Raw genomic sequence first — 57671 nt, forward strand, 5'->3', positions numbered from 1 at the left:
ACCATTCAAGCCGGTACCGTAATTGCCACTTTCATTGGAGAAAATGCGTACAGAGGAAAGATAGCGGGCATCTTCTTCGGAACTGCCTTCTTCCTTTAGTTGCTTTAATAAGGCCTGGCTGTGGCGATAAACAAAGTTGTTCTCCTCCTTCATCTGCGCCACTTTATCGATGGCTTCCGCCAGCCACAGCATCACATTAGGGAAAGCATCGCGGTAAAGGCCCGTAGCAGAGATCACCACATCGATACGAGGGCGCTTTAGCTCTGAATAGGGAATCACCTCAGTTCCAGTAACATTGCCCTGCTGATTCCATTTGGGCTTGAGACCCAGCGCATGCAGTATTTGCGCTTCCAACGCACCCTGGTGACGCATCGTCTCCAGGGACCAAAGGGAAAATGCCAGCTTATCCGGGAAACGGCCGTGTTTTTCCCGATAGTCGGCAATAGTTTGTTCCATCAGTTGAACGCCGGCCTCATAAGCCTCCTTGGACGGCACCTTAGCCGGGTTGAATCCAATCAGGTTGCGACCGGTAGGCACTGCCTGCGGGTTGCGAATAGGGTCACCCCCATAGCTCACCGGAATGTACTCACCGTCGAGCGCCAGCATCAGGTTTTGTAGCTCAGCGATACCGGCAAAGTTATCGGCATACTCCCGGCCCTGCTGCAGGTGATTTTGCAGCTCTTCAGAAAGTTCTGGCAACTTGCGGCCAGCCAGGGAGGCATTTAACAGCTGATAACCCGGCTGTGCTTCCAAGGCGACTACATTGCGTTCATCCAGCACCTGATCCTGCGGCAAACTCAGGCCCTGGTCGCTCTCATATTGGCCGGCGGCGGAGATAAAGTTTTCACCCAGCATTTGCAGCATGGTGCTGGTGAGATGCTCTGACTTGGGCAGCTGACCAAAACGATGGATACCCAGTGGCTGGCTCATTTCAGCCAGTTGGGCCAAGTGGTCCTGAAGACGACTGAGCTGGCCATCGAAATCAGCCTGCAAGGTTTCAGCGTTGATTTCTAAATCCTTGAGCATATTCAGCTTGTCCGCCAGGGCGATAATACGCTCCTGGGTATTCAGCCGGGTTTGCCCTTCTTCCAGTATCAGGTAATTACCAATCAACTCAGAGAGTTCGGCCACTTCGGCATAAAGACCCGCTTTAGCGAAGCCCGGTGTTAAATGGCTGATCATCGTCGCACGTCCGCGACGCTTGGCCTGCATAGCTTCGCCTACATTATCAATAATGTAGGGATAAAATACCGGGATATTACCCAGAGCCAAATTTGGGGCGTCGTACACAGAGAGCCCGCGCTCCTTACCGGTTAGCCACTCCTGGGAACCATGTGTTCCCAAGTGAATATAGGCATCAGCCCCGAAAGTTTTGCGCGCGTAGAGATAAACCGCCAGGTAGGCATGGTTTACCGGCGTTTTCATATCGTGATAGAGGGAGGCGTGATCTTTAGCATTATCCGCGCGCACCCCCTGTGGCAGGACAATCAGGTTACCCAATGTCATGCGTGGGATAACGAAAGCCAGCTCACCATCATAATCTGCCAACATAGCGTTATCTTCCGGCTTACCCCACCGCTCCACAATGGGATCACGCACAGAGGCCGGCAAACGATTAAACCAATCGACATAGGTGGAAAGTGGCATCCAGTCCGCCAAACCTTTATCAATCAGTGCCACGCTGTCTTCACGGCGATAATAAGGGCGCAGCAATTGGCCTGCCCAGGCGATCAGGGTCTTGGAGTTCTGCTGTTCTATTTGATAGCCACGCTCCGCCATGGCTTTGGCGATAGACTCAATAGAAGAAGGGACATCGAGGAAGGCCGCACCAATATTCTTCTCACCGGGAGGGTAGTTCCAGATAAAGGTAGCCACTTTTTTCTGGTTGTTTTTTTTGTAGCCAAGAGAGGCATGACTCCAGGCGCGTTCCACCAACGCATCGAGCTGGTCTGTCATTACAACCTTATTGCCACCTTCACTTGCGGCAACAATTACCGGATCGATACTACCGGTGTCTTCAGGCATCACCAGGAAGAATGGAGTTAACGAAGGAGAGACCCCACTATTATCGGCAAGATAATCCGCTTCACTGCCCTCGGTATAGTTCAGGGCATGAATCACCGGGACACCCAACTTTTCGAACTCCGCGCGACGTTTACTCACATAATGGAGAGAGCGGTAATTGATCATCAGATCAACACGTGTTTGCCCCGCTTCGTCTTGCAGTAAATCCGGATAGGAAAGCGGCAGATCCTCACCTTCAAAGAAAAAGGCAAAAGCCTTAGCACCTTTTTCTTCCAGGCCAGCCAAGATGGCATCTACAACCTGCTGCTGCTCGTAATCCACGACTGAGCGATGGATAGCCAAACCTATAACCGGCTGCTCTGCGGATACCTGCAGCCAATTAAAGAAATCCCCTTCGCTTTCAGTCACCAGGTTTGGCAGACGCGGATGATAAAAACCCACTTTAGGCACAATAATTGGGTCGACTACAGGCTGCTCAGAGAGGCCAAAGACTTTGGAGGAGAGGAACTGCATTAAGTGCCGGTAGTTCTGACGCCCAGCATTATTGAAATACGCAGCGATGGATTGGTGCTGTTCAACAGTCAGCCCCTGGTTCATGGAGGCGTTATCGGCATCTCCCAGGGAAAGCACAGGCACGTTGGAGAACTGGGTTAACAGCGGCTGGTATTTTCCAAACATAAATTGGGAGAGTGCCGGATTGATACCGTCAAGCATCACCAGGCTGGAGGAACCCCAGGCCTGCGCTATTTGCTCTTCACTCTTCCCTTTGCTGTTAAATATCTCCAGGGTAAACGGCTGGTCCGCAGCCAAATCAGATAACAGCTCCCCCTTGGCTTTCGCGGTATGGCTGGACATCATCAGCAAAACTTTGGGTTTATCGTTAGCCTGCACCATCATCGTAGTGAAGGCTATTACGACGAAGCATGCCAATTGCATACAAACCTTCTTCAACATGACTATTTACCCCCTACAGCCTTGTCTTTTGCAGACTCTTCTTTTCCTTCCGGTACATAGACCAGGCTGCCGTCTGCCATCTGGTAAGCAACACCAGCGCGAGTGCCCTCTCCGGAACCAATTTCACCAGTGGATTTGTACTGCTTAATTTCTTCCCCATCTTTTACGATGACTTCCATATTGGGCTCACCGGCATTTTTGATGACTGTGACCTTTTCATTGGAAAACACGTTTAGCGGGTTTTGTGCGATAGCGATAAGCAGTGCGGCAATAATCACCAGAAAAACATCAATCAAGTTAACCGCACTCAAAATCGGGTTGAGCTCTTCATCTTCATCCAGGAAGCGCATTAAACAGCCTCCTTCAATTTGCGAATGTTAATTAGCTCAGCAGCAAACCAACGCTTCTTTACCGAGGCCGGCCAGAAGGTCAGGGTAGAAATTGCGAGGCCCCAGATCACAGCAGCAAAAGCGATAATCAGGTTTTCACTGATCCCCTGGATATTGCCATCGGCCAAGGCTCGCAACGCCGGCCCCATCGGGATCATGGTGGCGATCAAGCCCAACATGGGGGCAATGCGTGTAGCCATACGCAGCATCTCCAACTTTTTCAGTGCAAAAACTTCCAACTCGTCATCACATGCCAAAGGGTGTCGCACGTAATAGTTGTGCACCTGAAAGCCTGGCAGCTCCTCTTTCCGACCTTGCTTTAAGGCCAAGCTGTAGGTGCCAGCATTGCGGCGTCGCAGCAGCCATAGGGAGATAAAGCGTCCCGTTGCGTAAAGTGCGTAGATAAAAAGAACCAGAATCGCCAGTAATACTGGGGCCATAAACAAATCAGCCACATCGGCCATCAGGTTCTCAATTATCGAAATATTCATTGCAAGTCTCCTCAGCCCAGCACTTTCGTTCTGTATTAATGGCCGCGGAAACTAACGGAACTCCCTATCAACGTCAAATTTAATCTAATTGATAGTGATTCGCATTTAGCTTTACATTAAGAAAATTATCCCTATAATCCCCCCTCAATCGGCGCCAGTGGTGAGCAACCAACCACTGCCGACCAACAAGAGCAGAAGTACAGAAATTACCTCAAGGACAACACCATGAAACTTCGCCCAATTGCAGCGGCCATACTGGGCCTGGCTTCCGTCGCTAACCTGCATGCCGAAACTTCAGGTTCAGAAGCCAACAGCGACCTGGAACTGATTGTGGTCAGCGGCCGCGCGGAAAAGCCGCTGAAAGATGTCGCAGGAAGTGTTTCTGTTGTCACCAATGAGGACATCGAACAGCTTCAGCTGAACGATATGAATCAGCTGTTCCAATACGAGCCCGGAGTTGAAGTAACCGGCGCCGCCGGCAGTGCACAAAATATCCTGGTACGCGGCATGGGTGGCGACCGGGTACTGATTATCAAAGACGGTATGCGGGTTAACGAGGGCTATGGAGCCAATGGTAAAAATGACATCGTGGGCCGCGGCTTTATTGAAATAGATACCCTGAAACAGGTAGAGGTGGCCAAGGGCGCTGCGTCTTCTTTATACGGTTCTGACGCGCTTGCCGGCATCGTGGTATTCACCACCAAAGATGCCAGCGACTACTTAGAGGACGGAGAGCAATTCGGCGGTGCGATCAAAACCGGATACACCGGTATTACCAATCAATCACACATCTCCCCTACCCTGGCTCTGCGCACCGGCAACTTTGAACAACTACTGCATACCACCTTCCGCGATGGAGAAGAGCAACAAAATTTCGACGAGAGCCAAGCCCCCTTCGAAATCGAGTCAAAAAGCCTGCTTTACAAGGCCAAGTACGACCTTGGCGGTGAGGACTTTGTCAGTTTCAGCATAGATCATTGGAATCAGGAAAGTACCGGCGACAGCGCCGACGGCCTGCTTCACTACTTCCGCGGGCTGGCCGATTACGGCTACAACGTCGTCAAGGAAAAATCAATCTCCGATAAAGAGGTCCGCGCTTACCAACTGCGTTACCACAGCGAAACTCCCAGTGCAGTCTATGACCAGCTGAGTATCAGCCTGTATAAAAATGAATCCGAACAGCAAGACGAACAGTATGGCCAGCTGGACATCAATGCCCCTATGTTTGGAGTTCTTGAAATCCGTGATATGTGGGAAACTGGCCTTTATAGCCAAGATACTATTGGCTTCCTCTCCAATGCCAGCAAGACTCTGAGCGAAACCCACACGCTGGGATACGGCCTAGACCTGGAAAAAACCGAAAGCCGCCGTACCCTACTCCAGTACCGCGAAGTGGCTGGTACATCCACAATGAATATCCCAACAGAAAAGTTCCCAGAAAATGCAGTCTCCCGTGCGGGATTATTCCTGAACGATGAAATGACTTTTGCCAATGGACAGCTGATTGTAACCCCAGGGGTACGCTACGATTGGTACGAAATGGACCCCGATGGTGCAGAAAAAGCTGACGGTACTCCTTTTGCCACGATTGAGGAGAGCAACCTCTCCTTCAATCTAGGAGCCCTCTACAAAATCAACTCTCGCTTGTCTGCCTTCATCCAATACGGCCAGGGTTTCAAAGTACCAGCCTACGATCTGGCATATATCGAGCACTATAAACAGCCAACTTCTACTTATGCTTACGAGGTATTACCAGCTGATGATCTGTCTCCAGAAACCAGCGATTCCTTCGAACTCGGCCTGCGTGGACACCTGGGCCCCATCGCCTTCAGCGCTGCCGCCTTCACTACCGAGTATGATGACTTCCTCCAAACTGAACTCATAGACAGCGAAACTTTCTTCAACAACGATGGCAGTTTCTCGCACGTGTTTGAGCAATACCAATACCAAAACATAGACTCAGTGACGATCAAAGGAGTGGAGCTGAGCGCAAATTGGTACCTATCTCCAGCGTTCGAGCTATTTGCTAATGCCAGCTATCAACGCGGTGAAAACGATACCACCGGCGAATACCTCACCAGTATCAGCCCACTTTCCGGTGTCGTTGGTGCCAGCTACACAGGCGCACAACTTTCCAGCCAAGTACTAGTGCGCTGGGCAGACCGCATGGAACATGTCAATGAAGGCGAAACAGGAACTCCAGGCTATGGCTCTGTAGATTGGACTCTGGGCTACCAGCTGATGGAGCAGATGTCTCTCAATCTGGCAGTCAACAACTTGCTCGACAAGGAGTTTGTGCCCTACCTAAATGTTGCTGGCTGGGATGAAGACAGTGATATCTACGTAAACTCTGCTCCGGGCCGTACTTTCTCTGCATCCATTAAGTACGATTTCTAAGTTATTAATCCGGCTAATTTGTGGATAGCCGGATTGATACGACGCAAGGAAGCGTCGTCGCTGGTCACGGCCAGCAAAGCCCCTGAAATACAAATCACTCTGCGCTTTTGCGCAATTTCAGAGGCTGAATCAGGTAGGTCACGGACGACCTTTTTTGACTAGCGGAGAACGCACCCTCCTTTTCTCATACTCTCCTATAAGTCCCTTGCGGCCGCCCCCATGCGGCCTTTTTTTATTCTGCTGCATCAATAGAATATTTATCTGCGGAAAAAATTAACTAAGAGGCTTAATATCAGGCTGACAATAATCATCGAGACAATTGGAAAATAAAAACGAGTGCGGCTAGATTCAATACGAATATCCCCCGGCAACCGGCCAAACCAGTTAAATAGCCAGGGGGCAAAATGCAGCGCTATACCAACGACTATCAGGACCAATCCAGTAATAATCAACCAGCGTGACATATCTCTCCTCTCATTTTGCTCTATTCAATTGACAAGAAGAATTTGTTTACCCCTCTAACCCCCTTGAGCACGCAAGATTAGGCAGCTACCATAAGTGACCAACTGACACTTAGTGAGGCAATGAACGAGAAAGAATTCCTTGCCGCCTACGACAAGGGCAACTTTGAAGCCCCTCTAGTTACCGTAGATGCCGTCTTGTTTACTTATCAAGATAGTCAATTCAAAGTTTTGCTGGTAGAGCGCTCCAATCATCCCGAACAGGGAAAATGGGCGCTGCCGGGAGGTTTCATTTCCGAGAGCGAAGATAAGACCCTAGAGGATACGGTCACCCGAAAGCTCAAAGAGAAAACCGGAGTTGTTCCCCCTTATGTTGAGCAACTAGCTACCTTTGGTGGCGCCTCCAGAGATCAACGGGGCTGGTCTGTAACCATTTGTTACACGGCTCTGATCGCTAATCAGGCCTGTGAAAGCGAATTAGAAACCATCTCCGATGTCGCCTGGCTGCCTATCGAAAAAGTTAAGAAAATGAACTTGGCCTTTGATCATCTCAAAATTATTAATAAGGCACATGAGCGTCTTATTCAAAAGGCTCTTTACAGTATTATCCCAGCCTACGCACTGCCAAAGAAATTCACTCTACCCGAGCTTCAACAGGTGCACGAAGTCATTATCGGCAAGCCACTGCAGAAAAAGTCCTTTCGCAGAAGGATTGAGCAGGCAGATCTTCTGATAGATACCGGTGAAAAACGTACTGAGCGAGGTCGCCCGGCCGCGTTGTACAGTTTGCGTCCAGGTTCAGGGAAACATACTTTCGTGCGGAATCTGGAGCAATAGCCCTGCCCCATTGTCCCTAATTTTATTTAGCAATCACTCTCAAGCAGGTATAAGAAGGTTTTTATAGGTGAATATTGAAACGCTAGACAAGGTAAAAGGCTGTTTAGTCGGACTCGCATGCGGTGATGCTGTGGGCACCACGTTGGAGTTTAAGTACAAAGGGGAATTCACTCCTTTATCAGACATGGAAGGTGGAGGCCCATTTGGATTAAAAAAGGGGCAATGGACCGATGATACCTCCATGGCGCTCTGCCTGGCCCACAGTTTACTCCAGAAAAAAGGCTTCAGTGCGACTAATCAGATGAATCGTTACTGTAACTGGTACCAATATGGGTATATGAGCTCTACGGGTGAGTGCTTCGATATTGGTTCAACAGTTTTATCCGCATTAAATCGATATCTGCAAACAGGTGATCCTTTTAGTGGTTCAACATCTACTCGCTCGTCAGGTAATGGTTCACTCATGCGCTTAGCGCCAATTCCCATATTTTTTTCTTCAACAGCTTCGGATGCCATTTATTTCGCAGGGGAAAGCTCCAGAACCACTCATGGCTCGGACGAATGCATCGAAAGCTGCCGACTCCTCTGTAATCTAATACTTTCCATATTTATTGGCATCAATAAAAATGAGCTTCTCGCTTCTATCGAACAAACTCCAACTACTGAAAAAGTAAAAACCATTGCCAGTGGGCAATTTCTAGACCAGCACTATGAAGAGTTAACCGGAAGTGGTTACGTTATCGAGTCCCTAATATCGGCGCTTTGGTGTTTTTTCAATACCAATAGTTTTCGGGAAGCCATTCTTTTGGCAGCCAATATTGGCAACGATGCTGATACAACAGCAGCCATTTGCGGACAAATAGCCGGAGCTTACTACGGAGTTTCTGGAATACCTGAGGAATGGGCCCAGCAAATCTCTTTGTCGGAAGAAATTCACACCTTGGCAGAAGATCTCTATAAGGTTGGGCTATCAGTCGCCAATGAATGGTAAAGCCGGTATAAGCCGGCTCTTGAACGCGATGTAATAAGAAGAGCTCAGATAGCTGTTGCCAGCATCCCCTCCTGTGTCGGCATTTCTGCCAGTAAGCGGACGGCCTCAAAATCCTGATCGACCAACAGCTTGTCATCGCGAAATACCCAGCGAAGCTGATTGATACACTCTCCTAACTGCTGCTCGCGAATCGTTTGGTACTGGCCATCGTGAGCGCTTCCATAAAACTATATTACAAGAGTTCTACCAACCATCGTTGCGACGAAAGATCTATGGATCAATAGAAGACCTACAAAAGGATCTAGACGAATGGCTCGTATATTACAATAATGATCGAACTCATCAAGGTAAAAAGTGTTGTGGTCGCACACCGATAGCAACCCTTGAAGAGGGTAAAAGTATCTGGAAGGAGGAGCTCGTAAACTGAATTTGACCTGACAGAGCACCTTCTGAAAAACCGGTGACTGTCAGATCAAGTCTGAACTACAACAGATTAATAATTTGATATGTTTATTTATCTGTTAATTTTGAGCGTTACCGTTACCGTTACCGTTACCGTTACCGCCACGAGGAGGTTCTGAAATTTCAAGTACCGTCCAATTTTTTGCTAGGAGTTGACCTTGTAAAGTTTCATTCTCATTTCTGACGTAGGCATCGGGCCCAAACCTTAGATGGTCGGGTCCAACTGGATAAGCTATGAGTGCCCCCGTGTTAGCATAGGTGCTTAAAGAAGTGGCCATTTGGTTGTTTATCAATGGCGCATTTCCATTTTGTCCATATCTAGGATCATAACGCCTTCCTTGTTCTGCAGAAAAACGATAGGGCTGAGCATCAGTATTTAGACGATAGCCTTGATCAGCAAGCTCGGCGCTAATTGCACCTCTCAAAGAGGGGTCGTATGTAAGTAGGTTTTGATCACCAATTAATGATAATTGTTTTTGGGCCCCACCATTGGAATAGAGTCTATCATTAACTTCAATAGGTTCTTCAACTGCTATCATCGTGTCGGGAATATTTAAAATTGCAGTTGCAGTATTTTTTGCAGCTGCTCTTATATCCTGAGATTGTGCGCCATGCCTTTCTCCCATTATGAGAAGTGCACACATGTCTCCCTCATGATACATAAGTATCGGAGGTGGCATTTGAAAGTCGGCTCCAGTGTCCGGTATTTGTGCGAAAGCATCGCTCATTGTGGCGACCACATAAATATTGTACTGATCTATTGCACTCCAAATTGCTCGAGCATTAGGTAATTGGCTAAGTTGTGTTACTGGCATCATTAATTCCTATCTTAAAAAATTACAGAGTGTTCAATAAGCTACATTGACATAGCTAGCAGAAGTCTAGGGCTAACTAGAAAGGTTTTTTGTCTTTATGTTTCTCCTTTTTGTATACTCTTGGCATTTACTTTGTATCTTAATCCTTAGCTTGATTACATATACATTTATTTCATGGTGAATAGATCAAGCATTGGAGAAGCCGCTAACGAGCGGTGTAGAAAAACAGATTAACCAAGCCCTCTATCCAATCAATCGTCGCTCATCTAAATTTCTGAAGATTTTTTCTAGAGAACTAAAATTATCTCAATACATAAAAATTTGGTTTCTTGTAAGCGACCTTAAATCACAGCCAAATGGCCGAAATGAAATGGCTGGAAGCGGCCGATAAAAACCGCAAAATCATAATCTGGCTGCATTGCAGCAAGCTCCTTGCTGTATTTTCTCTCCCCGGTCTCTCCAGGAAACCCCACGAGTTATTGCCCTCTAGTCACTAAAGGTCAGCTGGAGCGCTATGTTAACTTTTATTACTCTTTTGATGGACCATTTCAAGAGCATACTGATAAGCTTCTCTGACATCGTCTTTTAGTGAGTTGACACCTATACCACTTAATACTTCCTTATAGCTGGTATTGGATGGATTCTGAAGCCACTTCATCATCACACTATTTTTTAACATGATATTGCTAAGTCTTTCATCCCTTAACGAGTCAGATTTTCCTTGTAAAATGTGAATTCCTTGTAGCTCTACCGCGTTTCTCACAATTTGCTTGGAAATATTACTCACATCCGGCTGAAAAGTATTTTTAGTCTGATTACTCATTATCTTCACCTTGCCCCTTTATTTGGTCATCCATCTCAAAGCCTGTAGTTGATATATCCGAAAAGGATTTTGTCAATGCATCGTTAACTTCTCGACAGATAGCCATGATTGACTGCTGTAGCTCTTCACCCAAGTCAACATCGGTGCCTTGACTGCTAATCAGTTTATCCAGCTGCTCTTCAAAATCCGGAGGGAGGTAACTTTCTCTTGTAGGTTTTGTATTAGGCATAAGTTGAAATCCTTAACGCATGAACATTGAAAGCAACAGCATCAAGAAACTCTGAATCACAGCCACGATCAACTGTATATGTGCAACGATGATTATCAGCAGGAAGATGAGGTTGAATGGTTGGGTCAACCATTTCTGAAAAGCTTTCCCGGCAACTGTAGAGGTTTGCAAGGCTGTATCCCTTACATGATCGGCTGCACTTTGAACTAAAAAAGAGGAAGACATACGCTTCCCTTCTTTTGCCGCCCCCCCCTCGTCTTTCATAAAATTACAAATCAACTATTTTATTTAGCTGCTTAGTCATCAACAACATACGCTGGTTGCGCGCATTGACTTGATCTTGCAGCGTAGTTTCCACAGCGCTATTGATGGAACGCTGCAAGTAAGCACTAGACATCACATCAATCAGCCTCCCCTTCCCTGCGGAGAGCTCCCTAAGCGTTGGTGTATCATCATCCTTTGCCATCTGTTCATCCTTTCAGACAGTAAATTAGAAGGTATCTCTAAATGTGCGCGCCCCAACTGCCGACATTTGCAGGATTGAATTTGCTGTTGCCTGCATTTGAGTTGCGCCGGTATGGGTAAATTCACGTACTTGTAGTTTAGATAGTGCAGACAAATCGCGCAGACCATCTAGATGAAGGCTAAGTGCTGAAGAAGTTGCCATCTGATCAACCACTTTAGTCGCCAGGCGATCTCGGAAAGTATCTCTCATAACTTGCTCCTTTTATTAAGGGGTAGCGATAAACCGCTACCCCTTGAAGGTCAAAAACCTTACTTACCGCCATCCATGATGTAATTTACGGCCTTTGCACCTGCCGCCGCCATTTGCGTCATAGCATTGGAGGTTGCTTGCATTTGTGTTGCACCTGTGTGAGTAAACTCACGAACCTGCAGCTTGGAGAGCGCAGACAGGTCACGTAGACCATCCAGATTCAGGCTTTGTGCTGAAGAACTGGTTGTCTGGTCAGAGACTTTAGGGTCAACACGATCGCGATAAGGGGAAGGTTGAATACCGTCTACAGTATTGGTTTCATCAGACATAATTTTTTCCTTTCAATCAGTTAATTAATCAACCCAGTTATTGGGCTATATCACTGTACGGAAAATCCCAATCACTGATAATCGGGAAACTTTTCTCCATCAGCGATTAGATAGCTGTGCAGTATCTTTTTGCCCCTCCCCTTTACTACCATTACCCAAAATAGCATTTACCGCAGTGGCGCCAGCCGCAGCCATTTGTGTCATGGCATTGGATGTGGCCTGCATCTGGGTAGAACTGGTATGAGTAAATTCACGTACCTGTAATTTGGAAAGTGCAGACAGATCGCGCAATCCATCTAGATTTAGGCTTTTCGCAGCACTTGAAGTGGTTTCATCAGATACTTTGGGGTCGAGCCGATCCCGGTAAGGCGAGGGATCAATTCCTTCCAAGTTGCTATCAGTTTCATCAGACATGTTTTTTCCTTCTCTTAGAGGGTTGCTAGGTATGTAGCCCGATCACTCTAAACCGCGATTTATAACCAGTTAATCGGGAATTGCTTCCTCCTTTTGGCTTAGCGAGACATCGATAGGCTCCAAGATTTAAACCAAGTTAAGGAGCTATCATGAAGTCATTCAATAAAAGTTGGATTTTCCTTCTCTCAGCAATGATCCTCTCAGGAGTCATTATCTATGCCTGCAAGATCCCGAAGAATCGACTCAACAGTATCCTGGCAATAGATACGTTAACTGTCGCCACGCGAATGGATGGGGTGGGCTGTTATTATCATCGTGGTCAGCCTGCCGGGCTGGAATGCGATTTACTACAAGCTTATGCAGAGCACCTGGGCGTAAATATTGAATTCAAAAAAACGTCATCGATTAACAAAATTTTAACTTTAGTGAAAGAAGGAAACGTAGACATAGCAGCTGCAGATCTTACCCACACCCGCAAGCGGGAAAAACAAATAACGTTTAGTCACACATTATTTGAAACACGGGAGGTACTCGTACAGCGCAAAAAAAAAGCCTTAGCAGTATTCAAGGATCTAAAAGGAAAAACACTCATTATTCATCAAGATAGCGCCTATCTTGATGAGATAGAGGAGAAAGCCCTATCTCAAGAAATTCCCCTGACCTATCCCGGAAGCGCAAAAAACATGACAGCAATCAGAATTGGTTTTGCGGATAAAGCAGTATCAATTCTTGAACTCATTGATGCCGTTAGCATGGGGGAAATAGATTTCACTATCGCCGATGAACACATCGTGAATGGAAGTAATGGTTACAGAAATAACTTAGATACCTCGCTGGTATTTGGGGAAAATCGAAAGGTTGCTTTTGCTTTAACCAAGGATAATGATACCTCTCTCCTCGACGATCTCAACAGTTGGCTGAAAAGTGCAGAGGCCCAGACAATACTCCAGAAATTTCTGAGCCAACCAAACAAGCTAAGAGTAGGCTACCAACAAGAATATATCCTACCCAATAACACGTTAAGCCCCTGGGACAAGCTCTTTAAACGCTATGCAATTGAACCTTTCGATTGGGTATGGCTTGCCGCACAAGCATCTACAGAATCCAACTTTAGGCCTAATGCCATATCCCACGCCGGGGCACAGGGGCTAATGCAGTTAATGCCTGAAACTGCCAATGAAATGGGAGTAAAGGATAACTTTAACCCGGCACAAAATATCCAAGGTGGCTCAAAGTACAATCTGAATCAATATCAACGTTGGATGAATTTACCGAAACGGGATGCCATGGCCTTTACTTTTGCTTCCTATAACGCAGGTGCCGGACACGTCTTAGATGCCCGCCGACTAGCACTGCAGGATGGGATGAACCCTAACCAATGGTTCTCAACCAGCAACAGCAAAGGAGTTGAAGATTACATCGTACTCTTGCAAAAAGCAGAGTTCTACAATAGTCCAGAGGTAAAATATGGCTATTGCCGCGGCACAGAAACCCGCCATTATGTGCGCAAAATATTTCAGAGAGAAGCCGCTTATAGATCCCAACTTGAGAGCCTAAAGAAAAACAGTGAAGCAATTCCCGATGATAATACATCACCTCGGAACCACACCATATAAGCTCTGACAATCAGATGAGGAAATGCTCATGAGGGATCAAGACTATCTGGATTTTTATTTCAACTTTGATGGTAACGTAACGCGGCGACAGTTCTGGCTGCTTTTTATAATACCGGTGCTCTGCATTCAGTTTATTACTGGGCTAATATTGGAATATGGCAATTTTAATTTCAGCGATGGAATTTGGAAAACTGCAGAAATATTTATGGCGGTAGTCAGTGTCCCGGTTCAGCTAAGCATAATCTGGGTTTCGCTAACAGTATGCAGCAAACGCCTTCGCAGTTCTGGGCTACCCCGTCGTATGTTGATCGTTGCCATACCAGGCATTGGAGCAATATGGGTTTGCGCAGAGTTATTTTTTGCCCCCAATGCAGCCAGGAATTCAAACAGCGAAAAGTTGCTAGAACCTGAAGACACCTTGTACAACAGACCTGACACTCAGTAGGAAAATAGCGCCTGGCCATCCGCTGGGCGCACTTACATCAAACATTACCATACAGTGCCACCTATCATATCCAGACAACCACCCTCCTAATTAAAAATAATTTCAGCCAGTTTAAAAAAACTTATTCAAAAACACTGACTCCTCTAAGAAAAAACTACTAAATTCTTAGAGCAACAACACCCCACAAGCATTATTACGGTCCTACATGGAACCAATTTTTAATACTTAAACTCTACACATCAATGTAATTCACTTACACAGCAAGTGAATTACATCACAATTCAAAAATAAATTTTTATACTCTTACTTTCTATTTACCTCTTTTAATCAAATAAAGACAAATAGAGCATCCTCAAAAGCTGTAAAGTAAAGTCTGTACCGCAAAGAAGATAGGGAGCAAAGAAGCCTCAAGCACCTATATAGACTTCTCTTCCCATAGAATGATAGAAGGGCGTGAGGCATGTGTATTCAACTCTTGAATGCCACCCCTCACCCAATAAACTAACAACTATTCTCTAAAGTGAACATTCTCTTTCATCTTTTAGAGTCGTCCTACTTATAAATCACAGCTAAAGAGCATAAAGCACCAAAGGATTGACTCCTAGGAGTATGGGCAAACATTACTCCTCTGATAGCTGCATCAACTTGATTTTAAACGGCTACTAACTTTTATCAGCTCCTCTCCCAGACAATCATTTCAAGATAGCTTGCTTCATAGAACGCCCCTTAAAAGAAGAAAAGTTCAAGTAGAGATCAACCAATGATTAATCCCACCCAACCAAGAAGTATTAAATCATTGACATTTATTGAAAATGTCAACATTCATCATTAACAACGAGCCACCGTAGAACGATGAATTAAAGTATTTGGCTATCGGCTAGCAGGTCAATGCCTTTGGGCCCACATATATTTCCTAAATATCTACAAAGATCAAAAAATCAAAATTCAACCCCGGATACTGCAAACTCCGGTGTTACTTTTTCCCACAACTTGTAAATACTACCTTTCCTTTCATCATAAAATCTTTTTTCACTTTCATCCATCCCTAAAAAAATCAAAAGAGCACAAAGCCACACCATAACGCATTGGGAACCATTTCACTCTACGCCAGGGTATATCGTTAATCGTACTCTCGTTGCATGTTATATCTGACAAGGATGACAAAATGCAGCAAGGGAACCAAAACCGCTTTTATAGTGTGGAGATTGATCACAAGAAGCTACCAGATCTGATGCAAGAGCTTATCGAGCTAATTGGCTATAGCGATATGCTTATACTGATAGCTTCTTTTGGAGGGCAGGATGTTTATATCCCTAAATATCCAGAGAGAAGCAAGCTGATAGATATACTACCCATCCAATCCTTGCAAACCCTTAGTGACATCTATGGCGGTACCTATCTCACCTTACCCACATCACGACAAATCGACATTCAGGCACGTAATCGTGAGATTTTACAAGCTTTGCACTTTGGTGAATCTCGATCAGCAGTTGCCAAAAGATTCGGGCTTGGGGTAAGGCAAGTGGCAAATATAAAAGCAACTGCTAAACACAATAATCGTCACTAAGACAAAAGTATTAAAATAGTTTTGTTTGAAATAAAAATATAAAGAGCTGCTTAACACGTTATTTCTATCTCAGCAAATAACAATCCGAACCAGTAGATATGGCTTATTATCCTGCGTAAAACTAAATTATTAGTCGCCTGAGTAACAGCTATTCACCAATGAAAGGAAAAACAACAAGCTTTCTTTAACTCTAGCCTGTGCCGGTAGCCATTTCTCCTTGGTTGATACATGGAGTACATGTATGCTTGCTTTCAAAAAGAAGGGAGTTAACTTCTTTGTTTAGCCTCAATGAGGCTGGGGTAGAATCCGCTGAACCATCAGATTTTCTTGAGAAGAACTCTTTAAGAGTTGCTATAGCCTGCTTGACTATTAAGGCCTGTCAATGTAGATCTTAAACCCTAAAATGAAGGCCATAGCATTAACATAGGTATTACATACCACGCTCAATTAAAATATCGCTTAACCATAAAGCCTATAAATTCCAATTACATATCCTGAACAACTCCCCCCCTTAGCTATTTTTTTCACCAAAAGAGCTGCTATTCCCCCCCCGTTATCTGCTATTCATTGACACCCGTCTACTCCCACAAGTCAAAAGTATTTTGGCGCCACATCAGCTAATTTCACTACCATTATCACAATCTCGATATAAGTAGAAAGCGGAAAACCTAAAAAATTTTGAGTAAACTATTCTCCTACTACTTTTAGCTGATAGGCTGAAATGGTTGATTATTTCACTATTGAATTTTTACAAAATAAAAAATAGTTCAGTATAGACTAGGTACCACTAAGAAAGAGACTCTTCATGCAATGCGTAGTGCTCATTGCACTGGGCAAATCGATATTGTTGTCAATAGCCCTATTGTTATACTGTTCGGCACACCCACCTACCCCAGGGGTCGCCTAAAGTGAGAAGGGTTTCTTTTTATACAACATTATTAGCGTTCACTTGCACAATCATCTCTGGTGTAAGCTCTGCTGATACTTTTCTTTCCCGGGGCGCGATCCCCGTGATAGACAAAATTAAGATTAGTAAGGTGACAGGCCCTATTCCATATCCATGGGGTATAGCCTTGCTCCCTGATGGCACTCTAATCATCACTCAGCGAGATGGTAAGTTACGCACCATAAGCAACAATACCCTTTCCGAAGCTATTGATTTTCCAGCGCAGGTTTTCTTTGAGGGGCAAGGAGGGCTTCTGGATGTAATTGCCAGCCCAAACTTTGACAAAGACCAGCTACTTTATTTTAGTTACGCTAGTGGCAATACTGAAAGTAACCGCCTAACTATTGGTAAAGGAAGGTGGCAAAGTGGCCAGCTGGTGGACTTTCAAGAGATATTCAAGGCAGCTCAAGGTAAAAAGAATAGTGCACATTTTGGTTCGAGATTTGCCTTTCTCCCTGACGGTACCCTGCTGGCCAGTATTGGGGACGGCGGCAATCCCCCACAGGATTTTCTCGACATCTTTGCCCGTGAGCAGGGACAAAATCTACAAACACACTTTGGCTCAATAATCCGTATTGGCCCTGATGGCTCAGTACCTGATGACAACCCCTTTGTAAATACCAAAGGCGCCCTCCCAGAGATTTGGAGTTTTGGCCACCGCAACCCTCAGGGGCTTGCTATCGACCCTGAAAGCCAGGTTATCTGGTCCTCAGAGCACGGTCCTGCAGCTGGAGACGAATTAAACCAGGTCCAAAAGGGCGCTAACTACGGTTGGCCTAGAGTGACCTTTGGTAGGGATTATCGGGATGGATCCAACATCTCTTTCAAAATTGCCAGCCCGGAATTTACCTCTCCTTTCCTTGCCTGGATTGATACTCATGCCCCCGGCGGCCTCACCATTTATACCGGCACAGCATTTCCACAGTGGCGTGGTCACCTCCTTTCCGCTGGTTTGGTCACCCAAGACCTGAGGGTAATCAATCCACAAGGGGATCCGCTGAATATTGAGAAAAGAATTGTCATCGGTGAGCGGGTTCGAGACGCTGAAATCGGAGCAGACGGCAATCTCTACATCATCACCGATGGACCCCAGGGCCATTTACTTCGTATAGAACCCGATCAGTAAGAAGCCCCCTACTCCCACACTCATTAACCCAGTAGCCATTTAATCTACTTTTCAGGGGGCATGAAGCCACCATAGAATGGCCAATAACGAAAACAACAAGGCATTCCAATATGCGTCTAGCCCAAACTTTGGCGGCGACACTACTTGCCGCCACTTCTATCTGCTCCCAGGCAGTGACACTCATCCATAACTTTTCAGGATACCAAACCACAGATAAAGCGTTAATTCAGTTCAATGCCATGGCCTTCGACCAGGGCAAGGTGCTGGAGACTGGTAATTTTACTGAGCTGGATGAAAAGTATTTAGATGCTGAACGGATAGATGCCAAGGGCAAGACCTTATTGCCCGGCCTGATTGATGCTCACGGACATATGCTGGGCCTTGGGCAACTTAATGAGTTACTGGATCTGCGCGACCACTCTCTGGAGGATTCCCTTGCGGCGATAAAACACCAAGCCGAGAGACTGGAACCAGGCCAGTGGCTGCTTGGCCGCGGTTGGAACCAAGTCACCTGGCCCGGTAAACAATTCCCCAGTCGAGAGCAACTGGACGCTCTGGAGATTGATCATCCCATCTGGTTGCGGCGGGTAGATGGCCACGCAGGCTGGGCAAACTCCAAAGCCCTGCATCTTGCCGGTATCGATAAGAGCACGCAGGCCCCTGAGGGCGGAGAGATTTTGCGGGATAGCGAAGGGGAACCCACTGGGATCTTAATTGACAACGCCATGAGCCTGCTACAACAGGCAGTACCTTCCCCCACCCTAGCCCAGGAAAAAAAGTCCCTGCAAAACGCCTTTACTACGGCGCTTTCTCTGGGATTGACCAGTGTGCACGATGCGGGTATCAACGAACAAACCCTCACTGCCTACCGAGAATTGGCCAAGGAAAACGCCATTCCTATGCGGGTTTATCCAATGTTATCGGTGGACAGCCACAACTATGTTAAGTTGCTGAAGGCTGGCCATATCGGCAGCCCAGAAACGCGACTCTATATGCGCAGCATTAAATTATCTGCCGATGGTGCCCTGGGCAGCCGTGGCGCAGCGCTTCTGGAACCCTATCACGACCGCCCACAGGAGAAGGGGTTGCTGCTCTACCCAGAGAGCAAAATGTTATCGCTACTAAAACTGGCCACGGATAACAACTTCCAGGTGAACGTACATGCGATTGGCGATAGAGCCAACCATATCGTACTCAACCATCTTGAGGCCCTGGATAAAAAGAAAAGTCAGCAAGAGTATCGCCACCGCGTAGAGCACGCACAGGTTATAGAGGTGAAGGATATTCCCCGCTTCGCACAGCTCAACCTGATTGCCTCCATGCAGCCCACCCACGCCACTAGCGACAAAAATATGGCAGGTGACCGCCTTGGTGATAAACGCCTGATCGGCGCCTACGCCTGGCAAACACTTCTCAACCAGGGCACTCCAATAGCCGCTGGCTCCGACTTCCCGGTTGAACCCGCCAACCCTTTGTTTGGCCTTCATGCCGCAACCACCCGCCGCGACCGCCAGGGTAACCCTAGCAAAGGCTGGCGCACCAAAGAAGCAATGACGCTGGAGCAAGCCCTACGCGCATTTACCCTGGATGCAGCCTATGCCGGCCACCAGGAGAAAATGATTGGCAGCCTTGAAGCAGGGAAATTTGCGGACTTTATTTTATTGGATAAAAATATCTTTAAGATTGACCCTCAGGAAATCTGGAAAGTAAAAGTAATGGAGACCTGGGTTGAGGGGGAAAGGGTTTACCAGAATACGTTTTTATAGGTTTGTCTACACTTCTCCTGCCCTGAGTGGTCAACTAATATCTACTGCAGGATTCGGATCCGTAAATTTAAAGGCGCGACTCTACAGATATCGTATTAAAGGGCAGATCTTAGTTCATAGTAAATAGTTACAAGGACTTGCTAGCTCCCTATTTACTTTTTCACAAACAGATCGCTCAGACTAGTCTGAGCGATCTAAATTGTGCATCGATAAGCTGCAGATTTATCAGCTTTTATCTAAAGCAAGGAAAATATGTTTCAACTTTATAGAAGAAATACTTGCACTAAGATTTATTCGATTAAATTGAAGCAACAAGGACCCTCAATCTTATCATTGCAATTAAGAGCGACTCGTTGCCGATCATTTGGAACAGTTAGATGACCCATCAACTAATATTTTTTTAACTACGCCGCTAGAATCCTCAAATACAAGCTTACAGTTTTCGTCTATACGAAGCGCGGTAACACCTTTACCATGTGTCCCCGACCCCCAAACGGGATGATGGAATCCACCCTCTACTGAACCATAAATTACAAGGTGTCCGTCCCCCTGGAAAACCACCCTTGGAGAGTCATTAGTAGGCCTCCAATTGGGAGAAGTCCATACTCTTTTTTCACACACATAGTAATTCAATTCCCCACCACTAAATTCAAGGCGAGCCTTATTAGTGGCTAGCAGAGTTTCACCATTGTAAAAATTTGTATGTTCTGCTGGCAGGCTATCTGATACTGGCAATTCAGATTGGCCGCAAAAAGCCTGTGTGGTAGTAGTGGTAGCTTGATTGTCCCCCACAGTCAATGCTAACCACACTTTTACCGGTGGACGGTAGGGATCGCTAGGCCCCCTCTCAGAAATGGCAAAACTCTTGATTGCATTATCAAAACCATTCGAAATGGTATTATATGTTCCTCCGTAGAAAAATTGTGGAATCCCACCTTGATCTTCTTCAGTCCATGCTGTTATGTAACAGCAACTCGGAACCACCAGAGAGCTTATTCGGTCATGCCAGTCTTCACTCAAATTTATGGTTTCTCCAAAACTACCCTCAACATTGATGACCTTTGACTCGCCAGTCTTATGCTGGTTGTCATAAACAATCAGAGAAGTACTATCGGGAAACAATTCCGTAATTGCATTTATTAATTGCTGATTTTCATAGGCGTTTCTCGGATACGCAAAGTGATATCCCTCATTAAATTCATTCTGACAGGTCGTCTCGCCTGTATTAAATGTGTTCTCCCCAGCTGTAATCCTCCAGGTATTCCCATCTGTACAAGCAAATCGCGCCTTTTCAGATGTATTACCACTGACATTCCAGCCAGAATTGAGGTAAACACCATCAGAAGCAATAGCCCTCAAGTAACTATCACCAGTTGCATTTCCTCTCATTAGCGGATCCCAACTCCAAACCATTGCGGCAAGGTCATTGTACTCTCCACCAATATGGTCAAGATTAACTAGATTAGCTTGGTTACTTCTGTGAATATTTTGGATTTTATCGAAGTCAAAATCCTTAAAACTCTCCCATGGGTTCTGGGGAGGAATAAAATCATTAGCAATTGATTCTGCACTCCTACCAATATGCCCCAAGCCAGTAAACAGCATGTTATTTAATGTACCGTTAACACTGACATCACGATCTTTATAAATAACCACGCGTTTGCCTTGAGCCAAAACATTTTGCGGAGTTAAATTCTTCGAAATACTACCAATGCCATTGCTTTTATAGACATAATTTCCAATCGTATTGTTAATTGTATCCAACAATTCAGCACTTGCATTATCACTATAACCTACATTATTATTTCTATCTTCCAAGTAGATAATAACAACTTGATTCTTGAAAGACGGGTTATCAAGAAAGTTTTTTACTTCTAATAGGCCATCGCTCAAGCTCTGATCAACAATCCCGCAAACTGCATGGCATAGTCGAATTCCACTCCTTTCGTAACTCAAATCAAGTTCAATGAATTGAGCCCCCATTCGCAACTGATCATATATACTGATACCCTGGTTAGGCCATGGGTAATTATGAGAGTAAGTATTGTAAGTATTGTGCGACCCCCAAAAACTTTGCTGCGAAAATGGAGTCTTTAAATTGAAACCTCTTTGTAATCTCAATTTTTTATAGGTATCTGATACTATAAAAGTATCCACATCAATAGGATCATAGAATTCAGCATTTACAGCCAGAGAAAGAGCCAGCAAGGGAAAGTAAATTATTTTTTTCATTTTATTCGGCTTTATATTAATCTAAAAGAAATTTTTATTTCAATCACAAAATATTGTCGCCATTTACAAATACTTTTCAACCATGCCAAATAAGAAAATGTAAGATCCTCAAAAAATTCACAACATTAGGGAGCTTATTTACACATTCTCGCCCAGCGTGCTAAAATTCGATGCGAACAACTACCTTAGTTAGCCACCTTGAAAACATTAATGATGTGTCACGCCACAACATAACAATAAGCGTCAACATTTAACCGCAAGTAACATGCAAGTAAGAAGTGCGATGTAATTATGATAATTTCGGACTTAAAATAATGACACGAAAGACCTGAGCTTATTTCCTTTCATCTAACCATGTTGACCTTCAGTGGATCTGAGCGCTCATACTAGCTTTGTGCTGCACTCAAATGGCAAAACAAACTACTAGCCAAGTCAAAAAATTGCCCCTTAGTAACTTTTCCTCTATTTAAGATTTATTCTAGCAATCTATCTTATAAAAAATATTATTTGAGAACAAAATTCTTAGTATCAACTTTGATGCGCGACACTACATACGCAGTATTAAATTATCTACCGATGGCGCCCTGGGCAGGCGTGGCGCGGCGCTTCTGGAATACTATCACGACTACTGATAGGAGAAAGGGTTGCAGCTCTACCCAGAGAGAAAACTGTTATCGCTACTAAAGCAGGCCATTGATAACAATTTTCAGGCAAACGAACATGAAATTGGCTGTAGAGCCAACCACATCGTGCTCAGGGTTCTTGAGACCCTGGATAAAAAGAAAAGTCAGTAAGGATATCGCCAGTGCAGGTAGTTGAGGTGGAGATATTATCCGCTTCCTGCAGCTCCCCCTGATTGCCTCCATACAATAGTAACCCGTCTTGACCACCTGAGTACCCCCACTAGAGGCTGGCGTACCATAGAAGTAATGGCTCTGAGACTTTTTCCCCTGAATGTAGCCTATGCCAGCCATCAGGAAGAGATCATAGGCGACCTACCGCCCAGAAAGTTTGCCGATTTTATCTTTCGAGTTATGAATTGTTGAAATTGACTCACAAGAAATCTGGCAGATATAGGTTTTGCAAACTTGGATTGAAGGAGATAAAGAATCTCAGCAATAATTATAATTAGCTAAGAGTTATATTCTCTGCATAAATCCCCAGATACTTGTCTAAACTCATACTAAAAGTAAGTGATCTGGAGCTCCAGCGACCCCAATTATATCTATAATGTTACATTAAAAGTGGATCTATAGCTTTTCAGTAACAAACTCTCCGAACAAATAGTTTTACACCAAAACAATCTTTAAATGGATGAAAAATGAATATAAGGTCAAGAGATCAACTTATCGACGTCGTAGACAAAGGAAATAAAGTTAAGTATGTCTTTTTTTGGGGGCATCAAGAAATAGATAACCAGATCTCAAAGAGCTGTCTTAGCCAGTGGTATGACACCAAATTCGAGGAAGATGGATATCATTTTATTACTGCTGAACACTACATGATGTACCACAAGGCCAAACTTTTTAAGGACCACAAGGCCTGTGAAAAGATTCTAACTTCAGATCACCCCGGTAAAGCCAAGGAGTTAGGCCGGCAGGTTGTTGGTTTTAGCCATGACATCTGGATAAAAAAACGATTTGAGATTGTCGTTAATGGTAACCTTGCTAAGTTTTCCCAAAATAATGACCTAAAGAAATTTTTGCTCAATACAAAGGATAGGGTTTTAGTGGAGGCTAGTCCCGTTGATAAAATTTGGGGGGTAGGTCAAGCGCAGGATAGCTCGACAATACAAGACCCAAGAACCTGGGCAGGCCTTAACCTTATGGGCTTTGCACTTATGGAAGTGAGAGATCAACTGAGCTTTAACCCCTCCTAGGATGAAGCCCTAAGTAGTTTCAACCAATATCACCAATAAAATATGACCCAATCTTCCCTAAATAGCTTTCACTGAATCAAGCACACACACAAAATATTGCAATTGATCAATTTTTTAAATGCAAAGCAGGCAATGGGTTGATTTAAATTTAAATCAACCCATCACCCAAAATAAATAAATTACCTAGCCGTTAATAATCAACACTTAACCAGAGATTTTCAAAATCAGTATAGCCATAAACGGTGACATACCAGACGCCTGCTTGAGGCGCACTCACATTAATAGACTCATGACTGGTCCAGTTTTCTGAAGTGAAATCCGCATTGCTCACAGAAGCCTCCTCACCATACCTTATATACAAATCCACATCACCAAGAGAACCGATAAATGAAGATCCAGTGGCAATAGAGAGTTTAGCTACGCCCTCTGGCACTTGAACTTTAAAAGTGAGCGCATCACCCGCTTTGCCATCCAAATCTGCAATGGTCTCACCAGCTACGAGGAATTCTTCTGGGGTAAACGTTTTGAAGGAGCCCATTAAAGAGACTTTCTCAAAATCCGCATAGCCCAATAGCATAATATGCCACACACCGGCTTTCGGATTAGCAATTGAAGCAATTTCGTCATTACCACCTATATAGGGACGATAGTCGTAGACAGATTCCGTTGGCTTCTCACCAAAACGCACATAGAGATCTGCATCACCACTGCCGCCACTCATGGCAAACTGTAGATCTTTAGCATTTTGGGGAACGTTCATGGTGAAATACAAAGCCTCCCCCTTGCTGGCAGCCAACTCACCTATTTCCTGAAGGTTGACTAGCTGGTTGCCAGGCTCACCTCCCAAATCCAGAGTCGCGGTTAGATCCACGCCTTCAAATGAACGCTCTACCGGTGTGAGCAATACATGCCAACGGCCTGACTGAGGCGAGATGATCTGTATGTTTTCGATATTACCGGCATTTTCAGACTTGTAGTCAAAATCTGTGGTATCGGGTAGGCGGTTATGAGCCACATATACATTCATCTCACCGCCTATTTCCGACTCTTCTGTTTGAATAGTCAGTTTTTGAGCATTTTCAGGGACATCAATGTGAAATAGCTTGCCATCTTTCCCCCGTAAGTCGACCCTTGGTTTGCCAGAAATAAGTGTTCGCTCCGCCTCTTCATCACAAATAAATGTTTCACCACCCTTAACCGGGCTGTATTGGATATTACCGCCCTCGATCACACCATTGATAAAAGTGAGCATTTCACAGGAATAAACATCCAATAAATTATTGGTGAAATCTACCTCTTTTAGGAAAGGCTTATCCATTACCCACTCAAATTGAACGGAATCCAAATGGTTGCCAGAGAAATTCATAGACTCCAAGCGCTTGGGTAACTCAGGAACCTCGGTTAGATTTTCACTGGCAACAGTAAGATGTTTTAGATATCGAAAAAGATGTATACCTTGCAAAGATTGAATTTCACCGTTTCCAGGGGTATGAATTTCCTCAACCTTCGCCGCCTCTAAACTACTTATTTCACCATTATTATCGGCATCAAAATAAGCAAGCAAATAAGATTTAAATGCCGAATCAGGAATGTTGATATTCACAGTACCATAGTGAGAAGCCGCCCCTACCTGATCACCTGCTCCGAGGTCGACGCGCTGCCCTACAATGCCATCATATTTCTCATAGCCTTTTTTGGGGACAATTGTCGCACTCCCATTAGCACTATATGCGCGGGAGGGATAGTGCATGACTGACAGGAAGTCGTATTCGCTGTAGTTGTGTGATTGGCGAACATCAAAATTGTAGATATACGCTGGCTTTATATTGTCTTCCAGGATCATCACATATTGATCCCGATCAGAACGCTGCTGCTCATGTCTCATGCCGATGGCATGACCCAGCTCATGAACAATAATATATTTCATACTCCAGTCTTTCATACTGAAAAACTGCCCGCCACCAGACATTCCAACCATAGATCGATTTTCACTGCCATTTCGCACGTAGATATAATTGGTTTGGTCTTTGCGCAATTTAAAATGTAAATCTGCGACCTCTTCCCAAACCTTGGTAGCATCAACGAATCGCTGGCGGTTTTCTTCTGTTACGTCTTCATGAAAATCATAATAGACAACACCTTCAGGCCACTTATTTGCTGACAACTCAAAGGCTGACATTATACTGACCTGCCCGGATTCCTGTGGAACCAGCTCCAGCATATCCCCAGTTAACTGATAGAGTTTGCCATCAACCATCACCTTCCTTGAGGAGAATTGCTCTTCCAGTTGTGCAAATTCATTCTCGGTAAAGTTTGGAATGCTATTAGCCACTGCCTGGCCTGATGCCAGTGTCAATTGACTTAATAAGGCCAAGCTTGTGGTAACCCCCAGCACTGCACCGGTTAACTTTTTCATTTTCATGTTCCTTCTCTGAAAATTCACGGATTTGTAACCTAATCTGGTGTTTAAGATTTTGAAAGGCGACAAAACCAATTGATATAAGTCAAAATAATAAAATATCAATGGGCATGTCGACGCGGGCAAGAATACAGCCGTTGAAATTTAAGGTCGATAGGATATTTATTGCTAATTTATAAGCACAAGGGCAGAAAAAGAGAAGAACACTTCAACAAGCAACCTAATATTTTTAGTTAAATTTTTTTAACAAATAACAAAACAAAAAAACAACGACCAATCAGAAATGGAACATAAGAACCAGCTATCTGATTCCGCTAAAAATAGAGGGCAGCAGATATAGCTAGGGACTTACTTTTATAAATGAAGACCTTGCCCAGTATTGAAAATTCGTCCTAGAAATAACTTCTGGGTATCTACTTACCAGCCAATGAGGGGATCACGAGACCAATATTGAATAGGAAATTTTTACAATGCAGATTGCATATGCCGCAAACATATGGTTAATAAATTTTTATTCTCGAGCACTTCTTAACTCAAAGACCACTTAAACAAAAAAAGCCGCATTCAAAGATGCGGCTTTTTCATGAACAATTTATTAAATCAATAAACTAGTTCTTGGAGGCAACCGTACTCTCTTTCTTCTCCGGGATCGGGAAGCCACGATCGCGCATCAACGCTTCGATATTGGCATCACGACCACGGAAAGCACGATAAGCATCAGCGGGGTCTACAGCATTACGCGGTGCAAACAGGTGTTTCACCAACTTGGCTGCTACCTCTTTGTCGTAGAAGCCACCTTTAGACTCGGAGAAGGCCTCAGAGGCGTCGGAAGTCAGCACGTCGGCCCACATGTAACCGTAGTAGCTAGCTGCATAACCTTCACCAGAGAAGATATGGCCAAAGTGCGGGGTGCGGTGACGCATGACCAGCTCTTTCGGCATGCCCAGCTTATCCAGAGTTTCACGCTCAAACTTATCTGGGTCGATACCCTCGGGATCAGCAGTGTGGAACTTCATATCAATCAGCGCAGAGGCCAGGTACTCAGTGGTGGCAAAACCAGAGTTGAACTTGGCGGCTTTCTTAATCTTCTTCACCAGATCCGCAGGAATAGGCTCACCAGTCTTGTAGTGCACCAGATAGTTATCGATAACCGCATCGGTAGACAACCAACGCTCCAGCAGCTGGGATTGGAACTCGGTGTAGTCGCGAACACCGCTGTTCAGGGTCGGGTAAGTCACGTTGGAAGCAAGGAAGTGCAGCGCGTGGCCAAACTCGTGGAAGAAGGTTTCGGCATCGTCCCAGCTCACCAGCACAGGCTCACCCGGCGCGCCCTTGATAAAGTTGGAGTTGTTAGAAGACAAGACGTTCTTCTTGCCATCAAAGGTGGAGTGGTCACGATACATGGTTGCCCAGGCACCGGAACGCTTGCCAGCACGGGCAAATGGGTCCAGGTACCAGAGGCCGATATGGTCGCCACTGGTCTTGTCAGTGACTTCCCAGACTTTAACATCTTCGTGGAATACCGGTACGGAACCTTCTTTCACCGGGGTGAATTTGAAGTTGAACAACTCACCAGCTACGTAGAACATGGCTTCACGCAGGTTATCTAGCTGCAGGTACTGCTTCACTTCATCGGAGTTCAGGTCGTACTTGGCCTTGCGAACCTTCTCGGCGTAGTAACGATAGTCCCAGGGCTCAATAGTGATATTGGCTTTCTCGGCATCCGCCACCGCTTGCATATCAGCTACTTCTTCTTTTACGCGGGCAACTGCTGCGGGCCATACCGCTTCCATCAGGTCCATGGCCCGCTCAGGATTTTTAGCCATACGGTCTTGCAGGCGCCATTCAGCGTAGTTATCGAAGCCCTGCAGGCCTACGCGCTCATCACGCAGCTTCAGGATTTCAGCGATGATGGCGTTGTTATCGTGCTCATCGCCATTGTCCCCACGGCTGTAGTAGTTGGTCCATACTTGCTTGCGCAGCTCGCGATCATCGGAGTAAGTCAGGAATGGATCCATAGAGGAGCGGGAATTGGTTATTGCGTACTTACCCTTCTCGCCCTTCTCTTCCGCCAGTGCTGCCGCCGCTGCAACGAAGGATTCCGGCAGGCCGCTCAACTGATCTTTGCTCAGGAAGATATCGTAGCCTTCCTCATCCGCCAGTACATTGTTGGAGAACTTGGTATAAAGTTCAGCCAGGCGCTTGTTGATTTCCGCATAGCGCTCCTTGGCCTTACCTTCCAGGGTCGCACCATTGGTAGAGAACTGGGTATAGATCAGCTCAACCACACGCTTCTGTTCAGCATCCAGGTCCATCGCGTTGCGCTGGTCGTAAATCGCCTTGATGCGCTTAAACAAGTCTTTGTTCTGATAAATTTTGGACTCGTAATCAGCCCAGATCGGTGCCAGCTCTTGCTGAACTTTGCGGAACTCTGGTGAAGACATATTCGCAGCCCAGATTCCATAGTAAGCCGTTGCGCGGCTTAACTCGGCGCCACTGCGCTCCATCGGCACAATGGTGTTAGCAAAGGTTGGCTCAGCGGAATCTGAAGCGATCGCACCTAGCTCGGTAAGGCTTATCTCAATACCTTTTTCAATTGCGGGCTTGAGATCTTCCAGCTTCATCTTGTCAAACGCAGGTACACCACCAAAGGGACCAGTCCACTCTGCCAGCAGCATGTTACTGGCGTGCTCTGGAGTTACAGCCATGGACTCTTCGGCTTTCACAGTGTCTTTAGCTACCTCAGCCTGTTTTGCCTTTTCACCACAACCGCCCACAACCGCCAGGGATGCGGCTACGGCTAGTGCGATCATTGTCTGACGCATTTGCTATCTCCTCGTAAAAAAGGGTCTTTTAATAGTTTTAAGAGCGGGATTCTACCCTCTCTTGGCCTATGCCGGCCAATTCTACCGTCTCAGCAGTCTGAAACTGCGGCTAAGTGAGTGATTTGTGCGACAACCTCCTCCTTTGGACTACCGGCGCCACCATGGGCACAAAGAGTATACTTTATCATGATAACGATTTATTAAGTGATTTCATTTGAATTTATAAATCATTCGAATAATTAGCCAATGTGGCTCATTTAGCCTCTCAATAAAGCAAGTTAAGCGATTTCAATACGGATGCTGCTGCCCAAGAAATCTACAGAACATCAAGTAGACAACAGTGGCACGCCCTCTAAAATATTGAGGTATCACTGCCGGAAGAAATATTGTCCGTATAAATACAAAAATTAAGGAATTTAAGACTCAACTTTAATGGCAGGCCTCTTTTCTTAGCCTATTTCTACTGGCTCTATAGCTTAGGACCTTGGTGAACGTCAAAATCTATAAGTCCTTTTTCCAACAAGCCAGCATTGCCATTGGCGGAACACATTCAGAGCTTTCCAAATCTCCACACCAATTACCCACATTCTTCCCGAGTTCAACAAACTTCTGTAGAGATAGATTACTTTCAATTGCCGCCATCAAAATATCTGACAAGGTGTGATGAAAATTATAATTTTCTTTAGCCTGATATTTTCTACCATCCAAATAGCCCAAACCTTGATCATCCCTTTGTGGCTCGCGATTAAAATAAGACATGGCAATGTGTGAGGGATTACCTTCCTCATACATATTTAAAACCGGATGGATTTCTTCCATTAAAAGATAACCACCCGGCTTCAGCAGCGAAGCACAGATACTCATAAACCGCTTCAGGTCCGGCATCCAGTTCAGTACGCCAATGGTGATAACCGCAAAGTCAAAACGGCCGATATACTCATCAGGCAACTCATAGATGTTAGAACATACGATTTCTACATCCGAACACCTTGAGGCATTTACCAAAAGCCGAGCTTGATCAACAAAAGCTTGGGATCCATCAATCCCCACACAGAGCCCGGCACCTTTCTTTTTGATGGAGATTAAATCTTTCGCATTATTGCAGCAAATTTGAACCACTGACTTTCCGGAAAGATCAAACTCATCCAACATGCCATCAAAGTCTTGTTCTAATGCATTAAAATTAGACTCGGAGACTTTCTCAAGTAGCCGCTTGCTGAATTCCCAGTGAACAGGCCCAGCCTCATCCCAGGAGGCCAAGGATTTACTGACAAAAAAATCTGTATTTTCTTTCATGGAACACCTCTTTAGCACCCAGCTTATATTTTAATAAACTTGACTGATCCATTCTGAGACATTACAACGCCCTTACCCTGAAAATGAAATGAAAGATCTCTTTGGAGCGCTCCTAAATGCACCTTATATACGTCCCCAGTTTTTAGCAATGGTCCACTGAGCCCTCCCCAACTAACCATTATTTTATCACCCTCAATATAGAGTTTTTGCTCCGGCCAGCCATTACTATTCACATAGATACCAAGCAAGTTTCTTGGGAAATTTTCGGCGCTCACAACCAAGGCAGGATCTGGCGCTTCCAATAGCTCGCCTCGAACAGATTTCTTCAGTCGATTCATCTCCTGCTCAAACAGCATATCCCTATTTGCTTTATTTAAAATTGAGTTGTAAGTGTAATTAGCTATTACATGGGGTAACATATAAGCCGCATCCTGATTAGTGAATGCAATTACACCTATCTCTCTTTCTGGTATAAATGATACATGGATGCTATATCCACCATAATTCCCAAACCGAGTCAAAAGAGTCTCTTCATTATACTCTGCCAGATCCCACCCCAAGGTGTAGCCTGTTCTCTTATAGGTGAAATAGGTTTTTGATTGATCTACCTGCTTTTCATGAAGCTCGTAAAAAATATTAATCTTAGATACATTTGACCTATCTTTATTTATATTTACCTGAAGCCATGTCGCCAAATCACTTACAGTAGAAACCAAGCCTCCTGAGGGGTGCATCGTTAGATCAGTCTTGAAATGTCCTGAAGTGAAGATATTACCATCACTGGAGGTGATAATAGATGGAAGAAAATTATCCACTTTGGATACCTTATTCGTAGTCGAATTCATATCCAGAGGCTCAGTTATATACTTCTCTATAAGCTCTCCCCAAGCTTTTCCAGTGACATTCTCTGCAATCATCGACGCGACTATCGGGCCCGTATTTGAATACCTAAAGTTGTAATCTGGCGCTATAAGTAGATTCTCACTTAATGAATGTACCAGCTCCTCTTGACCGGAATAACCTAAAAAAGCTGACTTGAAGGTATGTTGAACACTTGTAAATCCAGACGTATGGGTAAGTAAATCCCTAACACTGATTTTATTGGTGTCAACTTTTCCCTCAAGCCCCAGCTGGAGCTTATAAGATGATATGGGTTTATCTAAATCTAACTTGCCCGAGTTATGCAGGATAGCCATCAAAGTACTGGTAAAAGACTTTGTGTGACTTGCGATTAAGAAAGGCGTGTTCTCTGTAACTTGAGGGCCACCTTCAGAATAGGCATAAAAGAAATCAAGCCCGTTCTTATCAACTACCGCAACAAAATGTGAGCCAATTAAGCGGTTGCTATTAGACAGCTCTTCCAGAGCTGATTTTATTTCTTTTCCAACATTATCATCTATGGCATAACAGTTACTAACGACAATCAAAGCCATTGTGATACTAATGAGAAGCCTTATTATCATATCTAAAATTCTTTTTTAAATGAGCTCAAACCTGGAAAAGTTCACTGGCAACGGATTCAAACACTAATTTCATCTTTGAAACAAGGAGCAACTATGCAAAATACGATAAATAGAATGTATATATAGGTATTCCGCAAAAAATACAATTAAACCATATCTGCTTTAAAGAACACTCTTGCCCGGGACTCACAGTTGCCCTCCAAGTACAACCACAATTTACGTTACTGCTCATTATTTTCCAAACACCCTTCACAGGCCTAAATTTCTCTTTAAGGCTAAGTATCTAACTTCAGATCCAGGAGTAAAATTTGTATACTTGCTACTGTAGAAGCAGGATTTAAGACCATGGCTCCGCTGAGTGATCTCCCAAGAAAGAAAAGCGCAGAACCCGATCGCAAGTTTATTGAAGCCCTCGCCCGAGGACTGGATGTTCTGCGGGCATTTCAGCCCGGTGATGGCTTTCTGGGTAACCTTGAAATCGCCCAACGCACAGGCTTGCCTCGCTCCAGTATTTCACGGTTAACCTATACTCTGACAAAATTAGGCTATTTGACCTACTCAGACCGACTGGAAAAGTACCAATTAGGTAGCGGCGTACTAGCGCTGGGTTACTCTTTCGTCTCTAATCTGGCTATTCGGCAGGTTGCCAAACCCCTAATGCAAGACCTTGCAAACTCCACAGGAACTGCTGTAGGGCTGTCTGACCGTGATCGACTCGACATGATATTTGTCGAGTTTTGTGCAGCCGCTAATGTTACGACTTTTCGCTACGAAATAGGTAACCGTGTTTCTTTAGCTACCAGTGGTTCAGGAAGGGCTTTCCTGGCAGCGCTACCTCAAGAGGAGCGCGAGTACTTTTATGGGCACCTGGAGAAAAGAAATAGCGAGCGCTGGCCTAAAATCAAGGTTGGAATTGAAGAAGCGGTAGCAAGCTATAAGCAGCGCGGCTTTTGTAGCTCCTTTGGCGACTGGAACCGCGATGTTAATGGTATTGCTGTCCCCCTACAATTAAGCCAGGGGCGCATTTATACATTTAATGCGGGCGGACCTGCTTACCGCCTGAGTCCAGAATTCCTGGAAGAAGAAGTCGCCCCCTTATTGAAAAATATGGTCGGCAATATAGAGGCCATGCTGATCCGCTACTAGATAGCTTAACCCCAGGTTAGTAGCGCAATGCGACCAACCTGGGGGATAACTCATCACCTCACGGCTGCCTGCCTCGCTAGTGCCCGGCAAATCGGCGAGTATGATAATCTGTACTACCGAAGAAATACTGGATTGTGGTTAAGCGTTTAAAATAATGGCTCACATCCAACTCCTCTGTAACCCCTATACCGCCATGTAACTGAATTGCTTCCTGGCCTACTAACCGGGCAGCTTTTCCAATGCGGCTTTTTGCTGCAGAAATTGCCTTAGGGGCAACGCCATTATTCACATCCAACTGTAACGCTGCCATTAATAGAATAGAGCGGGCCTGTTCATATTCGGTAAACATATCCACCATCCGGTGTTGCAAGGCCTGGAACTTACCAATGGGAACGCCAAACTGCTCCCGGGTCTTTGTATATTCCACGGTCTTTTTATAAATTTTCTCCATGGCTCCTACTGCCTCGGCACACAGCGCCAGTGTGGCCCGGTCAATTGTCTGTTCGATTACAGGTAAAGCTGCTCCCTCTTCCCCAACTCGGTTTGCCACAGGGACCATCACGTTATTAAACTTTACTTCAGCCGCACGGTGCCCATCCACAGTGGCATATCCCTGGCGATGAATACCCTCAGAGTTGGCATCTATCAATAATAAAGTGATACCTTCATAATCATGTTGGCCGCCGCTAGTACGTACTGCCACCAATAGTTTATCTGCGGCTGAGCCGTTCAAAACAACGGCTTTGTGGCCATTCACTACATAGCTGTCTCCGCTCCTTATAGCTTTAGTGGCAATATCAGACAGATTGAAACGACTCTGGGGCTCAGCAAATGCAAATGCCAGCTGCAGCTGGCCTTCCATCAACAAGCTAATTAGCTCTCGCTTCTGCGCCTCATTGGCACCGCTTGCTATTAGTCCACCACTTAAAACTGCACTGGCCAGGAAGGGTTCCACTACCAGGCCACGACCAAACTCTTCCATCACTACCATCAGATCAACAGCAGAGCCACCCAAACCACCGTCTTCTGCACTAAATGGAACCATTAGCCAGCCCAGCTCAGCAAATAACTTCCAGTTATCTTCACTAAACCCAGTATCACTATCTATTAACTTACTGCGACGATCAAAGTTATAATCCTGTTGAATAAATTTGCTCACACTGCTTTGTAGCATCTGCTGCTCTTCACTATAGGAAAAATCCATCGTTCCAATCCTCATTAAACGTCGCGTTTACAGACCAAGTACCCACTTGCTGATAATATTTTTTTGAATTTCGTTACTGCCACCATAAATCGAGGATTTACGGTTATTTAAGTAACGGGGCACGCTGCTGGTAATAACTCCAGGGCCTACATGCTCGCCATCAAATCCGCTTTTAAATTGCTCTCGGACAAATGGCATTCCGTAGTAACCCGCAGTTTCCATGTAAAGTTCATCAATAAGTTGGGCGATTTCAGTTCCTTTAATTTTTAAAATGGAGGATTCCGGTCCCGGTGCATTACCGGTACTCACTGCCGCGAGTGCTCTTAGCTCAGTAAACTCCAAAGCTAAAAGATCTATTTCAACTTCTGCGAGCTTTTGCGCAAAGGCTGGATTTTCCAGGAGGCTGACGTCACCATCACAAGTATCACCTGCCAGTTTTTTTAAAGTCTGTAAACGTTTTTTGGAAGTAGCAACCCGTGCAATGCCCGTGCGTTCATGGGTCAACAGTACCTTGGCATAGGTCCAGCCGTGACCTTCCTCTCCAATACGGTTGGCCACTGGTACCCGTACATTATCAAAATGCACTTCATTCACTTCATGATGACCGCCCAAAGTCATAATGGGCGATACAGTAATGCCCGGGTGGTTCATTTCAATTAATAGGAAAGTGATTGCGGCCTGGTTTTTGACTTCGGGGCCTCCGGTACGAACCAGGCAGAAAATCCAATCGGCCCAGTGTCCCAGAGTAGTCCAGGTTTTGGTGCCATTAACGATATACTCATCACCGTCTCGCACTGCTGTGGTTTTTAACGACGCCAAATCAGAGCCCGCATTTGGCTCCGAATACCCTTGGCACCACCAAACATTACTTGCCAAAATATCTGGTAAAAACCGCTGTTTTTGCTCTTCACTACCATAAGTGAAGATAACCGGTGCAACCATTTTAAAGCCGAAAGGAATTACATCTGGCGCGCCGAAGTTGGCACACTCATTGGCCCATATGTATTTTTGTGTTGGCGTCCAACCGGTACCCCCATATTCAACTGGCCAGTTAGTCGCAGCCCAACCCTGTTCGTACAGGATCTTTTGCCAGCGTTCATAGTCCTCTTTTCCCAGGGGAATTTCATCCAGAGTCCTCTCACTGATATCCGCCGGAAGCTTCTCTTGCAGGAATTGCTTAACTTCCTGCTGAAAAGCTAATTCTTCGGGGGAAAAATCTATATTCATTCGCTTGCTCCTGTTTATATGGGTGCAATTGGCAGAGATTTTTCAGCTAACTTCCTTCACCAACTTGCACAATCAACATGTACTAAATTCGGAAGTTCCCTTATACAAGCGGAATAAATTCACTTTCGATCTGGCTCGGCGAGCTCCACTCTTTGTCTTAATTAAACCTATCTACAAACAATTTCAGGATGATATTGATATCTGAGCATCGCTTTTTTGACTTTTTCCGACTCACGCAAGTAGGTCCTCAATTATCGAGCCAACTCTATTGACGCAACTTTCTACTTAGTGGCGTTTATATATAGCTGATGTAAATATTTATCCGCCAATTCCCACCAATTAGCTTTTAAATAACCACTCGACGCACAAAACATTACCATTGAATTCCGCAGAGTGGAATGCTCTTTTCACTTTTGATATTGTCATCAACATAATAACCATAGTGAGAGAAGCCCCCATGTCTATCACGTCCACTTCCACTGGCAGTCCCATGCTGCAATCTCTTGCAGAAATCCAGGAATATGAAAAAGTACCTTTGTTACAACGTTATCCCTGGGAAAACACCTACGATTTAATTCGGCAGGCCGCCCGTCTTTACCAACAAGATGCAGCCATCGAATTTCTTCCCACCGCTGTACCAGATGAAGAAAGTGTGACTGTGAGCTACTCGCAGCTATCCGAAAAAGTTCACCAAACCGCCAATCTACTCCATTCTCTCGGTATTAATTCGACAGATACCGTTTCATTGCTATTACCCAACCTTCCTGAAACGCATTTTGCACTCTGGGGTGGACAAGCCGCGGGAATCGCCAGCCCTATCAATCCGTTGCTGGAACCGGAGCATATCGCCGAGATCATGAATGCCACCAAAGCTAAGGTATTAGTCAGCCTTGGGCAGGATCTCAGTGAGGAGATTTGGGAAAAGGTTGCGCAGGTCATTAAGCAGGTTCCAACCTTGAAGGCACTGCTGCTAATCAGTAAAAAACCGGTTAGCACCCTATCCATACCTTCCGGCATTAAGGTAGAGAATTTTGTATTGGCTATTGCCCAACAGCCAAATGACCATTTAATTAGTGGGAGAACTATTCAAGGCGATGAAATTGCCAGTTACTTCCACACCGGAGGGACAACCGGGCGGCCTAAAATTGCACGCCTGACCCACAGCAATATTGCGTTTGTCGCACAGCTGAGTGTGGACACGACATCGAGTAAGGGGCGATTTGCTACCCTCAGTGGCCTTCCTCTGTTTCACATTTTCGGCACTGTGGTCGCCGGCATTGGCACTCTGCTCGCCGGCCGCACGATTGTTATAATGACCCCCTCAGGTTTTCGCTCCCCCAATGTGCTCCCCAACTGGTGGCATCACGTCGCCCGCTTCCGTGTACAGGGCTTTGGCGCCGTGCCCACTATTCTCGGCATCTTGATGCAAATCCCTGTGGGCGACAATGACATCAGCTGCCTGACAGATGTTGGCTGTGGGGCCTCGCCTTTACCCGCAGCGCTTAAGAGTGCGTTTGAGGAAAAATTCAATGTGACGGTAAGTAACGGCTATGGCATGACAGAGTCCAGCTGCCTGCTGGCCCGCCCCCCAACAGATATGCAAGCACCCGAGGGCAGCGTCGGCCGCCGCCTCCCTTATATGGAAATGAAAATTGCCGAACTGGATGGAAACCGGCTAGTGAGAACCTGTAACACCGGTGAAGTCGGTATTGTACTTGCACGGGGGCCACATATTTTTTCAGGCTATCTCTCCGAAGAGGATAACGCCAAGGCTTGGGTTGACCACAGTTGGTTTAATACTGGCGATATGGGATATGTCGATGGCGATGGCAATCTTTATTTGACCGGGCGAGCCAAGGATTTAATCATTCGTGGCGGCCACAATATAGATCCAGCCTTGATTGAAGAGCCACTAAGCCGTCACCCCGCCGTGGCTATGGCTGTTGCCGTTGGCCAGCCCGATGCCTATGCCGGTGAGGTTCCGGTGGCCTACGTCACTCTATACCCGTCCGAAAATCCACCCACAGAAGAGCAGCTTATCGACTACTGCCGCACCCAGATTTCTGAACGTGCAGCGATACCCAAGCGGGTAGAGATTATTGATGAAATTCCCCTAACCGCAGTAGCCAAGGTATTCAAACCCGCATTGCGCAATCGCGCTACCGAATATGTTATTGGCCAGGCACTTCAGGAAAAAAATATATCTGCAGAGTTTTCTGCCCGTTTTGATAGTGCCCTGGGCCAGGTTGCAAAAGTTCGTCTGGAAAAACCTTCAGCTAAAACGGTAGCAGAGGAGGCATTGGAAAACATTCCGGTAGCGCTGGAGTTTGATTAAGCGCGGACATTTACTACTGCTCACAAAACAATAATCAGTCACTGGGAAAACTGACAATGCCACAAGCTTATATCTATGATGGCGGCCGAAGTGCTTTTGGTCGCCATGGAGGTAGCCTTTCCAGTATCAGGCCAGACAATATGCTCGCGCATGTCATTAAAGCACTGGTTGAACGTAATAATTTCGATCACAAGCAATTTGAGGATGTGATTGCCGGAAATACCAATCAGGCCGGTGAGGACAGTCGTAATATCGCTCGCTTTGCCGGGCTAATTGCAGGTCTGCCGATCTCCACCGGTGGTATTACGGTAAACCGCCTATGTGGTTCAGGCTTATCTGCCGTTGCCGATGCAGCACGTTGCATCAGGGCCTCGGAAGGTGATTTGTTCATTGCCGGTGGTGTTGAATCCATGAGCCGTGCCCCCTTGGTCCTCTCCAAAGCAAGCAGCCCTTTCGATCGCACCCAGCAACTGGCGGATACCACTTTGGGTCCGCGCTTCACCAATCCCGATATTGTTGCAGAATTTGGCAGCCATACCATACCGCAAACTGCAGACAATATCGCCGTAGACCTCAATATTCAGCGGGAAGAGTGCGATATCTTTGCACTAGCTTCACAAGCAAAATATGAAAGCGCGCGTATTGATGGCTTTTTTATTGATGAAATTATCCCTATCGAGGTGCCACAGGGCAGAAAGCAACCACCCCGCCTTATCGATACTGATGAACATCCCCGCCCCGATACCAGCCTGGAGCGCCTGCAAACACTACGCCCATTGTTTGAAGACGGCGTAGTGACTGCCGGAAATGCTTCCGGAATCAACGATGGTGCCGCAGCACTCATTATTGGCAGCCAGGAAGCCGGCCAGGCCGTAGATCTCAAGCCCCGCGCACGTATTCTCGCCAGTGCTATTGCGGGAGTGGAGCCAAGAGTAATGGGTTTAGGCCCGGTCCCGGCTACCCGTAAGGCATTGGCTCGTGCAGGCTTGAGCCTGGGAGATATGGATGTCATGGAGTTTAACGAGGCATTTGCTGTACAGGCCATGGGCTGCCTGAAATTGCTCGAGATTGATTACGAGGACTCCAGGGTTAACCCCAATGGTGGTGCAATTGCAGTTGGGCATCCGCTCGGCGCCAGCGGAGCCCGCATTCTACTCACAGCATTACGCCAGCTGGAGCGTAGCGGCGGGCGCTACGGGTTAGCCACCATGTGTATTGGTATTGGCCAGGGAATCGCAGTGATAATAGAGCGTATATAAAAACCGGCGAGACCCTCTAGGAGAAACCATCTAATAGTCATTTAAGATCTGGAGATAACAATGTCTACCGTAAATTATGAACTTATTGGCGATATTGGTGTTATTCGACTTAACAACCCCCCTGTCAACGCGCTTTCCCACGGGCTGCGCGAAGGCATTTGGGGAGCGATCAAGAGTGCCCAGGAAGATGCCTCTCAGGCACTGGTTTTGATATGTGAAGGCCGCACTTTTATTGCTGGTGCAGACATCACAGAATTTAGTAAGCCTCCACAGGCACCTGCCTTATCTGAAGTGATTACCGAAATCGAAAACTCTCGTAAACCGGTGATTGCAGCTATTCACGGTACCGCATTGGGCGGGGGCTTTGAGGTGGCACTGGCTTGTCACTATCGCTGTGCCCTGGCATCTGCCAAAGTCGGCCTGCCTGAAGTTAAATTGGGGTTATTGCCTGGGGCCGGTGGTACTCAACGCACTCCACGTCTGGCCGGCGTTGCGGCTGCATTAGAAATGATCACCAAAGGTGCCCCAATCCCGGCCGCGAAAGCCAAAAGCATGAAGCTGATCGATCACGTGGTTGATGATGATCTATTCGAAGGGGCCCTCGCCTTTGCTCGCGAACTAATTGACCAGAAAGCCCCACCACGCAGAGTCCGGGACATCACAATAGATCCTGCCAGTATTCCAGAGGGCCTGTTCGAGGATTTCCGCCAGCGACTGGAAAAAAGAGCACCTGGTCAACTGGCCCCACAGAATATTGTCTCCTGTGTGGAGGCAGCAGTGAAGCTGCCATTCGATAAAGGGCTGGCTAAAGAGCTGGATCTATTCATCGAATGCCTACTCTCAAGTCAGTCCGCCGCCCTGAGGCATATGTTCTTTGCCGAGCGACGTGCGACAAAAGTTCAGGGTCTCTCCAAAGATACCCCTATCAGAGAAATAAACAGTATTGGCATTATTGGCGGCGGCACGATGGGGGGAGGTATCGCCATGAATTTTGCCAATGCCGGTATCCCAGTCAAACTGCTAGATATCGATCAAGCTGCCGTAGAACGTGGCCGAGCAGTAATCGACAAGAACTACAGTATCAGTATGAAAAAGGGGAAGATTACAGAGCCCCAAAAAACACACTGCCTCTCACTAATCCAGGGCACCACTGACTATTCCGACCTGGTAGAGGTAGACCTCGTTATCGAAGCTGTGTTTGAGAATGTAACGCTTAAAAAGGAAATTTTTTCCAAGCTGGACCAATACTGTAAACCCGGCACCATTCTCGCAACAAACACTTCCTACCAGAATATCGACCAGATCGCCGCTGCTACCAATCGGCCAGAAGATGTTATCGGCTTACACTTTTTCAGCCCCGCCAATGTTATGAAACTTCTAGAAGTCGTTCGTGGCTCAAAGAGCGCCGACGATGTTATTGCTACCGCAATGCGGTTGGCAAAAACTATCAAGAAAGTTCCCGTGCTGGCCGGAAACTGTTATGGGTTTATTGGCAACCGGATGCTGCGGCCCTATGCCCGTGAAGCGCAACTCTGTTTGATAGAAGGAGCCACCCCGGAGCAAATAGATACCGTAATGCAATCCTGGGGCATGGCCATGGGGCCCATAGCGGTTGGAGATTTGGCCGGTCTCGATATTGGCCACAAGGCCCGCGAGGGCCTGAGCGAAGCAGAAAAAGGCGACCCCAAAACCTACTGCATTGCGGATGCTTTAGTAGAGATGGGACGCCTGGGCCAAAAGAGTGGAGCCGGTTATTACCGCTATGACCCAGAAACTCGCGCTCGTACCAGTGACCCCGAAGTCGAAGCAATGATAGAGGCTCAAGCCAAAGCGTACGGGATAGAGCGGCGAGAAATCTCTGATAAAGAAATTCTTAATCGCCTTACTTTCTCTCTAATTAATGAGGGAGCCAGGATTCTGGAAGATGGAATAGCCCAACGTCCCAGTGATATTGATGTTGTGTATGTTTATGGCTATGGTTTCCCCCCCCATCGTGGCGGCCCCATGTTTTACGCAGATAGCATAGGCTTGAAAAAGATCTACGATACTATTTGCACATTCCGTGACCTACATGGCGAAGCCAACTGGACTCCTGCACCATTGCTCGTCCAACTGGCAAAAGAAGGTAAAACATTTACGGACTGGACAGACGATCAGCGATAGTATTCGCTTCTCAAGGGTAACCGGTAAAAGTACCGGTTACCCTTTTTGCCAAAGTTGAGAGATTTTTAGTTGGCAGCACAATGATAAGGCCTGATACGTTAATAGAATCGAAACTACGACCGAGCCAAATGCGTCTTAATGAGCTGCAGCTCGAACAGTCACCAGAACCGCCAGATCACCACAAAGCGATCCAAGCCAGGGTTAAGAGAAACAATTGGAAAGGCATAGGTTACGCACTGGCCACCGCTATGGTTGCCAGTACAGCCGCCGCAGCCAGTAAATGGATATCACCCGCGGTACCAGTACCTTTAATAGTTCTCAGCCAATACAGCATCTGCTTACTATTACTTATTCCCTGGCTGGTGCGCCAGTCACCCCAACAGCTCATAACACAACACTGGAAAACCCATTTACTGCGCGGCTTTGCAGGCTGGCTCTGCTTCTTTTCCTACTTTTATGCACTCAGCCGTATTTCATTGATGGAGGCAGGCTTACTGCGCAATGCCGCCCCTATTTTTGTTCCGCTTGTAGCCTGGCTTTGGGCGCGTGCACAGATTCCCGCCACAAGCTGGCTACCCATTGTGCTTGGGCTACTTGGTATCGCACTGATTCTTCAACCTGATATCCATGGTATCAGTAGTGGCCACGCCTTCGGCTTACTGTCAGGTATTACTCTAGCTGCCTCTATGGTGGGCACACGTATTCTGTCTCGCACTGATAAGCCGAGTCTTATTTTGTTTTACTATGTCCTTATCTCATTTATGTGCAGCCTTCCCCTGGGTATCTACTACTGGCAATCAATACCTAGCTGGACTATTCCCTACCTGGCTTTTAATGGGGTTTCTGTTTTATTAGCGATATGGCTCTATACCAAAGCTTATAGTTATGCAAAACCCAGTGTAGTTTCACCAATCAGCTATTTTGGAGTGGTTATTGCGGGCATTTTTGGCTGGCTGATATGGCAACATCTACCTAACACAATTGCGATGATAGGAATTTGTATAGTGGTCACAGCAGGCCTGCTCACAGTGTATTTCTCCACCCAGCAGGCTGCCCGAACGCACCCTGTTCCTAACTAATTTCCCAAAAGGTAAGTCGAAATGAGCTGGCAAAATAAAAAACAACCACCGTTTAATGATCATTTGGGTGTGAAAATTGATGAGTGGCAGGAAGGCCGTGTAGTGATCAGCGTAACCGTACTTCCTGAGCATTTGAATAGCCACGGAGTACCCCATGGGGGATTTATTACAACGTTAATTGATATTGCCGGTTCCTACTGTGGTCTCTACTGCCCATACCCAAATCGTCGGCGTAAGTCCCTCACGCTTTCATTAACAACCAATTTCACCGGTCTAGCCAAAACCAACCAGTTAACCGCCATAGGTAAGTTGACCAGCTCGGGGCATAAAATCTTTTATTCCTATACCGAAGTTTATGACAGTGTAGGAACCCTGCTTGCAACTGGCCAGATGACAATGCGCTACCAAACTGGTAGTGAAATACTAGAGGGAGAAGCTATTGAAGAGCATCCTGCAAAAACACACCACAGAATTAAAGTGTGAAGCCCTCAACTGACTAACAGCTGTCATAATAAGGTCTCGGGTTTTCAGTAACTAACCCCTAATATGTTAAGCGGCTAAATACTCCCCTTAAACTTAACCAAAATTAGTGGCCAAGTAACTCCGCATTAGTCGGGTACTTTTTAAGGAGTTCAATAAGTTTTTTAGTGCCGTCTACAGTCTTGAGGCTGGCAAGCGTTCTTCGTAAAGCTCTTATAGTTGCAATATCTTTCGAGTTGAGCAGGACTTCCTCACGGCGAGTACTGCTTTTAGCAATATCCAAGGCAGGGAAAATTCGCTGTCTCGCAACTTCCTTTGACAATACTACCTCCATATTTCCCGTACCCTTAAACTCCTCAAATATCACCTGGTCCATTCGGCTTCCGGTATCCACGAGTATCGTTGCCAGAATCGTAAGTGATCCACCATCTTCAATCTTTCTCGCAGCGCCAAACAGCTTTCTGGGTATCTCCATAGCCCTGGCATCTATCCCACCTGACATTGTACGTCCCCTACCACTCTGCTGCGCATTATGCACCCGTGATAGCCTTGTCAACGAGTCAACCACAATCATTACATCCTGGCCTTCACCGGCTTCCTTACAGGCCCTATCAAGGAGTTCATTAGCTGCCCGCACATGCTCTTTATAGCTATGATCAGAAGAGGAAGCATAAACTTCCGCCGGTACACTTCGCTTGAAGTCAGTAACCTCCTCTGGCCTTTCATCAATAAGCAAAGCGTACAGCTTTATTTCGGGGTAAGCCTTCCCCACTGCTTGGCAGATATGCTTGAGGATAGTTGTTTTGCCACAGCCCGGTGGGGCCACAATCAAGCCCCGTTGCCCCTTGCCAATTGGCGCAATCAAATCCATCGCCCGCACCGTAAGTTGCTGAGAACCTGACTCAAGGCGAATAGGTTCAGATGGATTAATAGCTACGCCATTTAAGAACCGCTTCTTTGTATCAGAAGTATCTTCTTGCTTTTTATCAACCTTTTTAGGTTCCGTATTTCTTTTTACCTTTAAGGATAATATTTTTCTAGACATAATATGCGCTTTACAAATCATTCCCCATTGGGGAGCACTTTAACTTTTGAAACAAAAATACAGAGAACCAGATTTTCCTGATCCTCTATGTTTATCGACACGAAACCACTCTAAATACAAGTTAAGTAAAGCAGGGGCTTATATATTATTTATCATTCTCCATGGCAGAAAGAAACTGATCGATCACCTGATTAAACTCTCTGGGTCTCTCCCAAAACATCATGTGTTTTCCCATATAAACAGCAGTGGCAGACGGTGTATTGGCCTTAATCCATTTATCCGCAACACTTTTAACTTCCTCTCTCACAACATACAATAGGGGCAATTTACCTTCCAATGCTACAAGATCATCACTATAGTCCAGGTAAAACCCGGTCGCGTTGGTAATTGAAGCGACACTACTAGAGGTCTGATTAGCAATCTGGGTAACCCAGGCAATATTTTCCTTTGAAGGGTTTTCAAGCATCCATTTCACAAATTCACTAATTACATTATCTCGATCTTCTATAATGCCCTCAGTAAATGAGCGTGAATAGCCGTCCGAATCATCATTTAGATACCAAACCCACTCATCACGGCTTGCTCCCGCTATATCTGGTCCAGTATCAATCATGATCATCGCTTTCAGTTTATCGGAACCAAACTGATTCAAATAGGCCAATTGCTCTGTTACGCCATATGACCAACCTGCCAAGATCACGTTGTCTATATCCAATGTCTCTATTAACTTAGCCAGGTCTCTAGCATGTTGTTGATAGGTGTGCCCCTCGACGGGCTTTGATGATTTGCCCTGCCCACGGGGATCATATGCCAGCGCACGGTACTTTTTAGAATCTTTAAAGTGGGCAAGTTGATGCTCAAAAACGTCTGCCGACATCATCCAGCCAGGAATAAAAATAATGGCAGTATCGCCACTCCCCGATTGTTCATAATAAATAGTGAGGTCTTTATCTATCTCGACTTCTTCTGCAGCCACATTAACCACAGATAAACCAATCCCAATAAAGACCATTCTTAAGAAGTTTCGCATTTTCAATACTCTTCCTCACTCCCAATCACGTTGTTAAATCGTCACCCCAATGAAAATTGGGGCATTAAAGCCTGGTAACTTTCTACCGTCAAATTAACTGACTTACTAAGCTGGCATCACTTCAAACTGGCTTGAATAATTAACAATTCCACCTCTTTCGATAAGTCATTAACTAATCCATGGGTTCCAGCTATTTTATTTAAAATTATACCTTCAGCGGAAGCTCGCATCTTCTCGCCCTCGATAGTCAAAGTGCCTTTAGCTTTAAAAATGATATACATCTCCTCAATATCACAATGGGCAAGCTCACCCACAGAGCTAAACCGCGGCATCACAACAGGAATAGCAAAATCTCATGCTCTATTAAAATCTCTGCATTTAAGGGCTTGATATATTTCTACGCCACCCTCTCCGACGTGCCTCTCCTATTCAACTTCTTATTGCACGAACAAAAATCAAAAGTCATTTATTTTTCTGATAAAATTGCGTTTCTAAAGATCTCATTTACTCAGCACCTCCTGAACCCCCTACACCCCTCTCGCACCTTTATGTACTTTAATATCAACTAAAGTATACTAGACGCTCTCTCTCAACAAGTTTACAACCCAATTATGTAAAGCATCATGATCTGAACGAGGGTGCCATGCGGCTATAACATCAAACTCTACAGGCTTGTTTTTCAGATTAAGAATGGCAAGGTTTGAATCACTTGCTACCCGATTAGGTAAAAAAGCAAGCATATCTGTTTTCTTGAGATATTGTGGAACCGTGGTAAAACATGGCGTAGACATAACAACATTTCTACGCAAACGGTGCCTTGCAAACCAACCATCAATAATTCCTGCCGCACCAGACTTAAGCGGAGATGCCATAAGATGCGGCTCGGAAGCTATTTCCTCCAAACCTAGCTTCTTCTTTACCAGAGGCGAACTCTTTGCCGTAACGCAGACATAGTAATCAGTAAATAACGTGATAGAGGAGTACAGCTCAGAATTTATATCCGAATCTGCAACGATTAAATCCACCTTGGCTTCACTCATTAACTCTTCCAGTCTGTCTGTAGCAATATCCCGTATTACCACTTTCAAGTTGGGAGCTAACGCTCTGAGTTTAGGCAATAAGCTGGGAAGCACCACTTGCTGGGAATAATCTGTCGCAGCGATGGTATAGGTTTGCGCTATTTTAGCTGGGTCAAAAACTGATGGCTCCAGCAATTTATCTAACCCTTGGAGGATCGTATCAACCTTTTCTCCTAAGTTTATTGCTGTCGGCGTTGGAATTAGTCCATTGCTTTTCCGGAGAAAAAGTTCATCACTAAAAATATCTCTCAATTTTTTTAAATGTTCACTGACAGCTTGCTGAGTAAGGCCGATCTGGCTTGCGACACGAGATACACTTCTTTCAGATATTAATGCCTGGAATATTCGGAGTTGCTTGACCTCCAATCGATTTATTTGGTTCACACTTGTATCTCTTACAAATAAATACTGTTTAACATTGTATCACAATAAAACTAGCATTCTCCTAGTAATTGAGCAGCATCGCATTGCAGCAAATAGCAAATTCTTCATATAAAACAGGTACTTAGAGTGAAAAATGTTATCCTCATTGGCGCACAAGGTAAAATGGGACAGGCCGCATTAACAGGGTTAAGCAGCCACAGGGTTATCACAGCAAGTCGCTCGGGCAAGGGATGTGACTATCAGGTTGATATTACTGATGAAGAGTCTATCAGACGACTGTTTGAGACAGTGGGTGACTTCGATGCTGTCGTAAACACCGTTGGTTTCTGTGAATACGCAGACTTTGTCGATATGACTGAGCAGCAATGGATGACAACGGTAATGAGCAAGATGATGGGGCAAATCAATCTTGTAAGAATAGGTCAAGAGTATATCGCCGATAAAGGATCCTTTACGCTAATATCCGGCATTCTAAACATAAAGCCGATCCCCATGGCAATTGCCGATGCAACAACCAGTGGAGCAATTGATACCTTTGTCAAATGCGTTGCTTATGAACTCCCCAGGGGGATTCGAATCAATGCGGTTAATCCGACGGTATTGGAAGAAGCCTGGGATGTCTACGGTGACATGATGCCAGGCTTTGAGCCCGTACCGGGGCACTTGGTCGGAAAAGCTTTTGAGCGTTCTGTAGATGGATTTATAACTGGCGAAGTAATCATCGTCGATGCCTAGCCTGGGGGGGTACCCCCCCTTCCCTGTGTGAAGGATTTAGATATAATCATAGAGCAGACTCCCTAAAATTTCTTTAGGTGTCCTTAGCGGATTGATAGAGTTTATGCTGCTACGAATCTTCTACTAGAAACTTATGGTAACTATAAAAGATATCATTCATTTTCAGATATCTCACATTAGCCTTAATATATTCCCACCTGTCTAGACTCAGGCATTGCTAATTGTTATACCGCCTTGATCCCCAAGAGATAACATCCAATTAATTACTTCCATACCGAAAAAAGACTTCCACCCAGATCTTAAGAAATCGACATACAAATCCCATAAGTCGTAAAGTATCTGCTCTGGGTAGGGAGGCAAAATCTTTCACCACTTTGGCATAGATACCTGCCATATCTCACTCACAGACGGCTGTCATAACCTCCCTATTTGCAACAGATATTCCATACGAAGGAGCTATTTTCAGCTCCTTTTTCTGTGCCCTGATCAAAGCTGCGAGATAAACCAAGATAGCAACTACTACAAATGTAGCTACAACCTCACCAATTGCTCTTAAGGTATTCCATAACATTCATATATTTAACCTCACGCATATCCCCAACCTAATTCATTGTCAGCTAATGGTGTATACATCAGAACATCAAAAAAGTAGTATTCTAATCGACATATACTTGGCAAAATACGACACAGTATTCTATCAACCAGAATAGGCCAATTTAAAAATTGGCCGAGAAACCATTACTAGAATTAAATCAAACATCAAGCGAGATTAAATCTTTCTTTGATTGACTAAGGTGAGGGATAACTTTTTTGTGTAGCGTCACAACTTCACGATACTGGTTTAGCAAAAAATTATCCCAATATTTTTGATTATAAAAGCTTAAAATTTGTTTTCTACCAAATCTACCGAGCGCTGCAAGCCTCTCATCATCATTGATAATGGTATTAATATCCTGAAATAACCTGCCAGAAATATAATCTTTTTCACCAACACCACCAAAATTTGAATAGGCCCCCCTGTACCAGTTTTCCTCATCTATAATGCCAATATAACCCTTAGAACCGATAGCAATTACTGGCTTATTACTTCCCATACAGTCTAGAGCACTCCTTCCGGGAGCTATAACTAAGTCTGCCGACTGATAAAGGGTGTTTAACTTATCTTCCGACTGCCATCCTAAAAAGGTTATACATTGACGATCAAGATTTTTGTTCAAAGTATTTGCGGCAGATATCAACTCATCTCTCTCCGAGCCATCACCAGCTACTATCCATTGCCAAGAATCCAACCCCTTCTTACCTTGATCCTTCCAGGCATCTATAACGCATTTAATTATAAATTTTTTATCCGGCCCCATTCGACACGTAAAAACAATTATTCGATCATCCTTCCTGATTGGGCTAGAAATCAAATCCCTTAAAAGGCCTACCTTATCCTCTTTACTGATATGGTCACAATAAAAAATATCGGTATTCACTGCATTTGGATATACCAATATTTTATGAAGATTTTCGACTCGCTTTTTTACAAGATGATCCCTTACACCAAGGCTAACGCAGTAAATACGACTAAAATCCTCACAATCATCTTCCAAAGAATCGGTATACTTACCGTGAATTGTTAGAACTATGGGAATATCTAATATTTTAGCAATACGCTGCCCGATCTCCCTAGAAGCAAAGGGATGTGTATGTATAAGATCGAAATCATAATTCTCAGCAATTCGATCGGCCGATGCAAAAGGACTTCTAAAATCGTCTTCAATAACTTCTATGCCATTACTGCGACATTGTTGAGCGAAAGGGCCAGGTTTGCACAATATAGTACAGCGCCACCCTTCATTGACAATTGCTCTTGCTTGAGCATATACATGAGAATGAAGTCCACCCAGTGGCGCCATAAAGTAGACAGGGATAAGGATATGCACTACCACCCTCCAAATATAATTAAGATTAACCTTTCAACACATACCCATTCATTATTTGAAATTTTAAATAGAACACTTTATAGCCTCACAATCAAGCAAAACTTGATATATGAAGATACATTGATTTCAGCCTCCTCTAATGCTGAAAAAAGTAAAACTATACCTTAAGCAAATAATTTTTAGATCAATTTCAAGTCAGTAAAATTAAAAATGAATTTTAGGATACACAATAAACATTGCTTACGACATATAAAACAGCACCAATCTTTTAATAAAAAATGTCAATCTATTATCTTTGGCGTAGTTCGTGCACTATGAAATCTCTTTTTAAATCCAACCAAATAAATTTTACTAATTTTCCGTCCAGCATCTGAAGCATATATCCCCGCACTCAACACAATAGTTGCACCAATCAGTGTGAGCTCATCTGGCAGCTCGTCAAATAAAATAAAGCCTATTACAATAGCCCAAAACAACGAAGTATAGCTAAAAGGCTGTAAAGTTGAAGCCTGAGCATAGGTAAGAGCTTTAATCAACAAATAATGACCCATTGCACCAAGCAGCCCATTAAGTATTAATAGTTGCCAGCCAATCGACGTCGGCTCTACCCAGTTAAAGGGAGCAAGTCCACCAAATACAATGAGACCTATAAGGGCCGTATAAAAGACTGTTGTAGCGGAACTATCAAATTGGCTGACGCGGCGAGAAAGGACTTGATAGGATGCCCATAAAATAGCTCCACTGATCGGCATGACAACATACCAGCTCATAACACCCAATCCAGGGCGAATGATAATCAAAGCACCTATAAAGCCAATAACAACGGCAATCCAGCTTCTTCGGTCTACCTTCTCCCCAAGAAACAATCCAGCCATTAGTATGGCGAACAATGGGGCCATTGCAGCGATAGCATGGACATCAGCTAATGGCATCATGCTAAAGGCAAGTATAAATACCGTAACCTCAACCACAAGTAAAAGCGACCTTAAAACTTGAGTACCCCAAATATTACTTCGAACTTGCTTAAGATCACCTTTGAGTGAAGCTATGAGCATTACAACAATAAAAAAAATTGCAAATCGAACAGCCATAATTTGCACAATAGGATAGGTTTGAACAAGTAGTTTACCGGTTGCATCCATACCAGCTATACAGAGCATAGCTGCAATACTGAGAAGTATTCCTCGACTGCTTTTTACCTTCAATTTTCTATATCCATCAATAAAAATTAATACCCAAAAGAAAACACTTTCATCCAACACCCTCCCATACAATTTCAACCTTTTAAAACTACACCAAGAAAGTCACGAACAAAATGTATTAAAAATTATATCTAGCGATCACCAACTTAAAACATCAACAGATCACCTAGCAAGCTTAGGGAGAGCTATTTTAATGTAGATACCACCTTTACTCAGGTTATACGAAATTTTTCATATTACCTCAAATTTTGAACCCAAGTAAACCATATCCTAGCTCTCAGCATTTTATTAGTTTTGTCGAACTTTTAAACAGTAAAAGAGGCAATTTTACCAAGGCCAAACTCTTTGGTTTTTCACTTGAGAAATTACTGAACTGGCGCATCACAAAATTCAACCCCCTTATTTTCGTGCAAATGGGACACTTTGCTTTTACTACACTCTTGATAAAACAGCCTAACACATACTCTTTGAAAAGCGACGTCTGCCCTAGAATACTGAGATGGACCGTTTTAAATTAAATGCCTCCACCTGAGACACTTAGCTCAACCTAGATCGTAAGCATTTTTTCTTTATGTGTAGACATAAGGCGACACAATCACACTTGATTTTGCAATGTTAAACAATCCTTGAGTATCAACTCTTTTTTCATGTTATTTTAAAACTCAAAATGTTCTTCCGAGAGCTGTATACCAGTTTTTACCTGCAAGCATTTCGCCTGCCTCTATTAAATACCGGATATCTTTAGTATCAATATATTTCTGACATAAACCTCCAATCTCACTATTTTTCAATTCATCTGGAAGTTTTCCCCAATCTCTTAGGTCATTATGTACTAGGGAGTAAAAAGCAAATGTGATCGCTCTCCAATCTTCTTTATTGGATTTCATCAGGTAAAGATTCTTTTCCATGGGTAAGTTTTATACATAACGCTCGCAGCACAAGAAAAAACGAAGGCATAAAAACTGCAAACGGCATCATCGCGCCCCACCTTCTTCCTTCCTTCCTTCATGTTCTTGTTCACCTCCAAGCTATAGAAAAAAGCAATGGACCCAACTGCCAACGCGGTGATACCAGATATTAAAAATAAGATGTAGCTGACTAAGGCTATTCCTTCTGTACTCATGATCACCTATCGCCTGCTGGACAGGCGGGAAAGCTGCACAGCGATTTGGAAGTCCAAGATACGAAGTGGCCAGTTGTGCTTGCGTTTGTTATACATTTTCATCATCCGGGCCATACATATCAAAATCTACTTCAACTCCACGCTGCCCCAACGCAAGCAGCGCTTCAGAGCTTATACTTATACCCGCCATCGAACGCTCCATGAAGAGACCACAAAATAAATCTAACCTATATTTCTCTGAGAGTTTTTTCCAAACTTCTAAATCATGAGTCAGCTTATTTAGAATTTCGAATATTTGAGAATCTAAATCACCTGGCACTTTTTCATTAGCTTCAATACGCCACATTCCAGACCTTGCTATGCGTGGTTTTCCACTACGCATCCACGAAAATGGCTCACCTTTAATCATCTTCGCTGTAGGCTCACCGCCTAATAACTCACTGATTTCTTCAGGTAATAATTCATCTCCGATAACCCTCAAGCTTGCTTTAGTTTTTGATAGAGTCGCCATGATTTTATGTATATCTAACACCCCAAGATGGGGCAATAACAAGTGGGCCATAATACAGAGCGGAGTGACGGGAGCCCACGTATAATTTTCCCGCTTACTTGGTTTGTTAGCTGCTCTTCGCCAAGGCCAATTTAGTGCCAAATCCAATAAATACAACACCCGTAATAGAGTTTAACCAAGTTTTGAATTTAGGGTGGCTGGTAGTATTTTTTACCTTGGTTAAAGTGAAGACCATAGCCGAAAACCATACAACATTAACCAGTGAGTGTGCAGTAACAAGAGAGTATGCACTGAAAGCACTGCCATCTACGGGAATAAATTGCGGAAAAGCAGCGAGATAGAAGATTGATACTTTAGGGTTAAGAGTATTAGTTAAAAAGCCTTCAAAAAAAGCCCCTTTTATAGATGTTGGCTTTATTTGCAATACTGCCTCTAAGTTATTTTCAGCTATGCTTTTACTTATAGCATTTCTAAGCGATTTTAACCCCAACCAAATTAAATATGTTGCGCCCAGCATTTTAAAAACAAGAAAGGTGTTTGCAGATTGCACCAAGAGAATAGATATGCCAAATATGGACAGCGTACCATGTACATAGAAAGCAGCCACGAACCCCGCGATATTGGCTAGACCAGCTCGGTGCCCTGACAAAGGAACCGTTTTCGTTATGAGGAATCCATTAGGCCCAGGAGAAATCACGAGCAATGTTGCCACAGCAATAAACGTAAAAATATTGTTCCAATCCATTTCAATTCTCCGAGAAAAAGTAAATGCTAAATAGCAGCTAACGCCCAAAGCAGCAACGCGCTTTAGCGCGTCCAGACCGGAGGGCGATGCTGCCTTTGCCTGTTAAGCGCTTTGCCATTGTTCAACTATCTGATTGTATTTTTCGTCTGCTTTACCCTCTGTATCATCGCACGAAAAGTAGACAATACTAAGAGCGCAATACTCACCCGTATGATTCTTTATTTTTTCCATTAGCTCTATAGCACGCTCAACGGGTAGTTCTTCGTTGGCTAGAAGTGCTGACGCAGCCTCTTTCACCTGAGGCAGAAGTTCATGAGAGAATCCTTTGCTCCAATGGTTAAAAAGTGTCTCTTTAGTCACCTTATTGACTTCACTAGGCGAACGAACTATTTCGTGAAGAACCATAAACGTGGCATTTGCTGATATGGTTCTTCCTTGTAAGATCAGCTCAATAGCTTTCTCTTTGTCATTGTATGGAAAGCTAAAGTCAATTGATTCTATAAATTCTTGTTCAGTCATAATTGACGCTTAACGCCCAAAGCAGGGGCGGCTTACCTTATACACTTTTTGTGTGAAAATGGGAGCGAAACGACCACGTAAAACATGCATGAGATAAGACGTCCCGCGGAGGCCCGAAGAGCCGTAGCCTAGCTGCCTGTAATTGTTATGCTGGGTTAGAACCACTGTACACCGCCTTTTTTCCGCAATTACCTTTCGGGTCCTGAGAGAGAGTTGAGAGCGTTACTGCTTCAGAATATTCCTGGCTGTACGTTACTGTTGAAATTAAGCCGTTTTTATGAGGCTTGTACTCTAGATTGGTCCGAATAAGGTGCCTTCCTGTATCCAAGGAATACGAAAACGATACCCATTTAAGTGGCCAGCCTTCGACTTCATATGGAAAAGTAGCTACTAACTTGACCAATGGACCCCCACTTTGAGGCACTTCCTTAAACTTTACAGAGTTACTTTCAAATGAGCGCAAGTATGACGTGATAACTCCTGAAGATAAAGTACCTAAAATACCAACAAGGATTAATAAAAAAATTCTCTTCATTCTCAACTCAAGCGTAGCGTCCAAATAACCAGCAACCAGTGGCGAAGCCACGCTTTTGAATGGCTGACACCGTAAGCGCAAAGTTCACTTTCTTATTATTTATGATTACGTTTTGCAAGGATTTTTGACCAAATAAATTGAAGTAAGCTACGAATAGCGATGACTATGATAAATATTAATACTGACAGCCCCAGTGCAACGTTATCACTTACAATACCAGCATCATAGATAGGATCACTTTCACGCTCGATCTGTATAAAGAACATAATCCATAAGAAAAACCATGCAGCCAAGCAATAGGCTAGTAATTTCTTTCCCCATGGAATTACTAATGGTGCAAAGACCACTACTACGAATATGCCTAGAATCAAATATGCCATGAAGTCCATTTACACATAACGCCTCAAACAGCGGCAGATTTACAGCATCAAAGCTACGGAAAACTGCCCAGTCCTCGCAGTGGGCGGTGCTGCTCTAATTTATTATGCGCTAACTGCATACATTAGCCAAATACTCTCCAGCTGAGAGTCTGTTTTGTTACCAACATCTAAGATTGCAAAACTAAGTTCACCTTTGCTGCTTGAGTTAAGATATTATACGCGCTCACCAACAGTGATAAATATTGTGCCCTGCTTCATTTCTAGCTTTGCGTTATTTCAGCTTTCTTGGACATCAATTCTAGATTGCTTCCAGCCTGTTTCTCCAGATTCTAGAGCCTGGTTAAGCTCTAAAATTAAGCCGACACTCAGTAGTGGATGAACTTCCTTCATTTCAAATGTAATCTCTTCAGATTTCCATAGCATTTCAGCTTTCACAGAAAGTGGGAGAAGCAAAAGTAATAGTGCTGCAATTGTATTCATCATTTTCATAATTCTCTTGGTACCTAACGCCGCCGCTGTGCTTTATACACATCATTCAAGTCCATTTAAAGCCTCCGCTGCCTCCATATAATGGAGAAGCTTTGTGTACCCCTGCCAAACGGTTTTAACTCCAGGCTCACCATCGCCGCTCCGCCCCAGAAAGCCTCCAAGTCCTGCCAACATACGAGTTATATCTCTCATACTTGGAGCTTCATTGGGTGGGGAGGTTTTAGCTTGCATTATCCATATCATACGCCACTCTTTTTCAGAGTAGAATTTCGTACACGACGTATCAGGAAGCGTTCGTGCCCGTGTTGTCATGAAGTGTAGACGCCACCCAATAATCATATAGATTGCAATACAGTTCAACATTCGCTGCTCGGTTCTAAAGCGATTACTTTCTATCTGGCATCCGCCTTTCAGCACTCGAAAATAGGTTTCAATTTCCCATCGACTTCGATACCACTCAATAATGATCCTCGCTTGCTTAAAGTCCTCAACTGCAAGATCGGTCAGCAGCATCCATTCAATACCTTTTCCCCCTTCTGGTGGGCTTAATTCCTTAGCAAAGACTGCGTAGAGAGAAAGAGGTCGTTTTGATTTTCCTTTTCCCTGCAATCTTACTTCTGCAATGGATACACTGACCTTAGCTTCCCTTTCTGGCTGTCCATTCCTTTTGGGGATACCTACTGAGTATTTCCCGATGGACTTCTGCTTGGTCATATAGTCCCAAAGTAAAGTCGTATCTTCTCCTTCGATCTCTAAACTACGATTAGCCTTGGCTCGAACAATATAGCTTGCACGCCGCTGTTCATTTTGATCTTCAGCTAATTGAAACCACTCATGAATATCCCCCTCTCTATCCGCGATGCTCACAATCGTGGTTTCAGGGCAGCGCTCTTGTATCTCACAAGCTGATTCATAATGGTCTAGCCAGCGTCGACTCTCTTTATCTTGTATCGACTTGGTATAGCGAGAATTAGCACTAGATTCTTTATCTCGCTGCCACATGCTACCCTCAATAATGCCCAGATTATCTCTGGATGGTGTTATAGCGATAGAGGTATGTAGGAGCTGCTGATTAGTCTCTTTGCGTCGGAGTGTTCCCATTTCTTTGCTTTCTAAATCGGTAGCAAAATTTAGGAAAGTGGTATCCTGAGGGATAAGAACAACTGGTTGAACCTTGATTCTTTCAAGAGTGGCTGATTTATGGCCACTCATAATGGAGTCAAAGCTGACTTTATCATTTTCGATAAATCGATAGGCTGCAAAGGTTTCTGCCCAAGACTTGTTTGCACAGGGAATGCTACCCTTTGGGTCGGAACTTAAATTACTGAGAATATTGGACAAGCGCTTATTCAATCGTGTATCACCCATAACCTGATTTTTCACTTCGTCCCTGACCCAGTCCTGCATAATTATCTAGCCAAATTTGTAGCCCCTATAACGTACAAACTGTAACTCATTGATTTTTATAATAAAACTGAAAAAACTTGTGTATAAAACTTAGCGCCGCCGGCAGGGGCAGCTTACCTTGTGCACTTTTTGGTACTAAGCCAAACCATAGCACTATAAATAGGCTGATTGCCGTTTTTACGAATTGTAAACTTGATCATCCCTGACATGGCGGACACCAAAATTACTATGTATTCCATGGGTTCATATAACACTTAACGCCAATGTAATTTGCCGAGTGAAGCAACGCGTAACGAAGTCAAATTGACATTTTTGTTATGCAACATTGCCATGAACCTGGCTGGAGCTTGGTTTAAGCGCGGGCCAAATATAGTAGAAGAACGCAATAATAAGAAATAGACCAACCCACGGTAATAGCGATATAGCACCACTTAGATTTAGGGTTTGACCACCGTAAACCGTATATACGAGTACGCCGTTGGTCACCATTAATGCACCCCATAGGTATGCAGACCATTTTCTCAGAAATAGAAGACCAATACCTACAGTGACAAACCCGCAATACCTGAAGACAGTTGCTCCAATGCTAATAACTTGTTCACGTACTTCTGGAACTAGTAAGCCTAATAGATTTACTGCCCCGAGTAGTATGTATAGTGAGCCTGCAACTCTGGCTAAAACCGTTCTAGTTTTCATGGTGATTTATTCAAACTTACCTTTTTGCATAACGCCTGCAGAAGCGGCCGAAATGTAGCAGCGAAGCTGCGGAATGTAGGTCCAGCCCAAGCTTGCTTGGGCGTTGCTTGCTGCACTTGTATGGTTGTTCTTGTCCGATTCTGATGTTGAAAATCCTTTTCGCTAACGGGTAAATTGAGACCCACCTTCGGCGGCCACCGAAGGCCTTGTTTGTCACAGTTCGTTGCTGCGCCGGTTCATAAAGACCGTTAACAAGTATGAACGTGACAGACACTCACTAGGCATAACTCGAATAGTCATGTGGGCCTCGAGCCCGAATAGCAAGGCGGAGATAGCTTATCTTATGGAACCTCAAGAGATCAATGTCGGTATCGATACCAGCAGTAAACAACTCGATATTTATGTGAGATCTAATGGCCAATTCTTTAGTGTTACCAATGATAAAAATGGTATTAAGGATGCCATTAAACAACTACAACCTCTTAAACCTGAAAGAGTATTGATCGAGTCCACAGGAAGGCTAGAATTAGAATTTGTCTGTGCTGCTCATAAAGCGGGACTGCCGATAGTTGTTTGCAATCCTTCACAAGTAAGAAACTTTGCAAAGTCAGCGGGGCGGCTCGCAAAAACAGGTAAGCTGGATGCAATTGATATCGCACATTTTGGTGAAGCAATGAAGCCAAGATTGTCATCGATCAAACCAGAAAAACTAAGAAATATCAGTGATTTGCTGACGGTCAGGAACCAGTGCTTAGAAATGAGCACAATGCAAAAGAATCGCCTCAAGAGAATGCCTAAGTCTGTTCACAAGCCCATTCAGGCTATCTTAAAGGCCATCAAAAAAGAGCTAGAAGGAGTCGATAAGCAACTTGATAAACTTGTTAACAGCGTTGCCGAGTGGCGACAAAAACGAGATCTCTTATTAAGCGCTAAAGGAGTCGGCAATGTACTGGCTTACACGCTAATGGGCGAACTTCCTGAGCTGGGCAAGCTGAACCGCAAAGAGATTGCGGCACTTGTGGGTATCGCCCCGATGAATCGTGATAGCGGCAGCTTCC

At 44.7% G+C, this 57671-nt stretch carries 51 protein-coding genes and 1 pseudogene (2 of these 52 running past the window's edge); 18 read left to right on the forward strand and 34 right to left on the reverse strand.

Going from position 1 to position 57671, the window contains the following annotated elements:
- The 3 genes in view from cobN to ACJJI0_RS07235 are tightly spaced (at most 2 nt apart) and all read right to left on the reverse strand, a layout consistent with a single transcriptional unit that may run on beyond the window.
- Positions 1 to 2979, reverse strand: partial view of a cobaltochelatase subunit CobN gene (cobN, locus tag ACJJI0_RS07225; RefSeq protein ID WP_444885321.1) — the 5' portion only. Its footprint begins 972 nt before the window's first position; only the first 2979 of its 3951 coding nucleotides appear in the window; it begins with the start codon at positions 2977 to 2979; its stop codon lies off the left edge, out of view.
- A gap of 2 nt (positions 2980 to 2981) precedes the next feature.
- Positions 2982 to 3329 carry a DUF2149 domain-containing protein gene (locus ACJJI0_RS07230; RefSeq protein WP_020414951.1) on the reverse strand — a complete coding sequence of 116 codons (348 nt, stop codon included), beginning with the start codon at positions 3327 to 3329 and terminating at the stop codon, positions 2982 to 2984.
- Complete coding sequence (locus ACJJI0_RS07235) at positions 3329 to 3859, reverse strand: MotA/TolQ/ExbB proton channel family protein (RefSeq protein WP_444885322.1); 531 nt, start codon at positions 3857 to 3859, stop codon at positions 3329 to 3331. The genes ACJJI0_RS07230 and ACJJI0_RS07235 overlap by 1 nt, the downstream gene beginning before the upstream one ends.
- 225 nt (positions 3860 to 4084) lie before the next feature.
- Here ACJJI0_RS07235 and ACJJI0_RS07240 point away from each other — a divergent pair, with 225 nt between their 5' ends.
- Positions 4085 to 6256 (forward strand): TonB-dependent hemoglobin/transferrin/lactoferrin family receptor, encoded by a 2172-nt coding sequence (locus ACJJI0_RS07240; protein ID WP_444885323.1) that lies wholly within the window; start codon positions 4085 to 4087, stop codon positions 6254 to 6256.
- Between the two features lie 257 nt (positions 6257 to 6513).
- Here ACJJI0_RS07240 and ACJJI0_RS07245 read toward each other — a convergent pair whose 3' ends face one another.
- Complete coding sequence (locus ACJJI0_RS07245) at positions 6514 to 6720, reverse strand: DUF2905 domain-containing protein (protein WP_252085488.1); 207 nt, start codon at positions 6718 to 6720, stop codon at positions 6514 to 6516.
- 120 nt (positions 6721 to 6840) lie between these two features.
- On the opposite strand from ACJJI0_RS07245, the gene ACJJI0_RS07250 reads away from it, so the two are divergent.
- From ACJJI0_RS07250 to ACJJI0_RS07260, 3 genes and pseudogenes are all read left to right on the forward strand, one after another.
- Complete coding sequence (locus ACJJI0_RS07250; RefSeq protein WP_444885324.1) at positions 6841 to 7554, forward strand: NUDIX hydrolase; 714 nt, start codon at positions 6841 to 6843, stop codon at positions 7552 to 7554.
- A 67-nt stretch (positions 7555 to 7621) separates the two neighbouring features.
- A complete protein-coding gene (locus ACJJI0_RS07255) occupies positions 7622 to 8545 on the forward strand; it encodes an ADP-ribosylglycohydrolase family protein (RefSeq protein WP_444885325.1) in 924 nt (307 codons plus the stop codon).
- A 175-nt stretch (positions 8546 to 8720) separates the two neighbouring features.
- Positions 8721 to 8972, forward strand: a pseudogene (locus tag ACJJI0_RS07260) (integrase core domain-containing protein); the annotation flags it as partial.
- A gap of 94 nt (positions 8973 to 9066) precedes the next feature.
- Here the strand turns inward: ACJJI0_RS07260 and ACJJI0_RS07265 are convergent.
- The 8 genes from ACJJI0_RS07265 to ACJJI0_RS07300 form a co-directional block, all read right to left on the reverse strand.
- Complete coding sequence (locus tag ACJJI0_RS07265) at positions 9067 to 9822, reverse strand: hypothetical protein (protein ID WP_252085485.1); 756 nt, start codon at positions 9820 to 9822, stop codon at positions 9067 to 9069.
- 517 nt (positions 9823 to 10339) lie between these two features.
- The gene (locus ACJJI0_RS07270) at positions 10340 to 10645 is read right to left on the reverse strand and encodes a hypothetical protein (RefSeq protein ID WP_444885326.1); all 306 of its coding nucleotides are present in this window, start codon (positions 10643 to 10645) and stop codon (positions 10340 to 10342) included.
- Positions 10638 to 10874 carry a hypothetical protein gene (locus ACJJI0_RS07275; RefSeq protein ID WP_444885327.1) on the reverse strand — a complete coding sequence of 79 codons (237 nt, stop codon included), beginning with the start codon at positions 10872 to 10874 and terminating at the stop codon, positions 10638 to 10640. Before ACJJI0_RS07275 ends, ACJJI0_RS07270 begins: the two co-directional genes overlap by 8 nt.
- A 12-nt stretch (positions 10875 to 10886) precedes the next feature.
- On the reverse strand, positions 10887 to 11138 hold the full coding sequence (locus tag ACJJI0_RS07280) for a hypothetical protein (protein WP_252085482.1): 252 nt from the start codon (positions 11136 to 11138) through the stop codon (positions 10887 to 10889).
- Between the two features lie 4 nt (positions 11139 to 11142).
- Complete coding sequence (locus tag ACJJI0_RS07285) at positions 11143 to 11340, reverse strand: hypothetical protein (protein WP_152453974.1); 198 nt, start codon at positions 11338 to 11340, stop codon at positions 11143 to 11145.
- 24 nt (positions 11341 to 11364) lie between these two features.
- Positions 11365 to 11589 (reverse strand): hypothetical protein, encoded by a 225-nt coding sequence (locus tag ACJJI0_RS07290; protein WP_252085481.1) that lies wholly within the window; start codon positions 11587 to 11589, stop codon positions 11365 to 11367.
- A 59-nt stretch (positions 11590 to 11648) separates the two neighbouring features.
- Positions 11649 to 11918, reverse strand: a complete 270-nt coding sequence (locus tag ACJJI0_RS07295; protein WP_152453976.1) for a hypothetical protein — start codon at positions 11916 to 11918, stop codon at positions 11649 to 11651.
- A gap of 99 nt (positions 11919 to 12017) precedes the next feature.
- Positions 12018 to 12332 carry a hypothetical protein gene (locus tag ACJJI0_RS07300; protein WP_252085480.1) on the reverse strand — a complete coding sequence of 105 codons (315 nt, stop codon included), beginning with the start codon at positions 12330 to 12332 and terminating at the stop codon, positions 12018 to 12020.
- Between the two features lie 149 nt (positions 12333 to 12481).
- Between ACJJI0_RS07300 and ACJJI0_RS07305 the strand changes: the two genes are divergently transcribed.
- The 5 genes from ACJJI0_RS07305 (at position 12482) to ACJJI0_RS07325 (ending at position 19798) form a co-directional block, all read left to right on the forward strand.
- Positions 12482 to 13948 carry an MltF family protein gene (locus ACJJI0_RS07305; protein WP_444885328.1) on the forward strand — a complete coding sequence of 489 codons (1467 nt, stop codon included), beginning with the start codon at positions 12482 to 12484 and terminating at the stop codon, positions 13946 to 13948.
- A 28-nt stretch (positions 13949 to 13976) separates the two neighbouring features.
- Complete coding sequence (locus tag ACJJI0_RS07310) at positions 13977 to 14393, forward strand: DUF805 domain-containing protein (RefSeq protein WP_444885329.1); 417 nt, start codon at positions 13977 to 13979, stop codon at positions 14391 to 14393.
- A 1165-nt stretch (positions 14394 to 15558) separates the two neighbouring features.
- Positions 15559 to 15960 (forward strand): hypothetical protein, encoded by a 402-nt coding sequence (locus ACJJI0_RS07315; protein ID WP_444885330.1) that lies wholly within the window; start codon positions 15559 to 15561, stop codon positions 15958 to 15960.
- A gap of 1010 nt (positions 15961 to 16970) precedes the next feature.
- On the forward strand, positions 16971 to 18032 hold the full coding sequence (locus ACJJI0_RS07320) for a PQQ-dependent sugar dehydrogenase (RefSeq protein WP_444885331.1): 1062 nt from the start codon (positions 16971 to 16973) through the stop codon (positions 18030 to 18032).
- A 110-nt stretch (positions 18033 to 18142) separates the two neighbouring features.
- On the forward strand, positions 18143 to 19798 hold the full coding sequence (locus tag ACJJI0_RS07325; RefSeq protein WP_444885332.1) for an amidohydrolase: 1656 nt from the start codon (positions 18143 to 18145) through the stop codon (positions 19796 to 19798).
- Between the two features lie 360 nt (positions 19799 to 20158).
- Here the strand turns inward: ACJJI0_RS07325 and ACJJI0_RS07330 are convergent, their stop codons facing one another.
- Positions 20159 to 22030, reverse strand: coding sequence for a phosphatidylinositol-specific phospholipase C domain-containing protein (locus ACJJI0_RS07330; RefSeq protein WP_444885333.1), 1872 nt, complete (start codon positions 22028 to 22030; stop codon positions 20159 to 20161).
- Positions 22031 to 23351: 1321 nt separating this feature from the next.
- Here ACJJI0_RS07330 and ybiA point away from each other — a divergent pair.
- Positions 23352 to 23909 (forward strand): riboflavin biosynthesis intermediates N-glycosidase, encoded by a 558-nt coding sequence (gene ybiA / locus ACJJI0_RS07335; protein ID WP_444885334.1) that lies wholly within the window; start codon positions 23352 to 23354, stop codon positions 23907 to 23909.
- Between the two features lie 190 nt (positions 23910 to 24099).
- On the opposite strand, the gene ACJJI0_RS07340 is transcribed toward ybiA, so the two are convergent.
- The 4 genes from ACJJI0_RS07340 to ACJJI0_RS07355 form a co-directional block, all read right to left on the reverse strand.
- Entirely contained in the window at positions 24100 to 26325 is a 2226-nt protein-coding gene (locus ACJJI0_RS07340; RefSeq protein WP_444885335.1) for a M12 family metallopeptidase, read from the reverse strand.
- A gap of 611 nt (positions 26326 to 26936) precedes the next feature.
- On the reverse strand, positions 26937 to 29153 hold the full coding sequence (locus ACJJI0_RS07345) for a M3 family metallopeptidase (RefSeq protein WP_444885336.1): 2217 nt from the start codon (positions 29151 to 29153) through the stop codon (positions 26937 to 26939).
- A 501-nt stretch (positions 29154 to 29654) separates the two neighbouring features.
- Positions 29655 to 30449, reverse strand: a complete 795-nt coding sequence (locus ACJJI0_RS07350) for a class I SAM-dependent methyltransferase (RefSeq protein ID WP_444885337.1) — start codon at positions 30447 to 30449, stop codon at positions 29655 to 29657.
- A 23-nt stretch (positions 30450 to 30472) separates the two neighbouring features.
- Positions 30473 to 31882: a serine hydrolase domain-containing protein gene (locus ACJJI0_RS07355; RefSeq protein WP_444885338.1), complete on the reverse strand. Its 1410-nt coding sequence runs from the start codon at positions 31880 to 31882 to the stop codon at positions 30473 to 30475.
- Positions 31883 to 32257: 375 nt separating this feature from the next.
- Between ACJJI0_RS07355 and ACJJI0_RS07360 the strand changes: the two genes are divergently transcribed.
- Positions 32258 to 33058: an IclR family transcriptional regulator gene (locus tag ACJJI0_RS07360; RefSeq protein ID WP_444885339.1), complete on the forward strand. Its 801-nt coding sequence runs from the start codon at positions 32258 to 32260 to the stop codon at positions 33056 to 33058.
- A gap of 76 nt (positions 33059 to 33134) precedes the next feature.
- Here the strand turns inward: ACJJI0_RS07360 and ACJJI0_RS07365 are convergent, their stop codons facing one another.
- Both ACJJI0_RS07365 and ACJJI0_RS07370 read right to left on the reverse strand, forming a co-directional pair.
- Positions 33135 to 34262, reverse strand: coding sequence for an acyl-CoA dehydrogenase family protein (locus ACJJI0_RS07365; protein WP_444885340.1), 1128 nt, complete (start codon positions 34260 to 34262; stop codon positions 33135 to 33137).
- Positions 34263 to 34289: 27 nt separating this feature from the next.
- Positions 34290 to 35489 (reverse strand): acyl-CoA dehydrogenase family protein, encoded by a 1200-nt coding sequence (locus ACJJI0_RS07370; RefSeq protein WP_444885341.1) that lies wholly within the window; start codon positions 35487 to 35489, stop codon positions 34290 to 34292.
- Positions 35490 to 35946: 457 nt separating this feature from the next.
- On the opposite strand from ACJJI0_RS07370, the gene ACJJI0_RS07375 reads away from it, so the two are divergent.
- The 5 genes from ACJJI0_RS07375 (at position 35947) to ACJJI0_RS07395 (ending at position 42808) form a co-directional block, all read left to right on the forward strand.
- Entirely contained in the window at positions 35947 to 37824 is a 1878-nt protein-coding gene (locus tag ACJJI0_RS07375) for an acyl-CoA synthetase (RefSeq protein ID WP_444885342.1), read from the forward strand.
- A 56-nt stretch (positions 37825 to 37880) separates the two neighbouring features.
- On the forward strand, positions 37881 to 39083 hold the full coding sequence (locus ACJJI0_RS07380; protein WP_444885343.1) for a 3-oxoadipyl-CoA thiolase: 1203 nt from the start codon (positions 37881 to 37883) through the stop codon (positions 39081 to 39083).
- Positions 39084 to 39143: 60 nt separating this feature from the next.
- Positions 39144 to 41246 carry a 3-hydroxyacyl-CoA dehydrogenase NAD-binding domain-containing protein gene (locus ACJJI0_RS07385; RefSeq protein ID WP_444885344.1) on the forward strand — a complete coding sequence of 701 codons (2103 nt, stop codon included), beginning with the start codon at positions 39144 to 39146 and terminating at the stop codon, positions 41244 to 41246.
- Between the two features lie 128 nt (positions 41247 to 41374).
- Positions 41375 to 42325, forward strand: coding sequence for a DMT family transporter (locus ACJJI0_RS07390; RefSeq protein WP_444885345.1), 951 nt, complete (start codon positions 41375 to 41377; stop codon positions 42323 to 42325).
- A gap of 21 nt (positions 42326 to 42346) precedes the next feature.
- Positions 42347 to 42808, forward strand: coding sequence for a PaaI family thioesterase (locus ACJJI0_RS07395; protein WP_444885346.1), 462 nt, complete (start codon positions 42347 to 42349; stop codon positions 42806 to 42808).
- Between the two features lie 103 nt (positions 42809 to 42911).
- Here ACJJI0_RS07395 and rho read toward each other — a convergent pair whose 3' ends face one another.
- The 4 genes from rho to ACJJI0_RS07415 form a co-directional block, all read right to left on the reverse strand.
- A complete protein-coding gene (gene rho / locus ACJJI0_RS07400; RefSeq protein WP_444885347.1) occupies positions 42912 to 43850 on the reverse strand; it encodes a transcription termination factor Rho in 939 nt (312 codons plus the stop codon).
- Positions 43851 to 43995: 145 nt separating this feature from the next.
- Positions 43996 to 44880, reverse strand: coding sequence for an alpha/beta fold hydrolase (locus tag ACJJI0_RS07405; RefSeq protein ID WP_444885348.1), 885 nt, complete (start codon positions 44878 to 44880; stop codon positions 43996 to 43998).
- 116 nt (positions 44881 to 44996) lie between these two features.
- Positions 44997 to 45194 carry a hypothetical protein gene (locus ACJJI0_RS07410; RefSeq protein ID WP_444885349.1) on the reverse strand — a complete coding sequence of 66 codons (198 nt, stop codon included), beginning with the start codon at positions 45192 to 45194 and terminating at the stop codon, positions 44997 to 44999.
- Positions 45195 to 45455: 261 nt separating this feature from the next.
- Positions 45456 to 46343, reverse strand: coding sequence for a LysR family transcriptional regulator (locus ACJJI0_RS07415; RefSeq protein WP_444885350.1), 888 nt, complete (start codon positions 46341 to 46343; stop codon positions 45456 to 45458).
- 126 nt (positions 46344 to 46469) lie between these two features.
- Here ACJJI0_RS07415 and ACJJI0_RS07420 point away from each other — a divergent pair, with 126 nt between their 5' ends.
- Positions 46470 to 47078 (forward strand): short chain dehydrogenase, encoded by a 609-nt coding sequence (locus ACJJI0_RS07420; protein ID WP_444885351.1) that lies wholly within the window; start codon positions 46470 to 46472, stop codon positions 47076 to 47078.
- Positions 47079 to 47830: 752 nt separating this feature from the next.
- Here ACJJI0_RS07420 and ACJJI0_RS07425 read toward each other — a convergent pair.
- The 11 genes from ACJJI0_RS07425 to ACJJI0_RS07475 form a co-directional block, all read right to left on the reverse strand.
- Positions 47831 to 49006, reverse strand: a complete 1176-nt coding sequence (locus ACJJI0_RS07425) for a glycosyltransferase family 4 protein (protein WP_444885352.1) — start codon at positions 49004 to 49006, stop codon at positions 47831 to 47833.
- A gap of 281 nt (positions 49007 to 49287) precedes the next feature.
- On the reverse strand, positions 49288 to 50265 hold the full coding sequence (locus tag ACJJI0_RS07430) for a DMT family transporter (protein WP_444885353.1): 978 nt from the start codon (positions 50263 to 50265) through the stop codon (positions 49288 to 49290).
- A gap of 605 nt (positions 50266 to 50870) precedes the next feature.
- A complete protein-coding gene (locus ACJJI0_RS07435) occupies positions 50871 to 51095 on the reverse strand; it encodes a hypothetical protein (protein WP_444885354.1) in 225 nt (74 codons plus the stop codon).
- On the reverse strand, positions 51095 to 51331 hold the full coding sequence (locus tag ACJJI0_RS07440; protein ID WP_444885355.1) for a hypothetical protein: 237 nt from the start codon (positions 51329 to 51331) through the stop codon (positions 51095 to 51097). Before ACJJI0_RS07440 ends, ACJJI0_RS07435 begins: the two co-directional genes overlap by 1 nt.
- 88 nt (positions 51332 to 51419) lie before the next feature.
- Positions 51420 to 51989 carry a DUF4279 domain-containing protein gene (locus tag ACJJI0_RS07445; RefSeq protein ID WP_444885356.1) on the reverse strand — a complete coding sequence of 190 codons (570 nt, stop codon included), beginning with the start codon at positions 51987 to 51989 and terminating at the stop codon, positions 51420 to 51422.
- Positions 51949 to 52587, reverse strand: coding sequence for a LysE family translocator (locus ACJJI0_RS07450; RefSeq protein ID WP_444885357.1), 639 nt, complete (start codon positions 52585 to 52587; stop codon positions 51949 to 51951). Before ACJJI0_RS07450 ends, ACJJI0_RS07445 begins: the two co-directional genes overlap by 41 nt.
- Positions 52588 to 52689: 102 nt before the next feature.
- On the reverse strand, positions 52690 to 53106 hold the full coding sequence (locus tag ACJJI0_RS07455; RefSeq protein WP_444885358.1) for a hypothetical protein: 417 nt from the start codon (positions 53104 to 53106) through the stop codon (positions 52690 to 52692).
- Between the two features lie 145 nt (positions 53107 to 53251).
- Positions 53252 to 53641, reverse strand: a complete 390-nt coding sequence (locus ACJJI0_RS07460) for a hypothetical protein (protein WP_444885359.1) — start codon at positions 53639 to 53641, stop codon at positions 53252 to 53254.
- A gap of 95 nt (positions 53642 to 53736) precedes the next feature.
- Positions 53737 to 54030 (reverse strand): hypothetical protein, encoded by a 294-nt coding sequence (locus ACJJI0_RS07465; RefSeq protein WP_444885360.1) that lies wholly within the window; start codon positions 54028 to 54030, stop codon positions 53737 to 53739.
- Positions 54031 to 54297: 267 nt separating this feature from the next.
- Complete coding sequence (locus ACJJI0_RS07470; protein ID WP_444885361.1) at positions 54298 to 54510, reverse strand: hypothetical protein; 213 nt, start codon at positions 54508 to 54510, stop codon at positions 54298 to 54300.
- Between the two features lie 42 nt (positions 54511 to 54552).
- Entirely contained in the window at positions 54553 to 55917 is a 1365-nt protein-coding gene (locus ACJJI0_RS07475; RefSeq protein ID WP_444884124.1) for an IS4 family transposase, read from the reverse strand.
- Positions 55918 to 56956: 1039 nt separating this feature from the next.
- Here ACJJI0_RS07475 and ACJJI0_RS07480 point away from each other — a divergent pair.
- On the forward strand, positions 56957 to 57671 hold the 5' portion of the coding sequence (locus tag ACJJI0_RS07480; protein WP_444885362.1) for an IS110 family RNA-guided transposase. Its footprint extends 227 nt past the window's final position; the window shows 715 of its 942 coding nt (coding positions 1–715); its start codon is at positions 56957 to 56959; the stop codon falls past the right edge of the window.

The sequence above is a fragment of the Microbulbifer mixtoriginis (SeqCode) genome, assembly GCF_052466695.1.

Bases quoted from the DNA above. Each gene is read 5' to 3' on its own strand.
- ACJJI0_RS07230 (WP_020414951.1), bottom strand. From the start codon at position 3,329: ATGCGCTTCCTGGATGAAGATGAAGAGCTCAACCCGATTTTGAGTGCG.
- ACJJI0_RS07235 (WP_444885322.1), bottom strand. From the start codon at position 3,859: ATGAATATTTCGATAATTGAGAACCTGATGGCCGATGTGGCTGATTTG.
- ACJJI0_RS07240 (WP_444885323.1), top strand. From the start codon at position 4,085: ATGAAACTTCGCCCAATTGCAGCGGCCATACTGGGCCTGGCTTCCGTC.
- ACJJI0_RS07245 (WP_252085488.1), bottom strand. From the start codon at position 6,720: ATGTCACGCTGGTTGATTATTACTGGATTGGTCCTGATAGTCGTTGGT.
- ACJJI0_RS07250 (WP_444885324.1), top strand. From the start codon at position 6,841: ATGAACGAGAAAGAATTCCTTGCCGCCTACGACAAGGGCAACTTTGAA.
- ACJJI0_RS07265 (WP_252085485.1), bottom strand. From the start codon at position 9,822: ATGCCAGTAACACAACTTAGCCAATTACCTAATGCTCGAGCAATTTGG.
- ACJJI0_RS07270 (WP_444885326.1), bottom strand. From the start codon at position 10,645: ATGAGTAATCAGACTAAAAATACTTTTCAGCCGGATGTGAGTAATATT.
- ACJJI0_RS07275 (WP_444885327.1), bottom strand. From the start codon at position 10,874: ATGCCTAATACAAAACCTACAAGAGAAAGTTACCTCCCTCCGGATTTT.
- ACJJI0_RS07280 (WP_252085482.1), bottom strand. From the start codon at position 11,138: ATGAAAGACGAGGGGGGGGCGGCAAAAGAAGGGAAGCGTATGTCTTCC.
- ACJJI0_RS07285 (WP_152453974.1), bottom strand. From the start codon at position 11,340: ATGGCAAAGGATGATGATACACCAACGCTTAGGGAGCTCTCCGCAGGG.
- ACJJI0_RS07290 (WP_252085481.1), bottom strand. From the start codon at position 11,589: ATGAGAGATACTTTCCGAGATCGCCTGGCGACTAAAGTGGTTGATCAG.
- ACJJI0_RS07295 (WP_152453976.1), bottom strand. From the start codon at position 11,918: ATGTCTGATGAAACCAATACTGTAGACGGTATTCAACCTTCCCCTTAT.
- ACJJI0_RS07300 (WP_252085480.1), bottom strand. From the start codon at position 12,332: ATGTCTGATGAAACTGATAGCAACTTGGAAGGAATTGATCCCTCGCCT.
- ACJJI0_RS07305 (WP_444885328.1), top strand. From the start codon at position 12,482: ATGAAGTCATTCAATAAAAGTTGGATTTTCCTTCTCTCAGCAATGATC.
- ACJJI0_RS07310 (WP_444885329.1), top strand. From the start codon at position 13,977: ATGAGGGATCAAGACTATCTGGATTTTTATTTCAACTTTGATGGTAAC.
- ACJJI0_RS07315 (WP_444885330.1), top strand. From the start codon at position 15,559: ATGCAGCAAGGGAACCAAAACCGCTTTTATAGTGTGGAGATTGATCAC.
- ACJJI0_RS07325 (WP_444885332.1), top strand. From the start codon at position 18,143: ATGCGTCTAGCCCAAACTTTGGCGGCGACACTACTTGCCGCCACTTCT.
- ACJJI0_RS07330 (WP_444885333.1), bottom strand. From the start codon at position 22,030: ATGAAAAAAATAATTTACTTTCCCTTGCTGGCTCTTTCTCTGGCTGTA.
- ybiA (WP_444885334.1), top strand. From the start codon at position 23,352: ATGAATATAAGGTCAAGAGATCAACTTATCGACGTCGTAGACAAAGGA.
- ACJJI0_RS07340 (WP_444885335.1), bottom strand. From the start codon at position 26,325: ATGAAAAAGTTAACCGGTGCAGTGCTGGGGGTTACCACAAGCTTGGCC.
- ACJJI0_RS07345 (WP_444885336.1), bottom strand. From the start codon at position 29,153: ATGCGTCAGACAATGATCGCACTAGCCGTAGCCGCATCCCTGGCGGTT.
- ACJJI0_RS07350 (WP_444885337.1), bottom strand. From the start codon at position 30,449: ATGAAAGAAAATACAGATTTTTTTGTCAGTAAATCCTTGGCCTCCTGG.
- ACJJI0_RS07355 (WP_444885338.1), bottom strand. From the start codon at position 31,882: ATGGCTTTGATTGTCGTTAGTAACTGTTATGCCATAGATGATAATGTT.
- ACJJI0_RS07360 (WP_444885339.1), top strand. From the start codon at position 32,258: ATGGCTCCGCTGAGTGATCTCCCAAGAAAGAAAAGCGCAGAACCCGAT.
- ACJJI0_RS07365 (WP_444885340.1), bottom strand. From the start codon at position 34,262: ATGGATTTTTCCTATAGTGAAGAGCAGCAGATGCTACAAAGCAGTGTG.
- ACJJI0_RS07370 (WP_444885341.1), bottom strand. From the start codon at position 35,489: ATGAATATAGATTTTTCCCCCGAAGAATTAGCTTTTCAGCAGGAAGTT.
- ACJJI0_RS07375 (WP_444885342.1), top strand. From the start codon at position 35,947: ATGTCTATCACGTCCACTTCCACTGGCAGTCCCATGCTGCAATCTCTT.
- ACJJI0_RS07380 (WP_444885343.1), top strand. From the start codon at position 37,881: ATGCCACAAGCTTATATCTATGATGGCGGCCGAAGTGCTTTTGGTCGC.
- ACJJI0_RS07385 (WP_444885344.1), top strand. From the start codon at position 39,144: ATGTCTACCGTAAATTATGAACTTATTGGCGATATTGGTGTTATTCGA.
- ACJJI0_RS07390 (WP_444885345.1), top strand. From the start codon at position 41,375: ATGCGTCTTAATGAGCTGCAGCTCGAACAGTCACCAGAACCGCCAGAT.
- ACJJI0_RS07395 (WP_444885346.1), top strand. From the start codon at position 42,347: ATGAGCTGGCAAAATAAAAAACAACCACCGTTTAATGATCATTTGGGT.
- rho (WP_444885347.1), bottom strand. From the start codon at position 43,850: ATGTCTAGAAAAATATTATCCTTAAAGGTAAAAAGAAATACGGAACCT.
- ACJJI0_RS07405 (WP_444885348.1), bottom strand. From the start codon at position 44,880: ATGCGAAACTTCTTAAGAATGGTCTTTATTGGGATTGGTTTATCTGTG.
- ACJJI0_RS07435 (WP_444885354.1), bottom strand. From the start codon at position 51,095: ATGAAATCCAATAAAGAAGATTGGAGAGCGATCACATTTGCTTTTTAC.
- ACJJI0_RS07440 (WP_444885355.1), bottom strand. From the start codon at position 51,331: ATGAGTACAGAAGGAATAGCCTTAGTCAGCTACATCTTATTTTTAATA.
- ACJJI0_RS07450 (WP_444885357.1), bottom strand. From the start codon at position 52,587: ATGGATTGGAACAATATTTTTACGTTTATTGCTGTGGCAACATTGCTC.
- ACJJI0_RS07455 (WP_444885358.1), bottom strand. From the start codon at position 53,106: ATGACTGAACAAGAATTTATAGAATCAATTGACTTTAGCTTTCCATAC.
- ACJJI0_RS07460 (WP_444885359.1), bottom strand. From the start codon at position 53,641: ATGAAGAGAATTTTTTTATTAATCCTTGTTGGTATTTTAGGTACTTTA.
- ACJJI0_RS07465 (WP_444885360.1), bottom strand. From the start codon at position 54,030: ATGGACTTCATGGCATATTTGATTCTAGGCATATTCGTAGTAGTGGTC.
- ACJJI0_RS07470 (WP_444885361.1), bottom strand. From the start codon at position 54,510: ATGAAAATGATGAATACAATTGCAGCACTATTACTTTTGCTTCTCCCA.
- ACJJI0_RS07475 (WP_444884124.1), bottom strand. From the start codon at position 55,917: ATGCAGGACTGGGTCAGGGACGAAGTGAAAAATCAGGTTATGGGTGAT.